General features: G+C 63.4%; 44 protein-coding genes (1 of these 44 running past the window's edge). 24 read left to right on the top strand and 20 right to left on the bottom strand.

Annotated elements, in window-relative coordinates:
* On the bottom strand, nt 1–491 hold the 5' portion of the coding sequence (locus tag GE027_RS16055) for a glucose-6-phosphate isomerase (protein ID WP_153558228.1). 889 nt of this gene lie to the left of the window's left edge; 491 of the gene's 1380 nt are visible here — the first part of the coding sequence; it begins with the start codon at nt 489–491; its stop codon lies beyond the left edge, outside the window.
* 330 nt (nt 492–821) lie between these two features.
* On the opposite strand from GE027_RS16055, the gene GE027_RS16050 reads away from it, so the two are divergent.
* The 4 genes from GE027_RS16050 (at nt 822) to deoC (ending at nt 6416) form a co-directional block, all read left to right on the top strand.
* Nucleotides 822–1505, top strand: a complete 684-nt coding sequence (locus tag GE027_RS16050) for a lysophospholipid acyltransferase family protein (protein ID WP_237607581.1) — start codon at nt 822–824, stop codon at nt 1503–1505.
* 185 nt (nt 1506–1690) lie between these two features.
* On the top strand, nt 1691–2680 hold the full coding sequence (locus GE027_RS16045; protein ID WP_153558227.1) for a prephenate dehydrogenase: 990 nt from the start codon (nt 1691–1693) through the stop codon (nt 2678–2680).
* Nucleotides 2681–2738: 58 nt separating this feature from the next.
* Nucleotides 2739–5687, top strand: a complete 2949-nt coding sequence (gene purL, locus GE027_RS16040; RefSeq protein WP_153558226.1) for a phosphoribosylformylglycinamidine synthase subunit PurL — start codon at nt 2739–2741, stop codon at nt 5685–5687.
* 3 nt (nt 5688–5690) lie between these two features.
* Nucleotides 5691–6416 (top strand): deoxyribose-phosphate aldolase, encoded by a 726-nt coding sequence (gene deoC / locus GE027_RS16035; protein WP_153558225.1) that lies wholly within the window; start codon nt 5691–5693, stop codon nt 6414–6416.
* Between the two features lies 1 nt (nt 6417).
* Here the strand turns inward: deoC and GE027_RS16030 are convergent, their stop codons facing one another.
* The gene (locus tag GE027_RS16030) at nt 6418–7230 is read right to left on the bottom strand and encodes a coiled-coil domain-containing protein (RefSeq protein ID WP_153558224.1); all 813 of its coding nucleotides are present in this window, start codon (nt 7228–7230) and stop codon (nt 6418–6420) included.
* A 311-nt stretch (nt 7231–7541) separates the two neighbouring features.
* Here GE027_RS16030 and GE027_RS16025 point away from each other — a divergent pair, with 311 nt between their 5' ends.
* Complete coding sequence (locus GE027_RS16025; protein WP_162006763.1) at nt 7542–11570, top strand: VWA domain-containing protein; 4029 nt, start codon at nt 7542–7544, stop codon at nt 11568–11570.
* 90 nt (nt 11571–11660) lie between these two features.
* Here the strand turns inward: GE027_RS16025 and GE027_RS16020 are convergent, their stop codons facing one another.
* The gene (locus GE027_RS16020) at nt 11661–12164 is read right to left on the bottom strand and encodes a MarR family winged helix-turn-helix transcriptional regulator (protein WP_202617438.1); all 504 of its coding nucleotides are present in this window, start codon (nt 12162–12164) and stop codon (nt 11661–11663) included.
* Between the two features lie 235 nt (nt 12165–12399).
* On the opposite strand from GE027_RS16020, the gene GE027_RS16015 reads away from it, so the two are divergent.
* The 7 genes from GE027_RS16015 (at nt 12400) to GE027_RS15985 (ending at nt 20147) form a co-directional block, all read left to right on the top strand.
* The gene (locus GE027_RS16015) at nt 12400–12723 is read left to right on the top strand and encodes a hypothetical protein (RefSeq protein ID WP_153558222.1); all 324 of its coding nucleotides are present in this window, start codon (nt 12400–12402) and stop codon (nt 12721–12723) included.
* Nucleotides 12723–13115 (top strand): hypothetical protein, encoded by a 393-nt coding sequence (locus tag GE027_RS16010; RefSeq protein WP_153558221.1) that lies wholly within the window; start codon nt 12723–12725, stop codon nt 13113–13115. The genes GE027_RS16015 and GE027_RS16010 overlap by 1 nt, the downstream gene beginning before the upstream one ends.
* Nucleotides 13112–14593 (top strand): sodium:solute symporter family transporter, encoded by a 1482-nt coding sequence (locus tag GE027_RS16005; RefSeq protein WP_237607580.1) that lies wholly within the window; start codon nt 13112–13114, stop codon nt 14591–14593. Before GE027_RS16010 ends, GE027_RS16005 begins: the two co-directional genes overlap by 4 nt.
* A gap of 134 nt (nt 14594–14727) precedes the next feature.
* Complete coding sequence (locus GE027_RS16000) at nt 14728–15810, top strand: aspartate/ornithine carbamoyltransferase family protein (RefSeq protein ID WP_153558220.1); 1083 nt, start codon at nt 14728–14730, stop codon at nt 15808–15810.
* Between the two features lie 419 nt (nt 15811–16229).
* Nucleotides 16230–18149, top strand: a complete 1920-nt coding sequence (asnB, locus tag GE027_RS15995) for an asparagine synthase (glutamine-hydrolyzing) (RefSeq protein WP_153558219.1) — start codon at nt 16230–16232, stop codon at nt 18147–18149.
* On the top strand, nt 18150–19379 hold the full coding sequence (locus GE027_RS15990; RefSeq protein ID WP_153558218.1) for a Zn-dependent hydrolase: 1230 nt from the start codon (nt 18150–18152) through the stop codon (nt 19377–19379).
* An 18-nt stretch (nt 19380–19397) separates the two neighbouring features.
* On the top strand, nt 19398–20147 hold the full coding sequence (locus tag GE027_RS15985) for a cysteine hydrolase family protein (RefSeq protein WP_153558217.1): 750 nt from the start codon (nt 19398–19400) through the stop codon (nt 20145–20147).
* Between the two features lie 96 nt (nt 20148–20243).
* Here the strand turns inward: GE027_RS15985 and GE027_RS15980 are convergent, their stop codons facing one another.
* A complete protein-coding gene (locus GE027_RS15980) occupies nt 20244–21734 on the bottom strand; it encodes an FAD-dependent oxidoreductase (RefSeq protein WP_153558216.1) in 1491 nt (496 codons plus the stop codon).
* A 78-nt stretch (nt 21735–21812) separates the two neighbouring features.
* On the opposite strand from GE027_RS15980, the gene GE027_RS15975 reads away from it, so the two are divergent.
* The 4 genes from GE027_RS15975 to GE027_RS23120 all read left to right on the top strand — a co-directional run bounded on the left by GE027_RS15975 (nt 21813) and on the right by GE027_RS23120 (nt 24640).
* Entirely contained in the window at nt 21813–22622 is an 810-nt protein-coding gene (locus tag GE027_RS15975; RefSeq protein ID WP_153558215.1) for a hypothetical protein, read from the top strand.
* A 204-nt stretch (nt 22623–22826) separates the two neighbouring features.
* Nucleotides 22827–23255, top strand: a complete 429-nt coding sequence (locus GE027_RS15970) for an Hsp20/alpha crystallin family protein (protein WP_153558214.1) — start codon at nt 22827–22829, stop codon at nt 23253–23255.
* A gap of 75 nt (nt 23256–23330) precedes the next feature.
* On the top strand, nt 23331–23762 hold the full coding sequence (locus tag GE027_RS15965) for an Hsp20/alpha crystallin family protein (RefSeq protein ID WP_153558213.1): 432 nt from the start codon (nt 23331–23333) through the stop codon (nt 23760–23762).
* A 473-nt stretch (nt 23763–24235) separates the two neighbouring features.
* Nucleotides 24236–24640 (top strand): hypothetical protein, encoded by a 405-nt coding sequence (locus GE027_RS23120; protein WP_153558212.1) that lies wholly within the window; start codon nt 24236–24238, stop codon nt 24638–24640.
* Here the strand turns inward: GE027_RS23120 and GE027_RS15955 are convergent.
* The 3 genes from GE027_RS15955 to GE027_RS15945 are packed head-to-tail and all read right to left on the bottom strand — an operon-like array spanning nt 24637 to nt 26951.
* A complete protein-coding gene (locus GE027_RS15955; protein ID WP_153558211.1) occupies nt 24637–25305 on the bottom strand; it encodes a CDP-alcohol phosphatidyltransferase family protein in 669 nt (222 codons plus the stop codon). The two genes, GE027_RS23120 and GE027_RS15955, sit on opposite strands and share 4 nt — an antisense overlap.
* 24 nt (nt 25306–25329) lie before the next feature.
* Complete coding sequence (locus tag GE027_RS15950) at nt 25330–26268, bottom strand: phosphatidate cytidylyltransferase (protein WP_153558210.1); 939 nt, start codon at nt 26266–26268, stop codon at nt 25330–25332.
* Nucleotides 26265–26951: a TVP38/TMEM64 family protein gene (locus GE027_RS15945; protein ID WP_153558209.1), complete on the bottom strand. Its 687-nt coding sequence runs from the start codon at nt 26949–26951 to the stop codon at nt 26265–26267. The genes GE027_RS15950 and GE027_RS15945 overlap by 4 nt, the downstream gene beginning before the upstream one ends.
* 191 nt (nt 26952–27142) lie before the next feature.
* On the opposite strand from GE027_RS15945, the gene GE027_RS15940 reads away from it, so the two are divergent.
* From GE027_RS15940 to GE027_RS15930, 3 genes are all read left to right on the top strand, one after another.
* Nucleotides 27143–27967 carry a metallophosphoesterase family protein gene (locus GE027_RS15940; RefSeq protein ID WP_153558208.1) on the top strand — a complete coding sequence of 275 codons (825 nt, stop codon included), beginning with the start codon at nt 27143–27145 and terminating at the stop codon, nt 27965–27967.
* Nucleotides 27968–28061: 94 nt separating this feature from the next.
* Complete coding sequence (locus GE027_RS15935; protein ID WP_153558207.1) at nt 28062–32552, top strand: chemotaxis protein CheB; 4491 nt, start codon at nt 28062–28064, stop codon at nt 32550–32552.
* The gene (locus GE027_RS15930) at nt 32552–33808 is read left to right on the top strand and encodes a S1C family serine protease (protein ID WP_153558206.1); all 1257 of its coding nucleotides are present in this window, start codon (nt 32552–32554) and stop codon (nt 33806–33808) included. The genes GE027_RS15935 and GE027_RS15930 overlap by 1 nt, the downstream gene beginning before the upstream one ends.
* Before the next feature lie 92 nt (nt 33809–33900).
* On the opposite strand, the gene GE027_RS15925 is transcribed toward GE027_RS15930, so the two are convergent.
* The 3 genes from GE027_RS15925 to GE027_RS15915 all read right to left on the bottom strand — a co-directional run bounded on the left by GE027_RS15925 (nt 33901) and on the right by GE027_RS15915 (nt 41465).
* On the bottom strand, nt 33901–35352 hold the full coding sequence (locus tag GE027_RS15925) for a DUF1501 domain-containing protein (protein ID WP_153558205.1): 1452 nt from the start codon (nt 35350–35352) through the stop codon (nt 33901–33903).
* Nucleotides 35353–35357: 5 nt separating this feature from the next.
* On the bottom strand, nt 35358–38366 hold the full coding sequence (locus tag GE027_RS15920; RefSeq protein ID WP_153558204.1) for a PSD1 and planctomycete cytochrome C domain-containing protein: 3009 nt from the start codon (nt 38364–38366) through the stop codon (nt 35358–35360).
* A gap of 336 nt (nt 38367–38702) precedes the next feature.
* Nucleotides 38703–41465: a DUF11 domain-containing protein gene (locus GE027_RS15915; protein ID WP_153558203.1), complete on the bottom strand. Its 2763-nt coding sequence runs from the start codon at nt 41463–41465 to the stop codon at nt 38703–38705.
* A gap of 253 nt (nt 41466–41718) precedes the next feature.
* Between GE027_RS15915 and GE027_RS15910 the strand changes: the two genes are divergently transcribed.
* Nucleotides 41719–42642, top strand: coding sequence for a DUF6655 family protein (locus tag GE027_RS15910; RefSeq protein WP_153558202.1), 924 nt, complete (start codon nt 41719–41721; stop codon nt 42640–42642).
* 92 nt (nt 42643–42734) lie between these two features.
* Here the strand turns inward: GE027_RS15910 and GE027_RS15905 are convergent, their stop codons facing one another.
* The 8 genes from GE027_RS15905 to GE027_RS15870 form a co-directional block, all read right to left on the bottom strand.
* Nucleotides 42735–46181, bottom strand: coding sequence for a pyruvate carboxylase (locus GE027_RS15905; protein WP_153558201.1), 3447 nt, complete (start codon nt 46179–46181; stop codon nt 42735–42737).
* A gap of 405 nt (nt 46182–46586) precedes the next feature.
* Nucleotides 46587–47081: a hypothetical protein gene (locus GE027_RS15900; RefSeq protein ID WP_153558200.1), complete on the bottom strand. Its 495-nt coding sequence runs from the start codon at nt 47079–47081 to the stop codon at nt 46587–46589.
* A gap of 5 nt (nt 47082–47086) precedes the next feature.
* The gene (locus GE027_RS15895) at nt 47087–47440 is read right to left on the bottom strand and encodes a rod-binding protein (protein ID WP_153558199.1); all 354 of its coding nucleotides are present in this window, start codon (nt 47438–47440) and stop codon (nt 47087–47089) included.
* 12 nt (nt 47441–47452) lie between these two features.
* Nucleotides 47453–48643: a flagellar basal body P-ring protein FlgI gene (locus GE027_RS15890; protein WP_153558198.1), complete on the bottom strand. Its 1191-nt coding sequence runs from the start codon at nt 48641–48643 to the stop codon at nt 47453–47455.
* Nucleotides 48643–49443 (bottom strand): flagellar basal body L-ring protein FlgH, encoded by an 801-nt coding sequence (locus tag GE027_RS15885; protein WP_202617436.1) that lies wholly within the window; start codon nt 49441–49443, stop codon nt 48643–48645. The genes GE027_RS15890 and GE027_RS15885 overlap by 1 nt, the downstream gene beginning before the upstream one ends.
* Nucleotides 49440–50423 carry a flagellar basal body P-ring formation chaperone FlgA gene (gene flgA / locus GE027_RS15880; protein WP_153558197.1) on the bottom strand — a complete coding sequence of 328 codons (984 nt, stop codon included), beginning with the start codon at nt 50421–50423 and terminating at the stop codon, nt 49440–49442. Before flgA ends, GE027_RS15885 begins: the two co-directional genes overlap by 4 nt.
* Before the next feature lie 101 nt (nt 50424–50524).
* Complete coding sequence (gene flgG, locus GE027_RS15875) at nt 50525–51331, bottom strand: flagellar basal-body rod protein FlgG (protein WP_153558196.1); 807 nt, start codon at nt 51329–51331, stop codon at nt 50525–50527.
* 20 nt (nt 51332–51351) lie between these two features.
* Nucleotides 51352–52104 carry a flagellar hook-basal body protein gene (locus GE027_RS15870; protein WP_153558195.1) on the bottom strand — a complete coding sequence of 251 codons (753 nt, stop codon included), beginning with the start codon at nt 52102–52104 and terminating at the stop codon, nt 51352–51354.
* Between the two features lie 82 nt (nt 52105–52186).
* Between GE027_RS15870 and GE027_RS15865 the strand changes: the two genes are divergently transcribed.
* Nucleotides 52187–53128, top strand: a complete 942-nt coding sequence (locus GE027_RS15865; RefSeq protein ID WP_162006762.1) for a 4-(cytidine 5'-diphospho)-2-C-methyl-D-erythritol kinase — start codon at nt 52187–52189, stop codon at nt 53126–53128.
* Between the two features lie 59 nt (nt 53129–53187).
* Nucleotides 53188–53736: a SpoVG family protein gene (locus tag GE027_RS15860; RefSeq protein WP_153558193.1), complete on the top strand. Its 549-nt coding sequence runs from the start codon at nt 53188–53190 to the stop codon at nt 53734–53736.
* Between the two features lie 58 nt (nt 53737–53794).
* Here GE027_RS15860 and GE027_RS15855 read toward each other — a convergent pair whose 3' ends face one another.
* Both GE027_RS15855 and GE027_RS15850 read right to left on the bottom strand, forming a co-directional pair.
* Entirely contained in the window at nt 53795–55636 is a 1842-nt protein-coding gene (locus GE027_RS15855) for a DEAD/DEAH box helicase (RefSeq protein ID WP_153558192.1), read from the bottom strand.
* Nucleotides 55637–55639: 3 nt separating this feature from the next.
* Complete coding sequence (locus tag GE027_RS15850; RefSeq protein WP_153558191.1) at nt 55640–56170, bottom strand: hypothetical protein; 531 nt, start codon at nt 56168–56170, stop codon at nt 55640–55642.
* A 263-nt stretch (nt 56171–56433) separates the two neighbouring features.
* On the opposite strand from GE027_RS15850, the gene GE027_RS15845 reads away from it, so the two are divergent.
* Both GE027_RS15845 and GE027_RS15840 read left to right on the top strand, forming a co-directional pair.
* Nucleotides 56434–56886, top strand: a complete 453-nt coding sequence (locus GE027_RS15845; protein WP_153558190.1) for a hypothetical protein — start codon at nt 56434–56436, stop codon at nt 56884–56886.
* A gap of 67 nt (nt 56887–56953) precedes the next feature.
* Nucleotides 56954–57532 (top strand): pyroglutamyl-peptidase I, encoded by a 579-nt coding sequence (locus GE027_RS15840; RefSeq protein ID WP_153558189.1) that lies wholly within the window; start codon nt 56954–56956, stop codon nt 57530–57532.
* Nucleotides 57533–57671 lie beyond the last annotated feature (139 nt).

Raw genomic sequence — 57671 nt, 5'->3', positions numbered from 1 at the left:
TGGCTGACCACGCACAGGCCCCAGCAATCGCACACGGGGTTGTCTTCGGTGCCGGCGGCGGCCAACCGATCCAGCAGGGCGGCCGTGGCGTCGTTGTCCAGCGAATCGCCGGCAAAGTACATCCGCGGCTTGCTGCCCCGCCCGCCTCGCGAAAGTTCGTTGTGGTACGGATGACAGCAGGCCTGCAGCAAGGCTTGGGCACCCAGCGACGACCCGCCCACGCCCAGCACGACCACGGCATCGAGGCGATCGTGCATGCCATTGGCCAGCGAGAAGACCCGCCCCAGTTCGCTGTCCTCGCGGTGTTGCTCGTAGGCCTCGAGCTGTTGTCGAGGCAAGTCCAGGAAGCTCCAGGGACTCTCGGCTGCGGCTGCCTGCAAGCAAGCCTGCCGCAGCGAGTCGGCGTGAGCGAGCCCCTCGGCCCACTGGGCGGGAGTCAGCCCGGTACGGGCGTCGAGAGCACCGGAGGGGTCGTACTGCAGAAGGGTCAACGGCGAATGGGGGCGTAAGAAGGGATGGAGAGGGCTGCGCGGGCATATCGTACCGTCCGTAGCACCCTGGTCGATATCACCCTGCCGCCGGGTGCCGGAGCTTGAACGGCCTGTCGAATTATTGAGCCGTTGAGGCGATAGCCTCGGTTTCGTCACCGCAAAACCGGGGCTGTTGCCCAAACGGCTCACAAACGCGATGCGTTTTCGAATGAATCGACAGGCCGTGAACCCTCCACAGGCGGGGTGAAAGCGCACTTTACCCGGCGGGCGAAAATCGCTAAAAGCCGTCCAGCGAAGACCTTACCTGCACGCCGCTCGCGAAGCCCCACGATGAGAACGCTTGTTGCCCACCTGGTCGCCTGGACGGTTTACCTGTTGCACTGGACCTGTCGCGTGCGGGTTCACAACGACGCTCGGCCGCAGCTGAAGGCGGCGTCGACCTCTTACGTGTACGCGATCCTGCACGCCCACCAGTTGGCCGCTCTGATGGTGGCCGACCGCGGGCTGGGCGCCATGGTGTCGCGTTCGGCCGACGGCGAAATAATCGTGCCCACGCTGCGGATCATGGGCTGCGTGCCGGTCCGCGGATCGAGCGGTCAGGGTACCGCCAACCGAGGCGGTCGCAACGCACTGCAGAATCTGATCCAACACGTCCGCGACGGCTCTACGGCTTGCCTGACAGTCGACGGGCCCCGCGGCCCGCGGTGCCGGGTGCACAAAGGGATCGGCGAGCTGGGGCGGCAAAGCGGTGCCGTGGTGCTGGCCACCTCGATCGTGCCGCGGCGTCGCTGGATCATCCGCAATGCCTGGGATCGGTTGCAGATCCCCAAACCGTTCACGACGCTGGACCTGCATTTTTCCGATCCGGTCGAACACCGCGCCGGCGAGTCGCTGGAGAGTTTTCGGCGACGGATCCACCGCGCCCTGGCGGAACTGGAACAGCAAAGCGACCCCGAGGAGGCGGTCCACAGCGAACCGCCGCTGGTCGATCAGCCGCTCCGCCGCAGCGCCTAGGCGGTCCACCCGCGTAGCGGAAGTCGCCAGACTTCGGGACGCCCCGTCCAAACTCTGGCGAGTTCAGCTACGTCTGCGCTCCTTCTGTCCAAACGTTTGGCGAGTCCAGCTCGTGGGCTTTTCCAATCGCCGCTTGTCGCTCAAGATAGCGTCCTTAACTTCGACGGACGTATGCTCCTGCCCTCATGACGCCATCCACTTCAGCTTCGGCGGACGCCCCCGACCCTCGCCGCACGGCTTACGACGAATCCTTCCCGGCTCCTGCCAAGGCGGCCATCGTGGGAGTCGGATTGTTGGGCGGTTCGATCGGGCTGGCCCTGCGCCGGCGTTGGCCCGAGATCGAGGTCTGGGGCACGTCGCGAAACGAGGCCCGGCGGCGGCTGGCCGTGGAGACGGGCTGCGTCACCCGAGCGGTCGCCGACCCGGCGGCGGCCTGTCGCGATGCCGACCTGGTGTTCGTCTGCACGCCGGTGGGAAAGATCGCCCAGCACTGCACCGCCCTGGCGGCCGCTTGCCCGTCGCGTACGCTCTTGACGGACGTCGGCAGCACCAAACGCCAGTTGGTGGCTCAGATCGAACAAGACCCCCGGGCCGCGGCGATGTTCGTCGGGTCGCACCCGATCGCCGGCGGAGAAAGAACGGGTCCGGGACACGCTCGAGCCGATTTGTTTCAGGGCAAACGCGTGGTCGTCACGCCCACCGCTCAGACCGATCCGGCTCGGCTGCGGCAGGCGGTCGCGCTCTGGCAGACCCTGGGCAGCGAAGTGCTGCAGATGTCGCCCGAAACCCACGACCGATTGTTGGCCGGAATCAGCCACGCCACGCACTTCGCCTCCTGTGCGGTGGCTTCGATCCTGCGGCCCGACGAGCTGCCGTTGGTCGGCAGCGGCTGGCGGGATACGACGCGCGTGGCGGCCGGAGACCCACAGATGTGGAACGACATCGCCATGCAAAACGCCGGTCCGATCAGCCAGCGTTTGGGCGACGTTCGCGAGGCCCTGGACCGCCTGATCGCCGCGATCGATTCAGGCGACTCGGCGGCCCTGTTGCAGTTATTGACCGAGGCGCAGACGCTGCGCAAAAGCCTGCCCGCCGCTTCGGCCGAACACGCCCCACGTTCCGGGCACCCAGAAAACGTTTCCGCTGCCCGCACGGACCCCGCGCCCGGTGATTGATCCACCGAGACCTCGACCGCTCACTACCCTTCCCTTTCTTGTGACCCAGACCAACACCATGCCCCTTTGGCAAATCGACATCTATCCTGCCGAAACGCAAGCCGACCGCGACGGTCAGCGGATCAGTGAAGAAATCCACGAACTGGGATTGGCCGACGACGTGCAGGTGACGTTCGCTCGCGGCTATCTGGTGCAGGGAGATCTGAACTACGAAGCGGCCCAGACGATGGCCCAGACGATGCTGGCCGATCCGATCACCGAACGCACCGTCGTGGCGCTGGCCGGCCAGGACACGCTGAACGAGCCGCCGGGCGACCAGGCGACACTGGTCTACGTCCTGCCCAAGCCGGGCGTCATGGATCCGGTGGCGATGAGCACTCAGGCGGCGGCTCGCGACGCCGGTCTGGCGGTGGACAGCGTCCGCACGATCCGCAAGTACTGGTTGCCGGAATTGGAACCGCAGCGGCTGGAGCAGATCTGTCGCCGAGCCCTCAGCAACGACGCCATCGAACAGGTCGTCGTGGGGCCGTTGGAGATGGATCAGTTGGACGTCGGCAGTGGGTACGAGTTCGAAAAGATCGTGGTTCCGATTCGCGAGCTGGACGACGCGGCCCTGGAACATTTGTCGCAGAGCGGCCAGCTGTACCTGACGCTGGTCGAGATGCAGACGATCGCGGCGCACTTCCGCGAACTCGGCCGCGATCCCACCGACATCGAACTGGAATCCATCGCCCAGACCTGGAGCGAGCACTGCAGTCACAAGACGCTGGCCGGCCGGATCGCCTATCGCGGTCCCGGCCCCGACGGCCAAGCCGAGGGCGACCGGCGGCAGTACGACAACATGCTGAAGGAAACCATTTTTGCGGCCACAGAGCAGATCCGCAAAACGCTGGGCGACGGCGACTGGTGCGTCAGCGTCTTCAAGGACAACGCCGGCGTGGTCACCTTTGACGACCAGTACCACGCCTGCTTCAAAGTGGAAACGCACAACCACCCCTCGGCCCTGGAACCCTACGGCGGAGCGAACACCGGCATCGGCGGCGTGATTCGCGATCCGCTGGGCACCGGGATGGGCGCCAAACCGGTGTGCAATACCGACGTGTTCTGCTTTGCCCCGCCGGATACCGATCCGGCCAGTCTGCCGCCGGGCGTGTTGCACCCGCGGCGCGTGATCAAGGGCGTGGTCGAAGGCGTCCGCGACTACGGCAATCGGATGGGGATTCCCACGGTCAACGGCGCGGTTTATTTCGACCGCCGCTACCTCGGTAATCCGCTGGTCTACTGCGGCAACGCCGGCATCATTCCCGTGGGCATGGAAGACAAACAGGTCCAGCCCGACGACTACATCGTGGCCCTCGGCGGCCGGACTGGCCGCGACGGCATCCACGGCGCGACCTTCTCCTCGGCCGAATTGACCAGCGAGAGTGAATCGCTGTCCGGCGGCGCGGTGCAGATCGGCAACGCGATCACCGAAAAAATGGTCGCCGATGTTCTGCTGCAAGCTCGCGATGCCGGGCTGTACAACGCCGTAACCGACTGCGGGGCGGGCGGATTCAGCAGCGCCGTCGGCGAGATGGGCGAAGAGATCGGAGCCGAAGTGTGGCTGGAAAAGGCGCCGCTGAAGTACGAAGGTTTGAGCTACACCGAGATCTGGATCAGCGAAGCCCAGGAACGGATGGTGCTGTCGGTGCCGGCCGATAAATGGGACCGCCTGCGTGAGTTGGCCGAGAGCGAAGGCGTCGAAGCGACCGTGATCGGCAAGTTCGTGCCGACCGGCCGACTGCAGCTGCAGTACGACGGCGAAACGGTGGGCGACCTGTCGATGCAGTTCCTGCACGATGGCCGGCCGCCGGTGATCCGCGACGCGGTGTACCATCCGGCCCCCGAGTCGGAACTGGCGATTGCACCGGAGCTGAGCTCGGCAGAGGCGCACCGCAAGACGCTGGAGAAAATCCTTGGCTCTTTGAACGTGGCCAGCAAGCACTGGGTGATCCGTCAGTACGACCACGAAGTCCAGGGCGGCAGCGTGGTCAAGCCGCTTGTCGGACCGCTGTGCGACGGCCCCGGCGATGCGGCCGTGGTGCGTCCGCGACTGGAGAGCCGCCGCGGATTGGTGTTCTCCTGCGGGATGAATCCGCACTACGGCGATTTCGATACCTATCACATGGCCACCTCGGCGATCGACGAAGCGGTCCGCAACGCCGTGGCCGTGGGCGCGGACCCGCAGCGTCTGGCAATCCTGGATAACTTCTGCTGGGGATACACCGATCGAGCCGAAACGCTGGGTTCGCTGGTGCGAGCGGCGATCGCCTGCCAGGATTTGGCCGTCGCCTTGGGCACTCCGTTCATCAGCGGCAAGGACAGCCTGAACAACGAATTCAGCTACGTCGATGAATCCGGCGAAAAGCAGACGATCAGTATCCCTCCGAGTTTGTTGATCAGCGCTATGGGACAGGTGGCCGACGTGCGCAACTGTGTGACCATGGACCTCAAGAAACCCGGCAACCGCGTTTACCTGATCGGCGACACGTATCGGGAACTGGGCGGTTCGCATTTCGCGCTGGTCCGCGAATTGGCCGGCGGTCACGTGCCCCAGGTGCACGCCCAGCAAGCCGCCAAGACGTTCGCCGCGGTGCACGCCGCGATCCAGACCGGTGCGGTTCGTGCTTGCCACGATCTGAGCGAAGGCGGGTTGGCCGTGGCCGCCGCCGAGATGGCCTTTGCCGGAGCGGCCGGCATGGAGCTGGATATCGCGGCTGTGGCCGAGCAGGTTTCCGGCGCGACCGAGGCGCTGTTCAGCGAATCCAATACACGGTTCTTGATCGAAGTCCGGGCGGACTCCGCCGGAGCCTTCGAGGCCCAGTTCGCCGATGCTGGCGTCACCTGCCTGCCGCTGGGTACCGTGACGGCCAAGGAAACCCTGACCGTTCGCGCCGGCGAGGACCTCGTGCTGCAGGCCGAGACCCAGCGACTGAAGGCCATCTGGCAAAGCCCCTTGGACTGGTAGGACATGAACTACACCTATTCGCAGATCGCCAAGATGCTGGATCACTCGCTGCTGCATCCCACGACCACCTGGGATGCGCTCCAGCAGGGGTGCCGCATGGCGGTGGCCTACGACGTGGCCAGCGTGTGCATCCTGCCCTACGCCCTGCCGCGGTGTGTGGAATGGTTGGCCGGCAGTACGGTCCAGCCCAGCACCACGATCGGCTTTCCCCACGGCGCCCACTGCACTCGCGTTAAGGCGGCCGAAGCGGAGCAGGCGATCGCCGACGGATGCCAGGAACTGGACATGGTGTGCAACGTTTCCAAAGTGCTCAGCGAAGACTGGGAATACGTGCGAGCCGACCTGCAAGCGGTGATCGAACCGGCGCACGCGGCGGGCCGCAAAGTCAAAGTCATCTTCGAAAACTGCTACCTCGAGGACGACCACAAGCGGCGGCTGTGTGAGCTGTGCGTCGAGCTGGGCGCGGACTGGGTCAAGACGTCCACCGGTTACGGCACCGGTGGCGCGACGCTGGAAGACCTGCAGTTGATGCTTGACCACACCCGCCGGCCGGTTCAGGTCAAAGCCGCCGGCGGCGTCCGCGATCTGGACAAGCTGCTCGAGGTGAGGCAGATGGGTGTCAGCCGCGTCGGGGCCAGCGCCACGCAGTCGATCCTCGACGAATGTCGTCGTCGTCTGGAATTGCCGCCGATCGAGGTGACCGCGAGCGAGGACCCATCGGGGTATTAGGCTACTTGTCTTCTACCGGCACGATCGAGAGGCCGTCGCTGGCGCGAAGGATGATGCGGTAGCTTTTGCCGGGTTCGGCCTTGATCGAGACCGCTTCGCCGTGGGCGGCTCGGATACCCATCTCACGGGCCTTCTCGCGGTCGTTGGCAAAGACCCAGAACTGGTCCCAAATCTGTTTTTCAAACTCCGTCGGCTGGCCGCCTCGGGCATAGGACTGGGGCAGCAGCCCCACCTCGTCCAGTTCAAACCCCTCGGCTGGGCTTTGCTGTTCGCCGAAGATCCGCCGAAACAGGGCCAGGGAAGTTCCCCTCTGCAGGTGGGACTGTTCGACGAATTGGTCCTCGAATTTCACCACCCAGTTATCCAGATAGACGACGTCGCCCTGCACGGTGAACTCCTTCGCCTCGCCCACCGGATCTCCATCGGGCGACAGTTCCTGGAATCGCACGCGCGTTTCGACCATGCCCGATTCTTCGGTGGATTGATCCAGGACGTCCAAACGGGCTAGACGTTGGTCCATCTTCAGCAGTTTCAGCGACGTTTCCAGCCGGACGATCTGCTCGCTGGCGTCCTTGAGCTCCCCCTCCAGGCTGGTGATCTGCGTATTGGCGGCGGTCAGTCGCCCTTCGGCTTGGCTCAGTCGGCTCCGGGTTTCGCTCAACTGATCCTGGGTTTGTTCCAGTTCCCGTTGGTCATTGGTGACTTTGTCATAGACCACCCAACCCGAACCGGCCAAAAAAAACAAAACCGCGGTCGCCAGTACCGTACGGATGGTACTGTTGATGGTGGTTACGGTGTCGTTAACGCGTCCCATGACGGCTCCATCGGGCGAAACGTGTGACGGTGGGCAGGCTGGATGCTGGATCTATCGACGCGGTGGCGCACTCCGGTCGCCTTGTTGGCACGAGAGTCGCGTTATTACGCATCATAGCTAGTTGACCTGTTGTATGGATCGGAACGATAGGGCGGAATGCTACAGGTGTTGCACAATGCAACACTCATAACCGGTCCAGGAAATCGGTAGGGATTGGGGATTTCCCAGGAAAATTGTTCGCACCTTTTGATGGCCCCAAATAGACTGCAGAAATGAAACTTTTCGGAAAACACTTCTCGGAGAACCGACGCATGGCACCCCAACGCGTCATGAACTTGTTGGCCTTGGTGGCGATTTGTGCGACCACCGGTTTGCACGCTGCCGACCCCGTTTCAGCGAATCACCGGCTGGCGACGTACAGCACGCCGGCCGGCGACGCTTATTTCGCTTTGGCGCTCCAGCCCTCGGCGGACGACGCCCTATTGCAGGCCGCTCGTTCGCAGCCGGCCAAGGTCGTGGTCGTGGTCGACACCTCGGCCAGCCAGATGGGGGCCTACCGCAGCGCTTCGCTCGAGGCGCTGCGTTCGGTGCTCGGTCAGCTTCGCGCCGAGGACGCGGTCAAAGTGTACGCGGTCGACGTCCAGGCCACGGCGATGAGCGAGTCGTTCGGCGGTGCCGACGACACGACCACCGCGGCGGCCCTGGCAAAGCTGCAGCAGCGGCTGCCGCTGGGCAATACGAACCTGTCGGATGCCCTGCACGCGGCCCGTGCCGATCTGGTCGCCCAGCAAGCCACCCGCAGCATCATCTACATCGGCGACGGGGCGTCGCTGGGAGAGATTCGCAACGAACAGCGTTTTGCCACCTTGGTCGACGCCCTACGGGCCGACAAGATTTCCGTGCACAACCTGGCCGTGGGCCCCACGACCAACGTCGAACTGCTGGCGACGCTCTCGAATCAGACCGGTGGCGTGACCATGGTGCCGGGCGAAGAACAACTCGGCGAAGCCTCCACGCTGGGCCGTCAGTTGGCTGATGCGGCCACGACATCGCCCCTGTGGGTGGAGCAATTGCAGTTGCCCGCCGGCATGCAAACCGTCCAACAATCGCGTCTGCCGCCGCTGCGACTCGATCGCGATAGCGTGTTGATCGGACGGATGGACGGCGAGGTCGAGGGCAGAATCGCCGCGACCGGCGACGTCGCGGGCGTGCCGTTCGAAGTCGCCGTGACCGCGGAGGCCGAAGCCTCGCACCCGGACTTTGCCTTCCTGCCGGGAATGGTCAACAACACGACTCACAATCAGGGACTGATGCTGCCGACGCCCGGCTCTTGGGCCCTGCACGCGGTCGCTCGCGCGATGACCTTCCGCGCCGAACAGATGGCCGAGGCCGGCACGTTGGCCCTCAAGCAGGGGAACGCCCGCGGAGCCGCTCTGGTGGCCGATCTGGCGCTGCAGGCCGACCCCAATAATCCGACGGCTCAGTCGATCGCTCGGCTGGCCGACGAAGAAGACACCCTGACGGCCATGCTGCAGGGCGAAGTTCCCGCACCGGCCGGCGTCCCGCTGGGGCTCGCTCCCGGCGATCTGCCCGAGCAGCCCAGCGGTTTGCTGGGCCAGGTCGACGCCGAACGAGCCCAGAACACCGGACGGTTGCGAGCCGAGGTGCGAGCCGGATTGGCGGTGGCTCGCCGCGAAATGCAACGCAACCCCGCTCGCGCGACCGAGAACCTGAAGGTCCTGCAGGCGATCGTCGAGAGCGAACCGGCCGTCGTCCCGGAGGTCCGCGAGGAATTGCTCGGACAGGTGCGTTCGGCCTTGCAGGTCGCCGCCGCGGCCGCTCGTACGTTCGCCAGCGACCAGCAATCGTTCCAACAACAGCAGGCCGCGGCCGAAGCCGTGGAACGCTTGTTGGAAGACACCTTCCGCAACGAAGCTCGGATCAGCCAACTGTCCCAGCAGCTGAACGCGGTGATGCGGGAAGGCCGTTACCAGGAGGCCGCCGGCGCGATCGCTCCGGATCTGGCCGAATTGGCTGGCCCCGAACGCATCATTTCCCAGCACGCTCTGGAACATTCGCACATCGCGGCCACCGTGCGGCGGCATATCCGTTACCAGAACCTGCGAGAACGCGCCTTTGTCGATGCCCTGGGACTGGTCGAAAAAGCCTTTATCCCCTTCATCGACGAACCCCCGATCGTGTACCCCGAAGCCGAAGTCTGGCAACGACTCAGCCGCCGCCGGCTGGAACGCTACGGTTCGCTGGACCTGTCCGGCGATAATCCGACCGAACGCCGGATCTATGCGGCCCTGGAAGAAGAAACCACGGCCGGACCGTTCGTCGAAGAATCGTTGGACCAAGTGGTGCGGACCCTGGGCGAAGCTCACGACATTCCGATCCGCGTCGACGCCCGAAGCCTCGAAGAAATCGGGCTCAGCGGTGACGTTCCGGTCTCGATGGACCTGAAGGGAACCAGTCTGCGGTCCTTCCTGCGGCTGATGCTGGAAGAATTGGACCTGACCTACATGATCAAAGACGAAGTGTTGAAGATCACCACGGTCGAAACCGCCGAAACCAACCTCGTGAACAAAGTCTACCCCGTCGGTGACCTGGTCGTGCCCGTGATAAGCATGGGTATGGGCGGCATGGGCGGCATGATGGGTGGCATGGGCGGCGGCATGGGCGGCATGGGCATGGGCGGTATGGGCGGCGGCATGGGCGGCATGGGCGGCATGGGTGGCATGGGCGGCATGGGTGGCATGGGCATGGGCATGATGGTCGTGCCCGATGACCTGACGCTGTCCAGCAAGTCCGCGGCCACGCCGGCCGAGGATGTCCTCGGTACCGACGGTCCGATCCGCGTGACGCCCCGCCAAGGCGAGAGCATGGCCGAAGCGTGGGCCAGGCATTTCGAAAACCTGTCGCTGGAAACGCCCGCTCAGCAGGCTCGGCACGATGCGGGCATCCGCAGCACCGTGCGGATTCTGAATGCTCGCGCCGGCAAAGCGGCCGAGAAGCAAGACGACGAAGCGGCGCAGCACAACTTTGCCGAGATGCGCGACTTGATCGCCGCCGCATTTCGCTACGGGCACGTCCAGCCCTGGATGTACGAAGCCTATGCCCTGGCCCTGATGGGAACCGATGGCGACCAAACCGAAATCGAACGGGCGTTGTTGTCGGCGGTCGATTTCGCCGACACGCCCGACGACGTCATGAACGTGGCGACGCATCTGGAAGCGATCGGATCCAAGGCCGCCGCACTGCGGCTGTGCATGGATGTTTCGCGGCAGTACCCCCAGCGTGAAGACTGCTACCTGGTGGGACTGCGGATCGCCGAAGACCTGGACGATATCGAAGGGTTGACCTGGGCCTGCACCGGCGTGCTCAGCAAGGCTTGGCCGGAAGAGCAAGCGGAGTTGGAGAAGCGGGTTCGCCTGTTGGCCCGAGCCACGTATCTGAACCTGAAGGAAAAGGGGCAATACGAAGCCGCCAAGCAGTTCGCTGCGGACCTGGAAGCGGCGACGGCCCACGACGTGATCATTCGCGTGACCTGGACCGGAGACGCCGATGTGGACCTGTTGGTCGAAGAGCCCTCCGGTACGGTGTGTTCGCTGCGTAACCGGCAGACCGCTGGCGGAGGCGTTTTGCTGGGCGATGCCCTGCCCGGCGTGTCCACCGGGGGCGAGTCCACCGGCGGCAGCACGACCGAGACCTACGTTTGTCCCAAGGGGTTTTCAGGAATCTATCGTCTGGCCATCCGCCGCGTCTGGGGCAATGTCTCGACGGGAACCGTTTCGGTTTCGATCCTGACCGACGTGGGACGCGAGTCCCAGCGGTTGATCCAGCAACAGATTCCGCTGAAAGAAAAGGACGCCATCCTGGCTTTCAACGTGCGTGAGGGACGTCGTCACCAGCGTGTGGCCGAGGCACAACTGGAGAACATCGCGGCCGAACGCGACAAGATGGGCGGTGCGGTGTTGGCCCAGCTGGCCGGCGGTTCGGACAGTTCCAGCGCAGCGGAATTCTTCCGCGACATCCGCCGCTTTGGTGGCAACGCCGTGGGACCGGGCGGTTTCGGACGCGCCGGCGCGGTGGGCTTCGAACCCGAAATCGAAACCTTTCCCGAAGGGGCTTCGATGTCCGCGATCGCGATCATCTCGGCCGACCGCCGCTACGTGCGAATCACGCCCATGCCGACCTTCTCGCAGATCGGCAACGTCAGCACGTTTAACTTTATCGACGGCGAATCCGAAAACCTGCCCGACGCCGGCGGCGGCCAAAATGGCGGCGGCTTCGGTGGCGGACAGAACGGTTTCCAAGGCGCCGGCGGCCAGCTCTAAAGCACGCTCGGCTGGAAACAGCCACAAGCGAAACTCAAAGCAACTCGGCTACCCAAGCCGAGTTTTTTTGTGCGCTCGCCGCGGCGCCCCTTACAGCGACTCGCCGGCGCGACCGCCACCGGCGACGTCGATGTCGCCGGGAGTCAGGTGCGGCGCGGCGTCCAGGGCGTCGGCGTCCATCAAGGCGCCGACGCGCTGCAGCGTGGCCAGGATCTGCGTGCGTTCCCAAGCTTCCAGCGACGAGAGCGCCTGGCGGAACCGGTCCTGCATCAGCGAGGGGGAGGCCTGCAGCAGTTGTCGCCCGGCGGCGGTCATGGTGATCGTGACCGAGCGGCGGTCGGCCGGGCTGGGCTGGCGGTCGACCAGGCCGCGAACGGTCAAGCGTTTCAGGATCCCCGTCACCGTCGCTTGACTGAGATGGACCGAGCAGGCCAGCTGCTTCGGTGCGGCCGTCCCCAGGCGTTCGACTTCCTGCAGGACCGCCAGCTGGGGGCCTGTCAAACCGTACTGTTCGACCAGCCGGCGCGAATGCAGGTCGACCGCCCGAATAATTTGGCGAATCGCAGCGACGATTTGATCTTCGTGGGACAACATGATATTAGTGCTTTCAACGCTAAGCAATTTTTGTTAGTGTGAAAAGGTAGGGAATGAGCAGGGCTGAAGGATTTTCGGCTTTTCGCGGGCTGCAGCATGGCTGCGAGCCCGTTTGAAGGCGAGTTCACGGCGGGTTCAGAGGGCCGTGGGGTTGCCGGTTCGCGTCCTGGCGTTTGTTTGCGGTGCCGAGGTTGGGCCGAAATTGATTTCGGTGCAAACTTTCGGAGCCATTCGTATGCATTCCCGCTTGCCGCAGACGCCCGGAGCCGCCGAGCATCCGTTCTTGACAGCTTTTCGTAAACAACTTGCCCAGGAGGTAAGCAACTTGATGGATGAATCGATCCAACCAGAAGAAAAGACGTATCATGTGCAGCAGTTGGACGCGGACGGCGACGTGCTGGCGTCGGTAGCCGTCGAAGCGGTCAGCGGCGAAGCGGCCGCCAAACAGCTTCGCGAAGTCGCCGACGGCACCGAATCGATCAACGTCTGCTTGAATGATGAAGTCATGAACGAAATGGACGTGCAGTACTGGCACCAGCGGATGCGGGGGCGCCGCTGATGCCCGAGGCGGCGACCGCACTGAAGTTCCAGCAGCAGCATTTCGACGAGGTCTCCGAAGGCCATCTGTCGCTGAAGTGGAATGAGGTCGAGGCGGCGACCGAGTACCGCGTCGTGGACGAGCGCGATGTGACGATGTACCGCGGTCACGTGCCTCAGGCTTTCATTTCGGGATTGGCCGATGGCGAGCATCGCTTCGAAGTGTTCGCCGTCGATGCTCGGGGCGAGGTCCTGGCAGAAACCGAAACGCCGGCGACGGTCCACGTCCAGCACTGGTCCTTGACCAGCGCGTTTGGGCTGTTTGCCTGCGGGGCGGTGGTGCTGGTCTCGGTCCTATTGGTTTTGTTGTGGGGCGCTCGTCATGACGCAGACGGAACGGAAGCGGCCGCGTGAACACGATTGATTTTTGCGTCTTGGCGGACGCTCCCGATGCCATTATCCGTCCCGCGGCCGGCTATGCCCTCTTGGCCGCTTTTGGGGTCGCCTGGATCGCCCTGGGCTTTTGGTGGGGACGCCGCGCCAAGTCCTATGACGGATTTGCCGTCGCCGGTCGCAACGTCGGGCTGGCCCTCGCTTCGGCGACCGCCGTGGCCACCTGGATCACCTCCAACACCGTGATGTTGGCACCGCAGTTTGCGCTCGAGCTGGGGGTCTGGGGGGCGTTGGCGTATTCCACCGCCAGTTTTGGATTGTTTGCCTTTGCGCCGATGAGCGGTCGGATCCGCCGCTTGATGCCGCGTGGCTACACCGCCGTGGAATTCATGCGAAGGCGCTACGGCCAGTTGGGCGGCGTGCCGTTCCTGGTGATTTCGTTCTTCTATGCCCTGACCTGGCTGGTTTCGATGTCGATGGCCGGCGGCAAACTGTTGAACGTGTTGTCGGGGATACCCTACGAGGTCGGCATGACGGTCGTGGTTTCGGTGTGCGTGGGATACACCCTGGTCGGCGGTATGTACGCCGTGATCGGCACCGACTTCATTCAGAGCTTGATCATTTTGGCGGGCTTGGTCGTGGTGGCCGGAGCGGTGCTGAGCAATGTCTCGGTGGCCGAGGTACACCAGACGCTGGCCGTCGAGCGACCCATGCTGTTGTCGTTTCTGTTTCCCGCGGCTTTGATGGCGCTGTTTAACAATATGTTGTTCGGCTTCGGCGAGATCTTCCACAGCAACGTGTGGTGGAGCCGCGCGTTTTCGATGCGTGAGGGCGTCGGCCCCAAAGCCTACGCCCTGGGCGGACTGCTGTGGTTGCCGGTGCCGATCGTGGCCGGATTCCTGGGGCTGGCCGCTCCGGCGCTGGAGATCGGGATCAGCCAACCCGATACGGCGGGTCCCTTGGTGGCCGCGACGCTGCTGGGAACCGGCGGAGCGGTGTTGGTGTTCATCGTGGTGTTCTGTTCGTTGGCGTCGAGCATCGATAGTCTGCTGGCAGCCACTTCGGACATGGTCGTAACGGACGTGGTCGAACCGCTGGCGGGAACGATGGGCGACCGGGCCAAGCGACGGGCCGCGACGGCCAGCATCGTGGGGTTGGGTTTGATGGCCTGGGCGGTTGCCTGGCCCAATGTTTCGGACCTGGCCCGGGTCTTGTTTTTCGCCGGCCCGCTGGTGGGCAGCTGTATCTGGCCGATCCTGGGCGGATTGTACTTCCGCCAGCCCGGCCCGATCGCAGCCTGCGGGGCGATGAGCGCCGGCAGTACGGCGGGCTTGGTGGCTTACCAAACCATTGGCTGGTTCGTCGGATCACTGATCGGAGCGGCGGTTAGTGGCGCGGTTTTCGCTGTCCTGGTCTGGTGGAAACCTGACAATTTCGATTTCCGCACGCTCAGCGCCGAACCTTCGGCCTCTTGTGCAAACCCCAAACAAGCGGGTTGAATAATGTTTCCGCTTTGGCTCTTACAGGCCCTGGTGATCGGTGGTCTGATCCTGTGTGCCGCAGGGGTGATCACCCTGATCATCTTTTTATTATTTGATTCCAAGAATAAGAATATCTGGTAGGAACAATTCGGATGGGTAACTCCACCTCCGCTGGGGCGACCAGCGTTGCACGCAACTCCAAAGGACGGGTGTTGTGTGCTCGGAAACTGTTGGAACTGACCGACGGGGTCGTCGACCGCGAATCGCTCGAGGCATTGGCCGGTCAATCGATCCTGAATCCGCGGCAATTCGACCGCCGCTGTGTGGTGGCGCTGTCGCAGTTCGCCGCCCTGCTCGAGACGCGCAACGTCGAAGTCGAAAAGCCGCTGGACGGCAAGATCGCGATCACCGCGTTCTTCGAAGCCAGCACGCGCACCCGCTTGTCCTTCGAAAGCGCCGTGCTGCGACTCGACGGCAAAGTCCTGTCGGTGCCCGATGGGCAGGTCACGGGAATCGCCAAAGGAGAATCGCTGGCCGATATCGGCGAGATGTTCAATACCTACGGCGACGTGGTCGTCATGCGCCATCCCGATACGGATTGCTTGGAGGAGATCCGCACCAATTTGCAGCGGCCCCTGATCAACGCCGGCAACGGCAGCGGTCACCATCCGACGCAGGCTCTGATCGATTGGTTTGCGCTGTTGAAATGGCGGCCCCAGTTGTGCCTGCCCGATTGCCCGCCGGACCAACGCATTCACCTGGGGATCATCGGCACGCCCGGTTCGATGCGGGCCGTGAAGAGCTTTCTGCGGTTGGCGCTGATGTTCACCGGTGCGGTTTCCAAGATCACGATCATCTCCGAGATGGCCGATCCGGTGGGCTTGGACCTGACCGAACCGATCGAGGAATCGCCGATCCCGATCGAATACATCAACGACGTCCAGGAGGCCCTGCCCGAGCTGGACGTGATCTACGTCAACTCGATCGCCTTCCTGGGCGACAGTTACAAGAACCTCGACAACCGTTACCAGTTGCAGCGGGGCAGCAAGCTGAAACCCGACGCGGTCATCATGCATCCGCTGGCGCGAAACCGCGAATTGGCCACCGACCTGGACGAAACCGACCACAACCTGTACTTCGCCCAGGCCGCCGGAGCGGTCTTCGCCCGTCAAGCTCTGTTGATCGCCGTCCTGGATCGTTTGGACCGCGTCAGCAACCTCGACGGAACGATTTGAATTGGATGTTTGCTGACTCAAACGGAATCTATGTATCTTGGCATGTGCTCCCCTCTCCCCACCGACCTTGGGCAAGTGGAGCTTGCCCAGGTCGGTGGGGAGAGGGGCCGGGGGTGAGGGGCCTCCGGCGCAACTGCCAGTATTGTTGAATCGGGTAGGACCAACGCGTTTGCAGTCGATAAACGAAACACACAGACTGCGAATCTACCTGCCATAGAACGGCTACGCGGGAAGAAGCACGGTGCCGCTCTGCAATCCCCTCACCCCCGGCCCCTCTCCCCCGAAGCCTGACTCGCTTAGGCTCGTCAGGCTTCGGGGGAGAGGGGAGTGAACGATTCTCATCGTACATAGAATCGTTAGAGTCAGAAGATTTCGAAACTTAGTATTTATTTGTCCCCTCTTAATTCACGACGGCCTCTATGTGCGGGATCACCGGTTTCTGGGAACCATCCCAGACCAATCAACGAGAAATACGATTCGCCCTCGACGGCATGATGGATGTGTTGGACCATCGCGGTCCGGATGAACGCGGCAGCCGCCTGTTCACCGATCTCGGGCTGGCGCTGGGGCACACGCGGCTGTCGCTGATCGGCCTGGATCACGGTCATCAACCGATCGAGACCCATGGCGGCGATTATGCGGTGACGGTCAACGGCGAGCTGTACGGATACAAGCAGCTGCGCACGCGGATGGCCTGCGAGAACTTAACCGTCGACGGCAAGAGCGACAGTGCGATCACGTTGCCGCTGTACTTAAAGCACGGCCTGGCGATGGTCGAAAAGTTGCGCGGCGAATTCGCGATCGTGCTGTACGACGACCGCGAAAAACGTCTGATCCTGATCCGCGACCGCTTCGGAATCAAACCGCTGTACTTCGCGATGCTCGACAACGGCATCGTCTGGGGATCGGAGGTCAAAGCGATCCTCCAGCATCCGCGGATCGAACCCAAGCTGTGTCCCAAGGCGGCCCTGCATCAGATGATGCAGGTGATGGTGCCCGGTTCCACGGCCTTTGAAGGCGTGCAGGCGATCCAGCCCGGCCACATGATGATTGTGGAACTGCGCGACGGCCGCTTGCAGGCCCGCACCGAGCGGTACTGGGACCTGGACTTCCCCACCTCCCACGACTCCGGCGCCGACCCCGCGCCCTACGTCCAGGGCGTGCAGGACCGCTTGATCGATGCCGTGGCGACACGGCTGGAGGCCGACGTGCCGGTGGGCTGTTACCTGTCGGGTGGCATCGACAGTTGCTCGATCCTGGGACTGGCCACGACGCTGCAGCAGTCCCCGGTAAAGGCCTTTACGATCGCCTTCGACAGCGCTGAGTACGACGAATCGCACATCGCCCGGTTGATGGCCGAGCGAACTGGGGCGGAACAGGAACTGTTGCTGCTGACCGAAAAGGAACTGTACGGCCCGGCGTTTGAACGGGCCACCTGGCACGCCGAGCGGACGTTCTACAACACGCTGGCCGTGGCCAAGTGGCATATGAGCCGGCGGGTGCGAGCCTGTAACTACAAGGCCGTGGTCACCGGCGAAGGCTCCGACGAGTTGTTCGGCGGATATCCGTTCTTCAAACGCGACTGGTTGGGACGCGAGGGCGAAGGCGGCATTTTTGCCGGAGCGATCCTGGCCGAAGAAGACCTACAGCATCCCGCCTGGCAGGATCTGTGCGGGTTTACGCCCTCCTGGATCCAGCCCTGGATGCTGACTCTGAAACGACTCCAGCCCCTGCTGTCCGATGACATGCAGGACCTGATGCGCGAGTACGACCCGATCGCCGAAGTCGCCGCGGCGATCGACTCCCGCGCGGTCGCCGGACGACACCGGCTGGACATCTCGCAGTACACCTGGTGCAAAACCATGTTGGAAGGCCAAATCCTGACCTGGGGTGGCGACCGCATGGATATGGCCAACAGCATGGAGGCCCGTCCGGCGTTCCTGGATCATCTGTTGGCCGAATACGCCGTGACGATCCCGCCGGAAGTGCGGATTCGCAACGGCGTGGAGAAATGGGTGCTTCGCGAAGCCATGGTCGACGTGCTGCCGCGCGAGTTGTACGAGCGCGAAAAGTTTGCCTTCATGGCACCGCCGGCGCACACCGATCCGGTCAAGCGGGCCGCGATCCAGGAGATGATCGACCACTGGTTGACGCGCGAGCGAGTGCAGACCCTGAACGTCTTGGATGCCGACCGGCTGACACAGTTCATCGACAACGCCTGGCAAGAGACCGATGGCACGATCGCTCGCCGCAACGACATCCTGATGAATCATTCCCTGCAGCTGCACATGCTGCAGGGCCAATACGTCGAAGGCGTGCCCTTGCCGGTGGTGGACTGAATGGAACTTACTGTAAATCTTGATCGCCTCAAGCAAGACATTCTCTCGCTGGCGGAGATCGGTCGTGACTCCGAAGATCGTGGGATCTACCGGATGGGGTTCACCGATGCAGACATGGAAGGCAAACGCTGGTTGCAAGATCGCATGCGCGATGCGGACCTGGCCTGTTCGGTCGATGGGGCGGTCAATGTTTCGGCGACGCTCGAGGGACGCAGCGAAGGACCGCGGATGTTGGTCGGTTCGCACATCGATACGGTGCCCTGTGCCGGAGCGCTCGACGGAACGCTGGGCGTGGTGACGGGGCTGGAGTGTTTGCGGCGGCTGCGAGAATCCGGTGTGACGCCCGAGCGGACGATCGAATTGATCGCGTTCAGCGACGAAGAGGGACGCTTCGGCGGGATGTTCGGTTCGCAGTCGGTGTGTGGCGAAATTAATCCGGAACTACTGGCGTCGATGTCGGATCTGTCCGGCGTCCGCTTGCAGGACGAACTGCGGCGACACGGCTACGATCCGATGGGGTCGCTGGACGCCGCTCGCGATCCCGAATCGATCGCCGCCTATCTGGAATTGCACATCGAACAGGGGCCGGTGCTGGATCGCACCAAAAAATCGATCGGCGTCGTCGACGAAATCACCGGCCTGTTCACCTGGGCTGTGACCTTAAAGGGCGAAGCCAACCACGCCGGCACAACGCCCATGGACATGCGCAATGACGCCTTCATGGGCCTGGCGGATTTTGCCCATGAGATCCCCCGGGTGCTGGAAGAAAACGGTGGCCCGCGGAGCCGAGCGACAATCGGCAAGGTGCAGATCCTGCCCGGCGCCACCAATACCGTGCCGGGTTTGGTCGAGTTCTCGCTGGACGTCCGCGATACCTCGGAAGTCTTGCTGGACGAATTGAGCACGGCGTTCCGCAAGGCCCTCTCCGCGATCGCTCGCCGTCGCCGGTTGATGTTCGAATTCGAACAGAAAAGTTATTTGCAGCCGGTCGCCTGTGACGAGAAAATCGTCCAGCGCCTGACCGAGCAGGCCCAGCGATTGGGGCTGGAGCATACGGTGATGCCCAGCGGGGCCGCACACGACGCCCAGATCATGGGCAAAATGGTTCCGGTGGGGATGATCTTTGTCCCCAGCAAAAACGGACAAAGCCACTCGCCGGCCGAATGGACCGCGTGGTCGGATATCGAAGCCGGCGCGAACCTGATGCTGCAAACTCTGTTAACCATCTAGAACGTATTGAGAACCGGTATGAATCCTCCCGAGCACATCGACCCGCTGAAGGAAGTCTATCACGAGTCCTTTGTCGAAAACCCGATGCACCTGGAATTCCTGGTCGAAGGGCATACGGCCCTGCTGTGCATCGATCTGCAGTACTTGGACGCCGCGCCGGGACACGGGGTGTTCAAGGATGCCGACGAGAGCGGTGTGCCACACGAGGCCCAGGAATATTATTTTAGTCGGCTGAAGAACACGGTCCTGCCCAACGTACGGGCCCTGCAAGATGCCTTTCGGTCCTACGATCAAGAAGTCATCCACACCCGCATCCAGGCCCTGACTCGCGATGGCCGCGACCGCAGCAAGGGACATCGCCGGCTGGGGTTATTGGCGGCGCCGGGGACCAAGGATGCCGAATTCCTGGAAGAGGTGGCGCCGCTGGAAGCCCGCGACGAAATCGTTATCAACAAAACGGCCAGCGGTGTGTTCTCGGCGACCAATATCCATTACGTGCTGAAGAACATCGGCGTGGAATCGCTGTTCGTCGTCGGCGTGTACACCAACGAGTGTGTGGAGACGACCGTCCGCGATGCCTGCGACCTGGGTTACCTGGTCACGATCGTCGAGGACTGCTGTGCGACGGTGACGCCGGAGTTGCACGAAGCCTCCCTGGCCACACTCCGCGACCGCTACGCGCGGGTGTTGAATCTTCGCCAAGCTCTGGAGGTGGTGCGCCAGCTGAACGCCGGTTCGATCGTCACCGCTCCCGAGCTGAAGTCGTAAAGGAGAGTCGCCTTTCGCTAACGCCGAAAGTAGCTCGGCTGTCCCAGCCGAGACGGTTTAGCTCCTCGGCCGGGACGGCCGAGCTACTATGACGGGCTAGCTGGGTGCGTCCAAGCCTTGTTCCGGGGGGCCGTACAGTCGTTGGCCGTCGGCGCTGAAGCGGCCGCCGTGCAGGGCGCAGTCCCAGGTCTGTTCCAGTTCGTTCCAGTGCACGACGCCGCCCATGTGCGGGCACACCGGACTGAACCGGTGCTCGCATCCCTGTCGGTCACGGCACACCGCAACATGTTGGTCGTCCACTTTGCCGACCGCCCCTTCGCCGGGCTGTAGGGCCGCCGGTGCCACGTTCTCTGCCGGCAGGACGCGCTGCGAAACATTGGCCGTCGCTTTGGTCTGTTCGCTGGCCCACTCGCCCGAGAGCGCCAGGCGGCTGGGCGAAAGTGGTTCTTCCAAAGGCATCGCTTTGCCGTCGATCGCCTCGGCCAACAGGTGTCCGGCAACGGTTCCCAGCGTCAGGCCCACACCGCTCAAACCAGTCGCGACCCAGATGTTCTTCTTGCCGGGGGCAAGTCCAATCATCGGCAGGCCATCGGTGGGCTCGAACAATTCCGCGCTCCAGCGTTTTTCGATCTGCTGCAAACCAAAGCGTTCATCGGCCCACTGTTCCAGTTCCCGGAGCGACTGCAGGGGATCGCCCATCCCGGTCCGATGGTCGCGCCCGCCCACCATAACCAACGACTCCTCGGCCGCACCCACGCGGCGAACGTAGTAGTAGGGATCGCTGTTGTCCCAGAACAGGGCGTCCACAGGAGCCCGAGCAACTTTGGCCACCAACAGGTAGGACTGATACGGAGGTGTGGCCGCGTACAAGGGGATACCGGAGATGAAGTTGCTGTGCGTGGCGCTGACGAGGTGTTCGAACTCAATGCGTCCGGAGTTGACCTGCAGGCTGGTCGGCTCCGATTCCTGCGGGCTGGGCACCATCGTGTTTTCGTAAATGCGCACGCCTCGCTCCCTGCACTGCTCGGCCAACCGGTGCAGGTATTGAGCGCTGTTAAAGCGACCCATCCGACGCAGCCGGTACCCGAACACGGCCCGTTCGATCGGCACGTCCTCGCACCAGGCGGCATCCAGACCCAGTTGCTGGGCGGCGCCGAGGTCCTCTTCCAGGCTGGAGCGATCGGCGGCGGAGTCGCTGTAGTAGTAGGCATCGACACGGGCGAAGTCGGCGGCCTCGCCACTGCGCTGCTCGATGCGGTCGATCGCCGCCTGCCGCAGCGAGGTGTAGGTCACCGCGTCTTCGCGGCCCAGTTGATCGATCAACTGTCGCGGTCCCATTTCGGGATGCGCGTCCAAGTGGCCGCTGCTGCCGGCGGTGGTCCCGGCACCGATCCGGTTGGCTTCACACACCGTCACGTTGAAACCTCGATCGTGCAATTCCAACGCTGTGGAAAGCCCCGTGATGCCGCCACCGATGACCAAGACGCCGGTCTTGTGAACGCCCGAAAAGCGGTCGAACGGCCGCAGGCCTGTCGTGTGTTGTCGCCACCAGGGGTCGCAAATCGCGCGTCGCGTCTCTTCAGCCATGGGTTCTGCTCGTGTTGGGGTTGCGAAGCCAATGCGTCGATGGCGGTGCGGGACAAGTCCAACCGGATCCGCCGCTACATGAGTAAGCAAAACGTGTACCAGCGATTGACCGTGGGCGGCGCGCTGCCGGACGGCTCGCGTACCGTTGCCGTCGCGATTCGAGTACGCTGGTTGGACACCACCAGCCTCGCAGCGGACGAGTCACACGGAATGGGCCACACGGAATGGGGCACACGAAACGGTTGCTTGGCTCTGTCACGGATTCCCTGTCACGGAAACCTCTTGATGATGAACGAACGTATTCAGTCCACGTACGAGATCCGTTGGTTTTTGGACACGCCGCTGGGCGACCAGTTGTTTGCCGACCAGCCGGTCGCCGAACGCACCGACTGGTATGCGCCGCACTGCAGTCCGGAGCACAGCGTCAAGGTTCGCGGCGAAGCGACGCGTTTGCTGGAAGCGAAAACGCGGGTCAGCGAGAATGTTTTGTCGGAGGGCGAGGCGGCGTTTCCCAGCGGTTCGCTGCAGAGTTGGATCAAACGCTCGACGCCGCTGGCCGATAGCGGGCTGGTCGAAGACGCGATCGTCGATGTCTGGCCTGCCGTCCACAAACAACGCCGCTGCGCCTACTACGCGCTGTCGGAGCAGGGATGGCAGCGGGTGGCCGATCGAAACGTCCGCGGAGCGTTGCAAGTCGAATACACCCAGGTCGCCGCGCGCGGCGTAACGGCGTGGACGTTTGCCCTGGAAGCCGCCAACGATCAGGACCCGGCACGGATTGCCGATCTGCTGCCGACGCTCCATAAGGCTTTCCCCGAAATGCTGGATCCGGCACGTTTGCAGCGCCCCCTGTCCTATCCGGATTGGTTGCTGTCGCTGGGAGTATGAATGCCGGCGCGGAACGCATTGCGACTGGCCAGGTGCGCCTTGTGACTGGCCAGGTGCGCCTTGCGACTGGTCAGATGCGTCATTGGCACACTCTTTGCTGCATATCTTAAAAGCTCGAAAAGACTGCCAAATTGGACGTCTCGAGCCTGTTGTAAGTAAGCGAATTTGCTCCCTTTGAACCCGTTTGATAAGGAGGGTGAAAAAATGTTATCGACTCGTTGGGAACCGTGGACGGAACTGAATCGATTGAGCCGTGAGATGGACCGACTGTTCGGCCGCAGCGGCGAGAGTTCAGCGATGGGATCGGGCACCTTTCCCGCGCTGAACGTCTGGGAAGACGACGACAGCCTATTTGTCGAAGCGGAATTGCCCGGTTTTAACGCTTCGGATCTGGAGATCTACGTCACCGGCAATCAGTTGACGATCAAGGGCGTGCGTCAAGCTCCCGAGCGAGAGGGCGGCACCTGGCATCGGCAGGAACGCGGCTACGGCAGCTTCCACCGAATGATCGAATTGCCGGTTCGCGTCGATGGCGACAAAGTCTCGGCCGAATCCGAGCAGGGCGTGTTGCGAGTAACGCTGCCCAAGAGCGAAGCGGTCAAGCCACGACGCATTGAAGTTCAAACCCATTGATCCTGCCTCGCGACATCTCGCCGGAGAGGCTGTGCAAAGGCATGTCGTTAAGGCGTTTTGATAAGGAGGATAACAATGAGTACCAGTATGACCACGACGAATCACAAACAGCGACGCGAGCAGGACGGCAACAGCCGTCAGGCGTTGGCCGCCCAGCATCGGGACAGCGAGCGGACGCGGTCGACCTTCATGCCGCATTTCGATATTTGGGAAGGCGATGAAGAGCTCGTCCTGTATGGCGACCTGCCCGGTGTGTCGGCCGAGAACTTGGATATCCAGTTCGAAAACCGACTGCTGACCATTCGCGGCCAGGTGGACGACGCCGAGGCGTCGCCGAAGTACCTGTACCGCGAGTACGGCGTCGGCGATTTCCAGCGCGTGTTCTCGATCGGCGAAGCCATCGATACTAGCGCGGTCTCGGCCGAGCTGCACGACGGCGTGCTGACGCTGCGATTGCCCAAACGCGAAGCGGTCAAACCGCGGCGGATCGAAGTCAAAGCCAAGTGATCTGTTGGCTAGATGATCTGTTCGCTGGATGATTCGGCGGCGTTTCGCACCGGCTGCGAAACCCGATTGCCACTTCAGAACAAACGCGTTCTCGGATGCTTCCGAGGACGCGTTTTTTGTTGGAAGGGCGAACCGTTTTGTCGGAGGCGAACCGTCCTTTCCGGGGCGAATCGCGGACCGGACGCAGCCCGGAGCCGGCACGACGTTTGCAACTGTTCTGTGGTGTTTACTGTTTCGTTGGTGCTAAGCACGTCGGCATGAATCTTTCGGTGAAACCCCGCGACAACACCCTCCCGCGCAGCGGGAGGGTCGGGCTCTTAGGACCGGGGAGGGCCCTACGAAAACCCTCTCCGGGCCTAAGAGCCCGACTCTCCCAGAGGGAGAGTAAAGCCGAATCAAATGTTGCGACGTGCTTACTGTTTTGCGGTGTGGACCACGAAGCTTTCCTTTAACCTGCCCGGAGCCCTTTGCCCATGTTCGTTCGCCTGTTTGCCTCGCTGTTGTTGTCTGGACTGTTTTGGGTCGGCAGCGCCGCAGCGCAGTACATCGTCCTGCAGCCGGCCACCGGTGTCGCCGCGCCGGCTCCCGTGATCACCACCGCTCCGGTCACATCGGTGGCTCCGGCCGTAACCGCCTATCGTCCCGCCGTCACGGCTGCTCCGGCGGTGACGGCTTATCGTCCCGCCGTGACGGCTGCTCCGGCCGTAACCGCTTATCGTCCCGCCGTGACGGCTGCGCCCGTAACAGCGTACCGGCCCAGCACGACCGTCTCGGTGATGACGGGCCGGCCGGTCGCTGCGGCTCCGGTCGTGGTTCGGCCCAAGGTTTATGTGCCCGGTCGACCGCTGTACAACTTGTTCCAAGCGATCACGCCCTAGTCCACCGGTGGTGGGGATCTCCAGGCATCGCCCAGCCAGCGGATGTCGGTTCGCGGTTCTTTCAAGGATCGCGTGATCAACATCGCTTCGATGTTCGTCAGGACGATGCCCACCAGGGCGATCCGCAGCGGCCAGACGGACCATTCGAAGAACAATCCAAACACCGCCGCCACCATCAAAAACCAGCACGTCTTGGCGGCGCGAGTGTGATACGCCGGGGCGCTACCGAATTTTCCCCAGGCGTACAAGCAAGAGACGACGTAGCTGCCCAGGGCCAGAGCCAACAAAACGGCTTCTTGCCAAAGCACGTCGCCGAACATCCAAATCGTGGCCACCAACAAGCAGGCGTACATCGTCACGTCGGCTAGCGTATCCAGCTTGGGACCGATCCGTGATCTCTGGTCCAACCACACGGCCAGTTTGCCGTCGATCCAGTCGGTTGCGGTGAGAAACAGAAATAGGGCCACCACGAGCATCGGACGATCCAAGATCGCCAGAGCGATCAGGCCAAAGGCGCCCAGGAAGCGAACCAAGCAGAGCGCATTGGGAACCGTTACCCAGACTGCGGGAGGTTTGCCCGGTGGTTGTTTATCCGGCGGGCGGGCGATTCCGGGGGCGGCGGCCGTCGAGGCGGTCGCGGAAGACGCGGCGGTCGGCTCAGGCATTGGTTGATGGTTGATGGTTGATGGTTATGTGACTGCGAACACGAGGTAGTAATAGAATGCCGGAGCGGTAAAGGAGAGGCTGTCGACGCGGTCCAGAATGCCACCCTGGCCGGGCACCATCGTGCCACTGGCTTTGACGCCGGCGTCGCGCTTGATCAGCGACATGTTCAAGTCGCCCAGCAAGCCGGCCACGGCGATCAACAAACCGGCACCGGCGGCAGCCCCCACGCCCAGCGGCGTCAGCAACCAGCCCAGCGGGATCGAAATCAGGACCGTCAAGCCGAGTCCGCCCGCGAAACCTTCCCAGGTCTTGCCGGGAGACACCGAGGTCAGGCGGCGGCGGCCGAGAGCGCGACCTACCAAGGCTTGGCAGATGTCGTTGATTTGTGTCAGTGCGACCAGAAACAGAAACCATCCGCCGACGCCGGCCACCGGATTGTTCGCCGGCGACAGAACGGCCAACAGCGCGGCGTGCCCCAGGGCGTACACCAACAGCAGCCCCGCCATCGTCACTTCTCCGATCGCCGTGGTGCTGTAGCGCGTGTGTCCGGTCAGGATGCACACCGCACTGGGCAAGACCAGGCAGGCCAGCGGAACGCCCACGCGGAACACAGCGATCCAGCCCGCCGACAACCCGGCAAAAGCCAGCAACCACACCGCGGGAATCGTCCAGAGGAACCCCTGCGGCACAGAGCGCTGAAGCGGCAGGGTGAGGAATTCCCAAATCGCCAGGGCCGTGATCACAGCCATCAACAGAAGCATTCCCCAGGGGCCAGTCCAGACGGCCGCCAGGACCAAGATGGCGATGACCCACCACGAGGCCAGGCTGGCAAACCGCTCACTCGCCTTGCTTCCGGGGGCACGACCCGCGGACACGATGCGAACGACCGAACCGATCAACAAGGCTCCGATGCCGATCGCCGTAACCCACAACATTCCGCCCGCTTCGTCCGGTAGGCTCATGCGTCTTGCCAATCCTGTGCATAGCGGTCGCGGAGCGCTTTGGCGATCACCGGCAAAATCGCCAACAACGACAGCGCCACCAGCAGCGGCAGGTCGACGATCCCCCAGACGCCCTGCTCGACCATCGTCTCCAGCGAGGGAAGACGAGCGCCGGCCAGGACGAATACGATCGTTCCGGGCAGCATGCCGACGTAGGTCGTCCAGGCAAACGTCGGCGCGGCGATACCGGTTGCGCCCGAGGCGTAATTGGTCAGCGTGTAGGGGGCGTGCAGCAAACGCAGCGAGATCATGTACATCGGGCCGTGCCGGTGGAGCGCTTTGTCGATCACTTTGATGAATCCGGCCATCCGTTTCTCCACCCACTCGCGGAAGACATAGCGAACGGTCAACATCGTGCCCACCGCGGCGGCCGTCAACGACACGCTGGCAATCACCAGGCCCATCCAGAACCCGAACAGCCATCCGTAGATGATCGATTTGCCCAGCGTGCCGGGAACGAACGAAAGGGCCACATAGATTGCAAAGCCGATCAGTCCGGCCAGCCAGCGGTTGCGAGCGACGCGTTCGCGAAGTTGCGTTTCTTGTTCCAAAATGGCATCGATCGCCGCGTATTCGCGCGCCGCCCACCAGAGCACCGCCAGCACGAGCAGGAAGCCAACCAACAGACTGATTCGTCGGATCATAAACAGGAATGGAATAGGGCATTCTCCGGCCGTCCGATTGGTACGCCGGTTGCAATTGTCATGGTTGCAACTGTCATGGTTGCAGTTGTCATATCGTGTTATCGCTGCTACCGCGGGTGCTGCACCCGAGGACGCTAGCACCTACCGATGCAATTCGTATACCAACCGCGCCGTACAGCCCCGACTAGTCGATGAGAATCCTGCATCTATCCGATCTGCATTTCGGGCCCCCCTACCTGCCACACATCGGCAAAGCCGTTCTGAAGATCGCGCCCCAGTTGGAACCCGATGCGATCGTCGTCAGCGGCGACCTGACGCAGCGGGCGAAGAAAGAGCAATTCATCGACGCTCGCGAGTTCCTGGATCGGCTGCCCGAAGTGCCCATGTTGGTGATCCCCGGCAATCACGACGTGCCGCTGTACCGGGTCAAGGAGCGGCTGACCGACCCGCTGGGCTTGTATCGCAAGTACATTCAGGCGGATTTGAATCCGGTTTTGGAGTTGCCCGAAGCGTTGCTGGTGGGCATCGATTCAACCTCGCCGCGGCGAGCGATCAGCAACGGCCGAATCACGTCGGATCAACTGCGTCATTCCGAAGCGGTATTCGCGACCGCCCCACCGCACCTGGCACGCATCGTCGTCGCCCACCACCACTTCGCGCCGGCTCCGGATTACCTGCATGATCAGACGATGCCCAAGGCCCGGCGCGCCATCAACCGCTTCGTCGAACAGAATGTGGAGTTGATTCTGGGCGGCCATTTGCACCGCGCCTACATCGGCAACTCGCTGAATTTCTATCGCGGGCAGCATCGCGACCAAGGGATCGTCATCGTCCAGTGCGGCACGACCACTTCACGCCGAGGACGCGGCCCGGAGAGCGAGAAGAATTCGTTTAACACGATCGACATCGACAGCCAGATGATGACCGTGACGCACTATATGTACTTCGAAGACCGGCAAACGTTTGGCGCACTGAGCCGGCATCATTTTCCTCGTCGCGGACGAGAACTTGCCTAGCTGGACCGCACCGTTGGCGAGGGTGTACCCTTCGTCCTACAATGGATCTTCTGTATACCGGGTGGCCAAGCGAGTGGGTTAAACAAGACAGTCTATGGACGATGTGCAGGCAAGCGATCACGACCAGGATCCAGCGGACGAACGATCGTTGATCGTCGTGGGCATCGGCGCGTCGGCCGGCGGATTGGAACCGTTGGAAGAGTTTTTTCAGGCCCTGCCGCCGGATTGCGGAATCAGTTTTGTGGTCGTCCAGCATCTGTCGCCGGATTTCAAAAGCCACATGGAGGCCCTCCTGTCGCGACGCACCGAGATGCGCGTCCAACGAGTGCAGGATGGGATGTCGGTCGAGCCGAATCACGTCTACCTGATCCCGGCTCGTACCGAAATGGTGATTCGCAAGGGTCGGCTGTATCTGACCGACGTCGGGCCGCAGCGCACCTTGGCAAAGCCCATCGACCATTTTTTTACCTCCCTGGCTCACGATGTCGGACGCCACGGGATCGCGGTCGTCTTGTCGGGGACCGGCAGCGACGGTTCGCGGGGCGTCGTCGACGTGCATCGCGCCGGCGGCCTGGTGGCGGTCCAGGACCTGCAGAGCGCCAGCTTTGATGGGATGCCGCTGAACGCCCAGGCCACCGGGATCGCGGATGTTGTCGCCACGCCGGCGGGAATCGCCGAAGCGGTTTTGGACTACGCTCGGCAGTCCCTGCTGCGCGTCTCGGCGGGCGCCGGAGGCGTGTCGCGGAACCATCCCGGCACCGCCAACGAAGGGCTGTCGCCACGCGATCCCCGCTCGCAGGTCCCCCTCCGCTCGCCCAGCGATCCCAGCTCGCCCGCTGACTCCGGCTCGCTCGCTGACTCCGGCTCGCCCGCTGACTCCGGCTCGGCCCTTGACTCCAGCTCGGCCCTTGATTCCAGCTCGGCCCTTGATTCCGACCGGGAGGGTGACGAAGCCGAGGCGGATGATCTGCGGCGGATCTTCCATCTGCTCCAGCAACAGCACGGACTGGACTTCTCGGACTACAAACTCAGCACCGTCCAGCGGCGGATTCAACGACGCTGCGAGATGCTGGGTTTGGCATCCCGCGAGCAGTACGTTAGCCGGCTGCAAACCGATCGCACCGAAGTCAATCATTTGTACGAAGACCTGTTGATCGGGGTGACCAAATTCTTCCGGGATCCGGAAGCCTTTGCCACGCTGGCCGACGGGGTCATTCCCGAATTGTTCGAGCGGGCCGGTGACGCCCAGACCATTCGGGTTTGGGTGGCGGGGTGCGCCTCGGGCGAAGAAGCCTATTCGCTGGCGATCCTGTTTGACGAAGCCAAACGACGTCGCGGCGCGGATGTCGAGATCAAAATCTTTGCGACCGACGCGCATCATCTATCGCTTCAGATCGCGGCCCAGGGCGTGTACCCGGAAGCCTCGCTGAGTGAGTTGAGCGGCGAGCGGTTGTCGCGGTACTTTCGCAAGCAACGCGATGGTTATCACGTCGTTCCGGAGCTGCGTCAGAACATCGTGTTTGCGCCGCACAATCTGCTGCGCAACGCACCGTTCACGCATATGGATTTGATCACCTGCCGCAATCTGTTGATCTATCTGCAGCCGCCCGCCCAGGACAAGGTGTTGTCGCTGTTTCACTTTGCCTTGAACGTCGACGGCGTGATGTGGCTGGGGCCGAGCGAGTCGCCTGGAGAGATTGCGGGCGAGTTCAACGCAATCGACAAACGCTGGCGGCTGTACCGCAAACGTCGTCAAGTGCGTTTGCCGCTGCGGGCGCCGCTGCCGATGCCCACGGTCAACGCTTCTCTCGGGCTCGGTACGGCGACCGCCGCTTTGGAAACACCGCATCGCATCGCCGCGCCAAAAGTGGACGCGGCGCTGTTGGCGATGTACGACCAATTGCTGCAGCGGCATCTGCCGCCCAGTGTTTTGGTGGACGATCATTTTCATGTTCTGCATGTCTTTGGGGACGCGCAGAGTTTTCTGCGGCTGCCCGCCGGACGACCCTCGTCCTTTTTGCTGGACCTGGTAGACGAGCACCTGAAGGCACCGGTCCGCAACGCCTTGCAGCATGCCGCTCGAGCCGGCCAGACCGTCAGCTACCATCATCCCCGCCCCGGCGGCGACGACGGTCCGGAGCGACTTCGCATCGTCGTCGAACCGATGCAGGAATCGGTCAGCAAGGAATGTTGTTTTCACGTCCAGTTCCTGAAGACCGCGCCGACGCGAACCGCCACTGGCAGGCCGGCCAGCGGTTCGGACGCCGAGTCTTGCGCCGAATCCTCCGCCGAGGACCGCGCTGCCGCATCCCCGATGTCCGGCCCGGCGACCTCCAGTGAACAGCGAATCGCCGAACTGGAAACCGAACTGCGCGAGACGCAAGAAAACCTGCAAGCGACGATCGAGGAAATGGAAACCTCGAACGAGGAACTGCAGGCTTCCAACGAAGAATTGGTCGCCTCCAACGAGGAACTGCAAAGCGCCAACGAGGAACTGCACAGCGTCAACGAAGAACTGTACACGGTGAACGCCGAACACCAACGCCGCGTCGAGGAACTGGCTCAGGCCAACCAGGACATGGACAATCTGTTGGCGGCCACCCGCGTGGGCGTGATCTTCCTGGACGCGGACTTTTACATCCGGCGGTTCACGCCCGAGATCGCGAGAATCTTTCATCTGATGGACCACGACGTGGGGCGTTCGATCGAAGGGTTTGCCAACAACCTCCAGGATGTGTCGTTGTTGGACGAGTTGGCGGAAGTACGTCAGAGCGAAACGCTGAAGGAAGTTCGCGTTACCGATCGCAACGGTACGCCCTTCCTCCTGCGGATCGTTCCCTACCGGCGGTTAAATGCCATCAGCGGTTTGGTGATGACCCTGATCGACGTGACGTCGTTGCGAAATGCCGAAGCCCAGACCCGCCGAACCGCCGAACGTCTGCAGACGATTCTCGATACGACGCCCGAAGGCATCTACGGCATGGACCTGGACGGCAATTGCACGTTTTGTAATCGCGCTGCGGTGGGTCTGTTGGGCTTCGAGGATGAATCGCAGTTGATCGGCGAGAAGATGCACGATTTGATCCACCACTCCCACGCCGATGGGTCGCCCTATCCGGTTACCGAGTGCAGTATTTTTATGGTCCATGATGACGGCGCCGTGCTGCACCGAGACGACGAAGTTTTTTGGCGCGCCGATGGGACGCCGATTCAGGTGGAGTACCGGAGCCGCGCTAAGATCCTCGATGGTCGGCGCGTGGGCACGTTGGTCACGTTCCAGGACATCACCGCCCGGGTCGCGATGCAGCAGCGACAGCAACAGATGATGGCCGAACTGGACAAGGCCCGACAGGCTGCGCAGGAAGCCAACGAAGCCAAGAGTGCGTTCCTGGCCAATATGAGCCACGAACTGCGTTCACCGATGACCGCCGTGTTGGGCTTTGCCGAGATGCTGGCGAACGAGTCCGACGATACGTTGGTCCAGGAACGCGCCGGAACGATCCGTCGCAACGGCAATTATCTGCTGTCCTTGCTGAATGATATTTTGGACCTGTCGAAGATCGAAGCCGGCAAGATGCGGGTCGAAGCCGAAGCGGTGCGGATCTGCGATGTGATCGAGGACGTACGCTCGTTGATGAATGTCCGGGCGACCGGCGAGGGCATTCGTTTGGCTTTCGATTGGATGAGCGATGTTCCCCAAGCGATCACGGGCGATTCCCTGCGGATCCGGCAGATCCTGGTCAATCTGATCAGCAATGCCCTGAAGTTCACCGATGAAGGAGAAGTCCGCGTCCAGGTCCGGTTTGTGCCCGAGAAAAAGGAGGCGTCGCCGGATTCGGCAAACAACGCTTTGTCCGGCCCGGATGCCGACCTCGAAAACTTGCCGCGTCTGGATATATCGGTCGTCGATACCGGCATCGGAATGAGCCCCGAGCAGGTGTCGCTGCTGTTCCAGCCGTTCTCGCAAGCCTCCGGCGATACGGCGCATCGCTATGGCGGTACCGGCCTGGGGCTGAGCATCAGTCAACGCTTGGCCAAGGCGATGGGCGGCTGGATCTCCGTCGAAAGCCAATCCGGCAAAGGCAGCCGGTTCACGCTGTCCCTGCGGGTTACACCGGAACAGGCCCAAAGAATCGTTTCGCCGACCGGCCGGAGCATCAAAACCGAACCGGAACCGGCCGCCTCAGGGCTGCCGGCGCTTCGCGGACGATACCTGGTTGCGGACGATCGCCGGGATATCTGGCGCGTGGTCAAATACTTCTTGGAGAAATGTGGCGGCGAAGTCACGATCGCCGAGGACGGCCGCCAAGCGTTGGATGCGGCCGTGATCGCCCGCGAGGCGGGCCAGCCGTTTGACTTGATCGTCATGGACATGCAGATGCCGGTGATGACCGGACGACAAGCCGTAGCGGAATTGCGAAAACAGGGTTTTGAATGCCCCATCATTGCCCTGACCGCCGATGCGATGGACGGCGAGCGAGAGGAATGCCTGCGCATCGGTTGCAACGGTTATTTCGCGAAACCGGTCGATGCCATCCCGCTGATGCAATTGGTCGCTTCTCTTACCGCACAACGAGACGCCTGATGAACGCTGCCGCCACGCGGAGACTGTTGATCGCCAACACGCTGCTGATCCTGGCCGTGATCGTACTGGGCGCAGGGCTGCTGTGGCAGCGAGGCGCCCGGCCGCATGGCGGGCAACCCACCGAAGACCCGCTGGCGAACGGGCAAACGGTCCGGCGCCCCCTGCAACCAGCCGGAACGACCTCTGCAAACCCATCCTCGGCCGGTTCCCGATCGGCGGCCCCGGTCGAATCACCGACGCTCGACCGACTCGGCGACCCTCAACAGATCCAGCAATCGCGGCGCGAGATCGCCGAAGAGGAAGTCGCCACGATCGCCCTCTTCAAAGCGTCCGCGCCGTCGGTCGTGCATATCACGACGCACCGCGTTGCTCGCGATTTCTTTTCACTGAACCTGCAAAAGATCCCGCGGGGCAGCGGAACCGGATTCGTATGGGACAAGGAAGGGCATATCGTGACGAATTACCACGTGATCAAGGACGCGGACATCGCGTACGTTTCCTTTGGTGACCAAGACGATTCGGCCGCGCGGCTGGTCGGCGCCGCGCCGGAAAAGGACCTGGCCGTGCTGAAGATCGATATCGACCCGGAACGTCTCCGGCCCTTGCCCCTGGGAACCTCCAGCGATCTGGAGGTGGGGCTCAAAGCTCTGGCGATCGGCAATCCGTTCGGTCTGGACCATACGCTGACCACGGGCATCGTCAGCGCCTTGGGCCGCGAAATCGAATCCACCACCGGGTTGCCGATCAAGGATGTCATTCAGACCGATGCCGCGATCAATCCGGGAAACAGTGGCGGCCCGCTGCTGGACAGCTCCGGCCGGTTGATCGGCGTCAACACGGCGATCTACAGCCCCTCGGGAACCTATGCGGGAATCGGGTTCGCGATCCCCGTAGACGCCGTCAAATGGGTCGTTCCGGAATTGATCGAACACGGCAAGATCATCCGTGCCGGGCTGGCGGCCACGCTGGCGTCGGACCGCATGATCGCCCAGCTGGATTTGCCCGGCGTGTTGATCCTGGACATTCGCGAGGACAGCCAAACGGCCGCCTCCAGCCTCCGGCCGACGCGGCGCACACGCTTCGGACAGATCGTGCTGGGCGACATCATCATCGCCATCGAAGGCCATCCGGTGCGGGACAACAAGGACCTGTTATTAACCTTGGAAAACTATCGCGTCGGCGAAACGGTCGACGTAACCGTGTGGCGCGACGGACAGGAAGTGACCGTCCAGGTTCAATTGGAACTGGCCGAGTAGAAAGTAGCTCGGCTGTCCCAGCCGAGGGTTGGGTTGTTCACGGCTGGGACAGCCGTGCTACGATCACAGGCGGGAAGCCTGTGCCACGAGCCTCAGGCCAGCAGCGCCTGGACCACTTTGCCGTGCACGTCGGTTAACCGGAAGGGTCGCCCGGCGTAGGTGAAGGTCAGCCGCTGGTGATCGATCCCCAATTGATGCAGGATCGTCGCTTGGACGTCGTGCACGTGCACCGGGGTTTCCACGCAGTGAAACCCCAGTTCGTCGGTCGCGCCCAGCGTTTGCCCGCCTCGAATCCCGCCGCCGGCAAACCACATCGTGAACGCTTGCGGATGGTGATCGCGACCTTCCGAACGGCCCAGGGCGGCACTGGATTCGACCATCGGCGTGCGGCCGAATTCGCCGCCCCAGACGACCAGCGTGTCGTCCAGCAAGCCGCGGCTGGCCAGGTCTTTGATCAACGCGGCCGAGGCTTGGTCGGTTTTTTTGCACTGGGCTTTGACGCCGCCTGCGACGTTGGAATGATGGTCCCAGCCGGCGTGGTACACCTGGATGAAACGCACGCCGCGTTCGGCCAACCGCCGGGCCAACAAACAATTGTTGGCGAATCCGTGCGCGGGATCGCCAGGGGCGGCCCCATACATTTCGAGCGTGCCGGCGGTTTCCTGTGAAAAATCCATCAGCTCCGGTGCACGGCTTTGCATGCGGTACGCCATCTCATAGGCACGGATGCGGGCGTCGATTTCCGGGTCGCCCGTCACGGACATCCGCTGTTGGTTCAGCTCTGCGATCAGGTCCAAGCTGTCTCGCTGCATTCTCGCGTCGATGCTCGGCGGAGGGGAAACATTCAGAATGGCATCGCCCGAACTGCGAAACGGGACGCCCTGATGCTGCGAGGGCAAAAAGCCGCTGTTCCACATCGCCGCCCCACCACTCAAACTGCCGCCGCTCTTGAGCACCACGAAGGTGGGCAGATCGTCCGCCTCGTTGCCGATGCCGTAGCTCAACCAGGAGCCCATCGCCGGACGCCCCGGAATCCCGCTGCCGGTATTCAAAAACAATTGTGCTGGAGCATGGTTGAATTGATCGGTGTGCACGCTGCGAACAATCGCCAGGCGGTCGACGACTTTGGCCAAATGCGGCAACCGATCCGAAAGCTGGGCTCCGCTTTGGCCGTGACGAGCAAACGGGAACTGCGGTTCCAGTACGGCGGCGTCGGGTTGAATGAAGGCATAACGCTGGCCGTCGATCACCGACGGCGGCAGCGGTTGACCGGCCAACTCCGCCAACTTGGGTTTGTAATCGAACAGATCCAGCTGGCTCGGCGCACCGGCCATGAACAGATAAATCACCCGCTTGGCCCGAGGTGCGTGATGCCGCCCACCCGCGTGATGCAGACTGCCCCCGGTCCCCTGCCCCACGCTCCCCTGCCCCGCGGTCAATCGCGAGCCGCCGCCGACCAACAGCGAAGCCAAGGCGGCTTTTCCCAAGCCCACGCCGCAGGTGCGAAACAATTGACGTCGAGTGATGCTGTGTAACGGATGCATGGTCATCAAGGTTTGGTGATGGCTTCGTCGGTATTCATCAACGCCCGGCACAGCAGGAATAAAACCTGCTCCCGAGGCACTTGGTGAGCGGTTTGCTGATGGCAGAAATCCAGCATCGCGGCGTGTTCGTCCGCGGTGGGCGGACGAACCAGAACCGCGCGAAACAGCTGCGTCACGATTCGGTCGAGCGGCTGCGAGGAGGCAGTGTGCCGGTCGGCCAGATGACGCGCCAGCTCTAAAAACATTTCGTCGTTCAACAGGGTCAGGGCCTGCAGCGGTGTGTTGCTGCGCTGCCGCCGAGCGATACAGGTTTCTCGCGACGGGGCATCGAAAACCGCAGCGGCGGCAAACGGTGCGGTGCGTTTGGTAAAGGTGTACAAGCTGCGGCGATAACGGTCGCCGCCGGTCGACGCTTTCCAGGATGCATTTCCGTAGGCTAGCGCCGTTACCGACGCCGGCTGCGGCGGGTACACGCTGGGGCCGCCAACCGACCGGCTCAAGCGACCGCTGGCGGCCAGGAATTGGTCGCGGATCGCCTCGGCCGACAATCGCACCCGTGGTCCTCGGGCCAGATAGCGGTTTTCGGGGTCTTCCCCACTGCGTCGATCCGACCCTTGGCGGTAGGTCGCGCTCAACACGATCTGGCGGTATAGCCATTTGAGCGACCAGTCGTGCCGAACCCATTCGGTGGCCAAATAGTCCAGCAACTGTGGATGCGACGGCGGTTCGCTCTGCGTGCCAAAGTCTCCATCGGTGCGGACCAGTCCGTAACCGAACAGGTTTCGCCAAACGCGGTTCACCATCACGCGGGCCACCAACGGGTTCTCCTCGCTGACCAACCACTGCGCCAGCTGCAGACGGTTCTGCGGAGCGTCGGACGCAGTGGATGTGAACAGCGCCGGGATGTTGCCCGAGACCGGCTCGCGCGGTTGCAGGTATTCGCCCCTGTGATGCCGGTGCGTTGGACGAGGGTGGTCGGCGGGGCGTTCACGGAACCCCAACGTCCGCACCGGCTCGGGACGCGTCGCCGCTAGGGCTGCGACCGGAGCGTAATGCCGGGCCAACGACCGCGACGAACGCAGGAAGTGTCGCTGCAGCCGTTCGTACTGGGGATAGGCCGGGTTGGATTCCGCCAATTGCCGTACCAGGTCGACCGGCAGCGAGGACGCACGGACCGGCGTCTCGGCGGCGGTGGCGGAAAAGCGAAAGCGTCCCAGGGCGGCGGCGAAATGGCGTTCGAACAACAGTTCGATCTCGAACTCGCCCGCTGCGGATTCGGTCCCCGGGTCGATCGGTTGCTCGAAATTGACGACCAACTGGCTGGCCTGGCCTTCGCGTCCGGACGTGGACCATCCGGTGGATCCGTCGCCGTCCAACACGTTGGCGGCCGCCGGATCGCCCGAGCCGACGCTGATCTTGCCGTAGTCATGCGTCGCTTCGTGTAACGCCACGTCCTGCCCATCGATCCGAACCCGCAGCTCGCTGAGGAAGAAATCGCCGCGGCGTCCTTCATAGAATGCCATCCCGGGACCTCCCGCCGGAAGGCTCTCGTGCGGCAACACCTCCAGCCGCAACGCACTGATGGGTCCGTTCAGAGCAAACCGCAGCCGGTACTCGTCGCGCTTCGTCACGTCGCCGCTGGCCAAGACCGAGGCGTCGTCCAGGACTCGCAGCCGTGGCGAGGTGGATTCCAAATCGACGGGCGTCAGCGGCCGCCAATCGACAGCCTGCTTCTGCTGCTGTTCCAGCCAGCGGCGAAAGGCCTGAGCGACCGCCGGACGGTACTGCAGCGGCCCGACGAATTCGGCTCGCGGCGCGGGCAACTGGTCCTGGGCCGGCAGCCATTGACCGACCAGCTCACGCTCGCGAGCTTCGACCTCCGCATCGATCTGTTGTTGACGCCGGCGAACGTCCGGGTCCTCGATCACGATGTCTGGTTCGTCGGCATTGTTCAACAACGCCAACAACGCAAAGTAGTCGGTGTGGGTGATCGGGTCGTACTTGTGGGTGTGACACTGGGCGCAGCCGACGGTCAACCCCATCCACACCGTTCCGGTTGTGGCCACGCGATCGACTACGGCGTGGTAGCGATATTCCTGGGGGTCGATGCCGCCTTCCTCGTTCAGCATCGTATTGCGATGAAAGCCGGTGGCGATGCGTTGGGCATCGGTCGCGCCGGGCAACATGTCACCGGCCAATTGTTCGATCGAAAACCGGTCGAACGGCATGTCCGCCGAAAGCGCTCGCAGCACCCAGTCGCGGTACGGCCAGATCGTGCGGGGGCGATCTTTCTCGTACCCATTGGTGTCGGCATAACGGGCCAGGTCCAGCCAGGTACGCGCCGTGTGTTCGGCGAAGGCGGGCGAAGCCAGCAAGCGATCCACCAGCCGCGGCACGGCGTCGGGACGCGTATCATCGGCGAACCGGTCGGCCTCGGCGGGTGACGGTGGCAAACCGGTCAGATCCAAGTACAGGCGGCGGACCAGAGTGTAGCGGTCGGCCGGCGGGCTGGGTTGCAACGAGGTCTGCTGGGCAAGCCGCGCCTGAACAAAACGGTCGATCGGATGCTCGGCCGCCGCGGTGAAGGGCTCGATCGCGGCGGGCACGTCAGGCCGTTGGGGCGGAACGAACGCCCAGTGCTTTGCATAAGCCGCACCGCCGTCGATCCACCGCCGCAGCGTATCGATCTCGGCCGGCGTCAAGCCATCGTCCGTCCCCGGCGGCATCCGCATGTCCGGATCTTCGGCGGCGACACGCAGCACGACTTCGCTGGCTTCGGAATCGCCTGGCACGATGGCCGCGTAACCGCCCAGGTCGGCCGTGGCGGCTTCGATCTCGTCCAACCGCAGGCCGGCTTCGCGCGTCTGTTCGTCGGGACCGTGGCACTTGTAGCAGTGGGCGGCCAGGATGGGCCGCACATCACGGTTGAAATCGACGTCGTCGGCGCAGGCCAGGGAGGGCAGCAACAAAAACGGCAGGAACCCCAGCAGGGGAAGGTGGGTTGGAGGACGCATGTCCGTATTGTACACCGTCCGCCAACCAACTCGTGCTCGTGCTCGTGCTCGTGCTCGTGCTCGTGCTCGTGCTCGTACTCGTACTCGTACTCGTACTCGTACTCGTGCTCGTGCTCGTGCTCGTGCTCAGGGCGCAGCCCGGTACTCCTGCTCGCCGTGAGCGGGTTCTCGATTTGCTACGGTCCGCGAGTACGAGTACCGCTTCGCTGAGTACGAGGTGTTTCACAGGCTGGAAGCCTATGCCACTGGTTTCACAGGCTGGGAAGCCTATGCCACTGGTTTCACAGGCTGGAAGCCTATGCCACTGGTTTCACAGGCTGGAAGCCTTGGCCACGGTTAGCGGTCGCTGTACACCGTGGTGCTTTCTTCCTTGGTCACCGGAACGGCCGATTGCTCGCTGGTCAGGATGGCTTGGATCTTGTGCGTGCCCGGTGCTTTGCCGCGGACGCGGACCCGGTACACTTCCTCGCCTGCCGCGTCCAGTCGCGGCAGGGGCTCAAAGGCGACCAGGCCGCGGCCGTCGGTGCCGGCGTTGCGGTCCGCGCTGACCAATTCCAATTCCGGCGGCAGCTTGATCTGCAGCTGGACGTTGGTATCGCCTCGCGAACCGCTGTTGTTGACGCGGATCTCGTAGGTGGTCTCGCTGCCGATCTCCACCGGGTCCTGATCGTCGGCCACGGCAAAGGACAGCTCGGCCAGCGTATCGATCAAAACCATCTTCTCGTTCTCTTCGCGAATGCCCAGGTCTCCGGTGACTTCCAGCCGCACGGCCTGTTCGCCTTCTTCCACCGGCAACAGGGTCAGCGGCACCGTGCCATTGGCGCCGGTGGGAAGCTCGGCCAGGCTCCAGTAGATGGCATGTCGCGAGGGATCGTATTGGCCTTCGTTCTCGGTGCTGACAAAACTGAATCCGCGATCCAGGTACGCGACCAGTTCCACGTTGGTGGCGTTGGCGGTGCCGACGTTGGCCACCGCAATGTTGTAGGTGGCGGGCCGTTCCAGGAACCGCTTGGAGGGACCCTGCAGTTCCAAAGCCACTCGCGGGGCGACGACTTCCACGGCCACAGCGTCTTCGGCGGTCAACTGATCATCGCTGATCAATCGCACCACGTTCTCGACCGTGCCTGCCGCGGTCGCTCGCAACCGCAGGATCTGCGTGCGGGATTCGCCGGGACCCAAGTCACCCAGCAGATTGTCCAGCTGGCGTCCTTTGGGATGCTCGAGACCCTCGGGAACGTCTTCCTGGAGGACGACGCCGGTTGCCGTGCCGGTACCGATGTTCTCGATGTTGATCTCCAGTTCCAACTGCTGGCCGATCAAAACACGTTCGGGTGCCCGTTGGCGGATTCGCAATTCCGGCCGCGTGGAGATCGTACGCACCGATGCCGCGGCTTCGAACGTGACGCGAGCCACGCTGCCCAGTTCGCCTTCGGTTTCCGGTACCAACTGCAGCGTGATCGATCGTTCGCCACCGGGCTCCAGGCCGCCCAGCGACCAGACCAGTGCATCGGCGGTGCCGGTGGGCTGCGGCATCGCGTCGACCAGCCGCATCCCATCGGGAACGCGGTCGTGAACCTGGACGTTGTACGCGTCGGTGGTGCCGACGTTGCGGACGTCGATCACGAAGGTCGCCGGTTTGCCGACCTGGACCTCTTCCGGAGCTCGTTTGTGGATCAGAACGCTGGGCGCCTGAGCTCCCTCCCAGCGCCGGTCGCCGGGCTGGGCCATGACGTTCTGCATCGCCGGCAACGAACGGGTGCCGCGCGACGCGACCCGACCCAGTGGCTGAGCCGCAGCGGCCGGACTGGGAACCTCCGCCTGCGCGGGGAACTCCGTCTGTGCGGGGAACTCTGCCCGGGCGGGAAACTCTGTTTGCATCGCCATCGCCGGCGCGGCGCCGGGCTGGGCGGCCAGCGAAGGGGCGGCCGCGGCAGGTGCCGGATTGGCGGGGGCTGGATTGGGGAACGCTGGCGTGGCTGCGGGTGCAGCCGCCGTCATCTCGGGCTGTGCGGGGGCCATCGGCATCGCCGCGGGCCCCGCCTGTGGCGAAGCGGCCTGTTCTGCCGAAGCGGCCTGTTCTGCCGAAGCAGCTTGTTCTGCCGAAGCGGGAGCCGGTGCGGAGCCGGCGCCGGGATCCAGGCTCGGCGGCGTGGCGGCCAGTTCGGCGGCGGCCGTCATCTCGGTCGCCGGGACCGATACCATCTCGGCGGGCTGGAAGGTGTGTTGTTGGGCCATCGCTGCCAGTTCGCCCGGCGCGGCGGCCGCTGCGTCATCGGCGGATTCTGCGGGGAACGTTTCCGCGGCTGGCATTTCTGTGGGGGCTTCGGCGGCCGGGGCCGCAGCGTCTTCGCTCTCGCCGCCGCCGCCGCGCAGGACGTTCTGGGTCGACAACGTGCCGATTTGCGGAGCTTCGCTGGCGAAGTCCAGTTCTGCCATCGCGTCGACCTGGGCGGCGCTCGGTGGGGTGGTCGTCGGCGCCGCCGCCGACGCAGCATCGTTCGGGCCATCGCCAGGGGCGTTCGGGCCATCGCCAGGGGCGTTCGGGCCAGCGCCTGCATCGTTCGGGCCAGCGCCTGGGGCGGCCGTGGGCAGGGAAAGGCTGGCCGGGGCCATCGAAGGGGCGGCGGCTGGATCGATCGAGCCACGGGTTTGCATCGTCGCCGGCGCTTCGGCGGCGGGGTCGACCTCGGCCGCCTGGGCAGGCATACCGCCGGGCATGGCCAGCGAGGGGCCGGCGGCAAAACCGGGACCGGCCGCGGCCGGGTCGGCTGCGGTGACTTCAGGTTCGCTATCGGGCACGGCCAGCGGCTGTTGGTGGCCGGCCAACTGGATGTTTCCTGTCGAGGGCCCGGCGGCCGGGTCGGCGGCGGGCGGCTGCAGCGCGGCCGCACCGACATCATTACCGCGAAAGATCGTGGTTTCCGGGGACCAGGGTTGGTCGTCGACCGCCGCGATTGGGGCTGCCGGTTGGTCGTCGAGCAGTTCTCGTTCGAGATCCGCGGTCGATGACGAAGGATTCCGTTGCGCCTGACTGGCGGCCAGGATACCTAATAAGACGACACCGGTCGCACCGGCCAGTCGAACGCCAAAGCGTTTCATCGCAGCAATTCCTTTGCGGGTCCACACGAACGCAGGCCGTTCCCTGGCCTGCCGACACGATTCTTAGCAAAATTTCCAGAATCGCTAAAGAGCAACTGAGATTGAAGATTTGAGATTGCGGTTGTGGCCAGGGGTTCGGTATGGATGCGATAGATCTTGAACGAAAACCTCCTGTTTCCCGCCGATCGGGTCGCGGGTGGTTACGACCCGCCGCTCCGCTGCCCGACGGCACGCTTCTTCCCGCCCCATGCTGATGCGATTGTTTTCTGCCTGCCCCGCTTGCCGAACTCGAATCGATCGATCCGCTTCGATTGTCGCCCTGTTATGCGCCGCGCTCGTGCTGTCGGCCGTCGGCTGTGGCACGACCAAGATGCACGAAGCCACCGACCAAATGGTGCTCAGCGAGGCGGTGGACCACAGCATCGCGGCGATCGATTTCCGTCCGCTGGCCGGCCAGAAAGTCTATCTCGACACCACCTACATCCGGCAGGTCAAAGGTGCCAAATTCGTCAACGCCGATTACATCGTCAGCGCTTTGCGGCAACAGGTGGTGGCTGCGGGATGTTTGCTGCAAGAGAACCAGAAAGAAGCCGACCTGATCATCGAAGCCCGCTGTGGGACGCTCGGCGCCGACGGCCACCAGACCACCTACGGGATTCCGGCCAGCAACGTCGTCTCTTCGGCCGCGTCGCTGATTCCATCGGCCCCCAGCGTGCCGACGATTCCCGAGATCTCGCTGGCGCGGCGGGAAAGCAGCGAAGGGGCGGCCAAGATCGCCGCCTTCGCCTACGACCGCGAAACCCGCACGCCGGTCTGGCAGTCGGGCACCTCGCAGGCCACCGCCTCGGCCAAGGACGTCTGGGTGCTGGGCGTCGGACCGTTCCAAGGCGGCACGATCCGCGAGCGCACGCGGTTCGTCGCCGGGGACCTGGAGTTCGGTAAGCGCAAGGACAACGAATCGCCGGTACGCATCCACGATCGGCCGCCGGTCGATTACACGGCCGAAGTCCACTTCGACGAGGGCTGGCCCCTGCTCAGCAGCGACATGCCGGCCAAAATGCTGAAAGGCAAACGCGATCCTGAGTCCGAGGAAGAGGTGGCCGTAGTCGGTTTCGAAGAAGCGGCCGAGGGCGAAGAAGCCAAACCCGCCGAGCAGCCCGCCGCCGAGAAAGACTAGCGGAGCGCCTTCAAAACAGCGGCGGTTGACACCGCCGGCAAGGGCTGTGTCGCCCTTCGGGCTGGTTCTGCGGTCGGGCGGAATGATTGCGCCTAGAGCTCCAGCGTCACCAGCAGGTCGCCGGCTTCGACTTGGCTGCCGCGGTCGACGCTGATCTTGCTGACCTTGCCGTCGCTCGGGCAGGTGATCGTGGTTTCCATCTTCATCGCTTCGAGCACCATCAGCTTCTGGCCGGCTTTGACCCGGTCGCCAACCTCGACCGCGACGTTGATCACCATCCCCGGCATCGTCGCGCCGACCTGGCCGGGATCCGATGCGTCGGCTTTGACCGCGGCTTTCTTCTCGGGCTCCAGCGAACGGTCTTCGATCGTCACCTCACGCGGTTGACCATTGAGTTCGAAGAACACGGTGCGGGTGCCGTCGGGATGCGGCTGGCCGGTGGCCAGGTACTTGATGATCAGCGTCTTGCCGCTTTCGATCTCCACGGCGATTTCTTCACCGGGCTCCTGGCCGTAGAAGAAGTTCGGCGTCGGCAAGCAGTCGACCTTGCCGTACTTCTGCAGGTGTTCGGCGTAATCGCTGAACACCTTCTCGTACAGCAGGTAGGACGAGGCGTCACGGCGAGTCGCGGTTCCGCCGAGCAGTTCGCCGGCCTTCTTTTCAGCCGCGTCGAGGTCCGCCGGCGGTAGGCTCTTGCCCGGCCGCTCCGAGAGCGCGGTCTCGCCCTGCAGCACGGCCGCCTTGATCTTCTCGGGGAAACCGCCGACGGGCTGGCCCATCCGGCCGGCTACGAGGTCGACCACCGAAGCCGGGAAGGCGATCTGTTTGCTGCCGCCCAGGACATCCTCGGCGGTCAACTCATTCTGCACCATGAACAGCGCCATGTCGCCGACGGCTTTACTGGTCGGCGTGACCTTGACGATGTCGCCGAGTAATTCGTTGACCGTCGCGTAGGTCTTGCAGACTTCGGCCCAGCGGTCGGCCAGGCCCAGGGCACGGGCTTGCTGGAACAGGTTGGTGTACTGTCCGCCGGGCATTTCGTGTTCGTACAAATCACCGGTGGCGGGCAGGACCTGGCTTTCAAACGGCAGGTAGAATTCGCGGGCCGCTTGCCAGTACGTCGCCAGACTCGTCAGCGCTTCGGTTTCCAGAGCGCTCTCGTGTTCGGTATTCCGCAGGGCTTCGACCAGGGTGTTGAGGTTGACCTGCGAGGTGCCGCCGGAGAGCGGTGCCAGGGCGGCGTCGGCGATGTCCAAGCCTTCGCCGGCGGCGGCCAGGATCGAAGCGGCTTGCGTGCCGCCGGTGTCGTGGGTGTGGAAATGGATCGGCAGCCCGACCTCTTCGCGCAGAGCCTTCAGCAGCATGCGGGCCGCGTTGGGTTTACACAGTCCGGCCATGTCCTTGATGGCCAGGATCTGAGCGCCCATGTTTTCCAGTTCCTTGGCCATCTGGACGTAGTACTTCAGGTCGTACTTGGTCCGCCGCGGGTCCTGCAGGTCGCCGGTGTAACAGATCACCGCTTCGCAGATCTTGCCCGACTCGAGCACCGCGTCCATGGCGACGCGCATGTTCGGCACCCAGTTGAGGGCATCGAAGACGCGGAACACGTCCATCCCCGCCTCGGCGGCTTCCTGGACGAACAGCTGGACGACGTTGTCGGGGTAATTGGTGTAACCGACCGCGTTGCTGGCTCGCAGCAGCATCTGAAACAGGATGTTGGGAATGCGTTCGCGCAAGTCCGCCAGCCGCTGCCAGGGACTCTCCTTCAAGAACCGCATGCTGGTGTCGAAGGTGGCTCCGCCCCACATCTCCAGCGAGAACAGCTGCGGCGCGAGCCGCGCGTAGGCCGGGGCGATCTGCAACATGTCGTAGGTTCGCACCCGCGTGGCCAGCAGGGACTGGTGGGCGTCGCGCATCGTGGTGTCGGTGAACAGCAGGCCCTGGCTGTCGTCGATCCACTTCCTCAGGCCTTCCATGCCGCCGGCGAGAAACGCCGTGCGGCTGCCGTCGGGAATCGGGCCTTCGACGTCGGGGACCGGAGCCGGTTGACGGCGGGTGGCCACGGGGCGTCCTTCGACCAGCGGATTACCGTTGACGATCTGCTCGGCCAAATAGGTCAGCACCTTGGTCGCGCGGTCACGACGCTTGGGCAACTGGACCAGCTCCGGCGTCTGGTCGATCAAACGCGTGGTCGCTTCGCCCGCGAGGAAGGTCGGGTGATTGACCAGGCGGCTGAGGAAGGGAATGTTCGTTTTGACGCCACGGATACGGAATTCTTGAAGGACGCGGTCCATCCGCCGCGACGCTTCGGGCAGGGTCCGGCCGCGAGCGGTCACTTTGACGAGCATCGAATCGTAGAACGGATTGACCACCGCTCCGGAGAACGCGCTGCCGGCGTCCAGTCGGATGCCCAGGCCGGCAGCCGAGCGGTAGTGGCTGATCCGTCCGTAGTCCGGCCGGAACTCGTTCTCGGGGTCTTCGGTCGTCACCCGGCACTGCATCGCAAAGCCGGTAGTTCGAATCTCGTCCTGCGGCGGCAGGCCGACCTCCGGGGCGTCCAGGGGATGACCTTGCGCGACCAGGATTTGCGAGCGAACGATGTCGATCCCGGTGACCTCTTCGGTCACGGTGTGTTCGACCTGGATCCGCGGATTGACTTCGATGAAGAAGAAATCCTGGGCGTCGACGTCGTACAAGAACTCCACCGTCCCCGCGTTCTCGTAGCCCACCTGGCGGCCGATCTTCAGGGCCGCTTCGCACAGCCGGTCGCGGACCTCGGGAGCCAGATTCGGTGCCGGAGCCAGTTCGACGACTTTTTGGTGACGGCGCTGGACGCTGCAGTCCCGTTCGTACAGGTGCAGCAGGTTGCCGTGCCGGTCGCCCAACAGCTGGACTTCCAAGTGCCGTGCTCGCTGGACAAACCGCTCGACGAATACTTCGTCGCTGCCGAAGGCCGTCAGCGCTTCCCGCTGGGCCTGCTCGAATTGGCCGGCCAGCTCCTCGGGTTTCTGGACCACCCGCATGCCTCGGCCACCGCCTCCCTTGGCGGCTTTGAGGATCACCGGATAACCCAACCGCTCGGCGACTTCCAACGCCTCGTCGGTGCTTTTCAAGGCCGTATTGGTTCCGCCCAGCACAGCCACGCCGGCCTGTTCGGCGATCTCGCGGGCGGCCATCTTGTCGCCCAGCACGTTCAGCGAGTTGACGCTGGGACCGACGAACAGAATGCCGGCCTCTTCCAGAGCCGAGGCAAAGTCCGGATTCTCCGAGAGAAACCCGTATCCCGGATGCACCGCGTCAATATCGTGCTCCTGGCACAACCGCACGATTTCGGGAATGTTCAGATACGAGCGGATCGGCTCGCCCGGTTTACCGATCTGGTAGGCCTGGTCGGCCTTGAAGCGGTGCAGCGCGTAGCGATCTTCATGGGAATAGATCGCGACGGTACGAATCCCCAGTTCCGTGGCGCTGCGAAAAACACGAGTCGCGATCTCACTGCGGTTGGCAGCCAACAATCGTTTGATGGGACGAACGGTCATGGAGATGATGCGGCGGTAGGGAGGGAGGAACGGGCCTGTGGAATGAAGCCAGGAATTTAACGCACAGCAAGCCGCCGCTGTAGACCCGGTCGCCAAAGCGCAGCCGTTCCCCTCCGCCGGGTGCCCGCAAAACCCATGCGATCCACACCATCGAAGCGATCCGCAAAGTAGCTCGGCTGTCCCAGCCGAGAGAGAGAGTAGCTCGGCTGTCCCAGCCGGGAGATGCGTTCATTCACAGGCTGGAAGCCTATGCCACTGTTCACAGGCTGGAAGCCTATGCCACTGTTCACAGGCTGGAAGCCTATGCCACTGGGCTCACAGGCTGGAAGCCTATGCCACTGTTCACAGGCTGGAAGCCTATGCCACTGTTCACAGGCTGGAAGCCTATGCCACTGGGGGGCTGCCTCAGCCGGCTTTGTCCAGCAGGCCGCCGCCGTGGGAGCGGGTGGGCCCGCGGCCATAGGTTTCGGTGCGTTCGGTACCGGGCAACATCAACCGCAGGAAGTGGCTGGTCGTGTCGGCCAAGTGGTACTGGCAGACGAACAGCGAAAGAGCGGCTTCGCGCACCTGGTCCATCTGTTGACCGATCGCTTCGCAGCGCTCCAGTAGATGCGTCGCCGCAGCCTGATGATCGGCCCGCTGAGCGACCTGGCGGAGCGCCTGCCGCAGCGAGTAGCACTCCGGCGGCGCGGCGGAATGATCGAGCAGTTCCCGCCGCCGTTCGATCGCCGCTTCCAGCTCGCCGAGTCCGATCTGTAGAGCCGCGGTGGCTTCGGGCAACGCGGCGAACGCCCCGTCGCGGGTCAGCGAACGAGCGGTCTGCACCGTCGCGTCCAACTCCTCCGACGTGGCTTCCAAGTGATCGAGGTATTCCGAAAGGTCATCCAGCCAAGGCTGCATGGTGGTTATCCTGCGCGACGAAGGGTAAACAGTTCGAACATCGGGTCGGCGATCGTGTCGGCCGAAGCTTCGGTGATGTCCTCGACCATGATCTGGTCGAGTTGTTGTTGAAAGATTTTTTCGGTCTGGCCGCCGTGCATGTAAGCGGGCTGGTCGACCGTCTTTCGCATCGAGGACAGCATCTGGCCGAACAGCGTCTGGCCGACGAACTGCTGGAACGACTCGCGCAGCGCGTCGCCCTCGCCACTGGGTTCCTGGGCCGACGGCACCGGCGGCAAAGCCGATCCGGGCGCACTGCCGGAGGAATGGGGCAGGGCCGCAGACCCGTAGGCCAGCGGATGATTGGAGCGGAGTTCCATGATGGGCTGTCCTTATTGAAAGATGACTTCGCCGTAAAGATCGCCCTTCAGCTTCAACGTCTTGATAATGGCGATCAGGTCGTCGGTCGGAACGTCCAGGGCGTTCAACGCATCGGCCAGGTTTTTGAGTTTGACGTTCGCCACTCGCGGAGCCTGGGGGTCCAGCGGCATCGTGGCGTCGAGCTCGACGAAGCTTTCCCGAGCGACCGCTTCGATTCGCAAACCGCGATGCGAGATCAGTACCGGAGCGATCTCGACGTCTTCTCCGATCACGACCACGCCATCGCGTTCGTTGATCACCACGCGAGTGGAATTCTTGGGCAACTGGATCGGAATGTTCAGGATCAGCGAAATAAATTTGATCGGGTTGCGCTGATAGATTTCGGGGATCGGCACTTCGATGTGGGATTGTCCGATCGCTCGGGCTCGCAGAGCGCGCTGCGACGGATCGGCCCCCGCACCTTCCAGACCGATCGTGATTTCACCCAGGTTGTTGATCTCGTCCTCGATTCGCTGGGCGGTATCAAAGTCGGCGAAGTCGGAATGGATGATCAGGGTGATCTTGCCATCGGCATGGAAGCCCGTGTTGACGGTGGCTTCCATCTTGCCGCCGTTTTGAATCGTCGCGGTGGTCGGCGTTTCTTCCGGGGAAAGCTGCAAGGGCCCTTCGGCCAGGCCGTACACCTGCGGGTTGTCGCTGCGAGGACCGAGCAGCGGTGTCAGCATCAGGTAGCCGCCTTCCAAACTTTTGGCGCCGATCGCGTTGACGCGAATGTTCAGCCGGTCGCCCTGCTGGGCACCGGTCGGCGGGATCTGGGCGGAGACAAAGACCAGGGCCACGTTCTTGGCGTCTTCGACATCCGACAAGTCCAATTGGCCCGCGGTGTCGCGCGCCATCTGGCCACCCATCAACTGCATCATCCGGGCCAATGCCCGAGCCGTGGGCCGGGCGTCCGGATCGCCGGTGCCTTTCAGGCCGACCACCAATCCCAGACCTTGCAGGGTGTTGCCTTCCTGGCCCTTCAGGCGGCAGATGTCGCCCAGCATCATCCCGCCGGCGCCGGCCTGGCCGCTGCACACCGCCAGCGCGGCCAAGAAGACGCACCAGCGCAGCAGCGATGATCCCGCCGTCGCCGTCCAGCGAATCGGCAAGGCGGTGGCCGATGGCGAAAATGTCAGAAATAGCAATCGGGTCGAGAACATCAAAACGGTTGGAACTCCTCGAACAGACGCTGCAGCCAACCGCGACGGTAACCGTCGCGAAGTCGCCCGCGTTCGTCTTTGCGGATTTCGGCGTCCAGTAGGTCTTTGCTCAGCAGGACATTGTCGGGACCGATATCCGCCGCCCGGCAGGTGCCGATCAACGAGGTTTCGAAGACATTGTTGTTCACCCAAATCCGCTTGCTGGCCTCCAGCACCAGGTTGCCATTGGGGCGGATGTCGACGACCTCGGCGGCGATATTAAACGACAACGACTCCCGCGATTCGATCGATGCGTCGGCCCGGTACAAACTGTTCAGCGAACCGGCCACGGCGGGATCACCGTCGGGCTGCGGTGCCGGTTTGAGGGCCCCGCCGGTCAACTGTACCCAGTCTTCCAGGATGATGTCGTACAGCGAGTTCTTGCGGTTCTCGGCAGAGCCTTCGGCACGCATCCGCGCGATCTCGTCGACGCGGATCGTGACGATGTCGTGCAGTTGGTATTGGCGCAGCGGCGCCGGCGGCACGTACGTCCAGCTGGCCTGGGCGAGCCCACTCGCCGGAGCGACTTGTTGCCGGTACGCGGCCGCGGCGGGCGGCGAATCGAGGGGCAGCGCACCGTTGGGAAGCGGCTCGGCGGCCGGCCGGCCGGGCATGGGGCCCGTCTGGGGACGTTGATGAAACAAGCTGCTTTCCTGGCCCCTGACCGCCGGGCTGGAGGCCGACAGCAGGCAGAGCATCGCGGCCGCGGTCGCGAGCTCGCGCAGTGGGATTCGCTGGGTCAGTTGGTCTTCAAACATCATCGGGACCGCTCCGCGACAACCTGGGGAGGACGGGTAAGGATCTCGACCGCGCCGGGGGCGGCCACGCGGGCCAACAAGCGGCGTCGCGGCTGGTCGGTTTCGACTTGAATCAACTCGCCTTGGGCACCGTCTTGCAGGGCTCGCGCGGCGGTGCGAACCACGACGCCACCACCGATCACGCTCAGCTCGACTAGGTCGCTGCGGCGGACCAGCGTGGGCGGACCCACGTCGCCCAGGCGAACCGGGCGATCGCGATGCAGGGCGCTCTTCACTTCCTGACCGACCAGGACTTCGGGGTCGGTGACCAGGCCGGTCATGTCGGCGCCAGTTGGCAGCGATTGCCAGTGCAGGTCGGAGGCGGAGACCAGGTCGCCACGGCGGAGGCTGCGGCGGGCGACGACCACGCGGGGCCCGTCCACAGCCGCGACCGGAGCAGCCGCGGCGGTCCTTGCGGGATCCGCGACCGGGGTCGACGCGCTGGTCGGGATCACCTTGAAGGCCCGCTGGGGTTCAGGGGCCCGAGGGGGCGCGCTGCTAGGGCGAGATGTGTTGCTGGTGTCCGTGCTCGTGCTCGTGCTCGTGCTCGTGCTCGTGCTCGTGCTCGTGCTCGTGCTCGTACTCGTACTCGTGCTCGTACTCGGTGCGGAGGCGGCTCGGTACTCGACCGCAATTAATTCCGGTCCCGACCACAGGGCGTGGGTGTCGCCGGTCAAGCGTCGCGAGAGCGCTTCGGCGATGCGTTGTCGCTCGAGCGTCAATCCGCGTCCGTCCGGCGGGACCAAAGCCACGACCAACCGCGAGAGCCCCTGCCACTGAGGCGATACCCGGCCGACCGGTTTGACGACATCGCCCAGCCGGACCACGGTCGTGTCGACCGTGACGCGTCCGAGCGACTGGAGGTTCCAGTGCGTTGGCTGTTGTGCCGAGGCGGAGCTCGTCAGGCAGCACAGCAACAGGAGCAGAACGCGGGGCGAAGGCATGTGGGCGAGGTCCACGGGGTTGCGGAAGAATAAAACGGTGACGGCGAACGGCAGGCCGGCCGGCGAGGCGGGCGAGGCGGGCGAAGCGAGCGAGGCGAGCGCTAGAATCGTCGGAGGTTCGAGATCGTTTGCATCATCTGGTCTCCGGCCTGCACCGCTTGGCTGTTCAATTCAAAGGCTCGCTGGGTGGTGATCAAATCGATCAGTTCCTGAACCGGTTCGACGTTACTGGCTTCGAGGTTCCCTTGGCGCAGTACGCCGGTGCCCTGTTCGCCGGGATTGGCCAGGATCGGTTGGCCCGAGGCATCGGTTTGCTGATACATGTTTTCGCCCACCTTCAGCAGGCCGTCGGGATTGACGAACTGTGACAGTTGCAGCTGGCCCAGTTGCGACAGTTCGACTTCGCCGGGCAGCCGAGCCATCACCACGCCATTGGGATTGATGACCAGGTTGATGGCGTCCTGAGGCACCTGGATCGGAGGGTCGACCAGGCGGCCGGTTTGAGCCGACCCCAGGACCAGTTGTCCGTTGGCGTTGATGTCCAGGTTGCCGGCCCGGGTGTACATCGTGCTCTGCGTGCTGGGATCGATCACCGGCAGATAGCCTTTGCCCTGGATCGCGATATCCAGTTCGCGGCCGGTCTGTTTCAGCGTACCCTGGCGTTGATCGGTTTGGGTGCTGGTGACGCGCACGCCCAGGCCCACCTGGGTGCCCACGGCGGTGGGGTTTTGGTTGGCATCGAGCGCGCCGGGATAGACCTCGGCGCGGTACAGCAGGTCTTCAAAATTCGCGCGATCTTTCTTGAAACCGGTGGTGTTGATGTTGGCCAGGTTGTTGGCGATGACGTCCAACTTGGTCTCCATCGCTTCCATACCGGTCGCGGCGGTGTACAGCGTTTGCACGCTCATAAGGTATTCCTCAAAAAGATCTATCGCTGCAACAGACGCGTGGTCAATTGTCCCAGCATGTGGTCCTGGTTCTGGATCATCTTGACGTTGGCTTCGTAGCCTCTGGAGGCTTCGATCAATTCCATCATGGCGCGGGTCGGTTGGACGCCGGACTGTTCCAGGAACCCGCTGACTACGGGACGCTGGGCGGGGCCGGCAAGATCAAAATCGGCCATCGGTTTGAATTGATTACCGCCCAGGTGTGCCAGGTCGCCCAGCGATTTGGGCCGCGCGATCAGCAGGGATTGCTGTTGGGCGCCTTGCGCGATGTGGCCGCCATCGAGCACTCGATAGGGCAGGTTCGGATCGATGCGGATCGGTCGACCGCCCGGTCCCAAGACGGCTTGGCCGGTCTGGGTGGTCAGATTGCCTTGATCGTCGAACAAAAAGTTTCCGGCTCGCGTCAGCACCTGGTCTTCGCCGTCCTGGACCACGAAGAACGCGCCGGGATCGTTGATGGCGAAGTCGGTTTGGTTGCCGGTTTGACGGATCGGACCCACGTCGAACTGGGTCTGCGCGGCCTGAACCGTCACGCCGCCGCCCACATCATCGGCCCCGCCGAGGCCGGCGGGCACCTGGCCCGCTTCGATCATTTCGGCAAAGCGAGCCTGGAGGACGGCCTGTTGCGGACGGTAACCCGGGGTTTCCACGTTGGCCAAATTATTGCTCAATACCTGCAGGCGATGGTTTTGCGCATTGGCACCCGCTGCGGAAACGTAAACACCGTAGGGCATGACGGACCTCGTCGAGAAACGGTTCCCCCCGATTTCGACCAACCTCTCCTTATCACTCCCGAGCACGGCGGAGCAAGAGCAGATGCCAGTGGTGACCACCGTTTCTCCGGCCAAATTGAACCTGTACCTGGAACTGCTCGGGCGCCGCCCCGATGGGTTCCATGAACTGGAAACCGTGATGGTCGCCGTCGACCGCTGCGACCACGTCCGGGTCACGACTCAGGACGATTCTGCGGTCCGCGTTGTCGCCCGCTGGCTGCCCGGCCGAGCCGTCTGGCAGCAGCGGCTGGGTGGCTGTGCGGCGGACATGCTACAGATTCCGCAGGACGCATCGAATTTGGTGGTCCGGGCGGCGGAGCGGATGCGAGAGGTGTACGGACTGTCGGGCGGGTGGCAGATCCGGCTGGATAAATCCATTCCGGCCGGGGCGGGAATGGGCGGGGCCAGCAGCAACGCCGCGTCCGTGCTCCGCTGCGTCGCTCGGCTGCACGATATTCCGCTGGATGATCGACGACTTTGGGAAATCGGCGGCGAGCTGGGCAGCGACGTTCCCTTCTTTCTGGGACTGCCGGGGGCGCCGTCGCGTGCCGCGTTGGCCACCGGACGAGGGGAACGCCTGCAGCCGGTCGCTCTCGACGCGGCACCGGTTTTCGTGGTGGCGTTTCCCCCCCAGTCGCTGTCCACCGCGGCCGTTTACGCAGCTTGCCAAGTACCCGCCACGCCGCGAACCAGCCGGGCTCTGACCCGGGCCATGGCGGCCGGGGACACCGCGGCGATGGCCGCCGGATCCTTCAATCGCCTGGCCGAACCGGCGCGGCGGCTGTCTCCGTGGATCGACCGCCTGCTCGGTGCGATGCGGCGAGCGGATTTGAACGGATGTCAATTAACCGGAAGCGGTTCGGCTTGTTTTGCCGCCGCCCGGTCTCGGCGGCACGCTCTTCGCAGTGTTCGCCACTTGGCCGCCGAAGGATTTGAAGTTTCATTTATTGTTTCCCCATTGTCGCTGCCAACTCCGTTACAGTAACGGAAGTTGCGAGTTCAAACGGCACCGATTGTCAGCAACCGGTTAGGGAGGGTCGGAGAGTGGAAATCACTGAAGTACGCATCAAGCTTATGGAGGACTCGGAGGACCGCCTGCGGGCGTTCTGTTCGATCACCTTCGATCACTGTTTTGTGGTCCGAGATCTGAAGATCATCGATGGCGCCAACGGACCTTTTGTGGCCATGCCCAGCCGCAAGTTGACCAGCCACTGCTTTCGCTGTGGGTACAAGAACCATCTTCGCGCGGCCTACTGCAACCAGTGCGGGGCCAAGTTCCGGCGGGATCAGGGGGGCGATTACGATTCGCCGCAGAAGCTGTACGCGGACGTTGCTCACCCGATCAACAGCGAATGCCGCGAGCAGATCCAGCAGGCGGTGATCGAGGAGCTCGAGGCGGAGCTGAAGCGGGCGGGCCAGCCCGGATACCGCTCGCGCTACGACGACGAATTCGAAGACGGCAACGTCGCCGAGCCCGACGAGCCGACCAGCAAGGCGACGCCTCCCAAGCCGCACTTTCAAAACGAACGACGCGATTCCGGGGCTCCGGCCAAGGGAGACGACGAGGACAGCTTCGGCGCCGGGATTCTGTAGGCCGTCACGGCTCGGAGAGCCGTGCTACTTTTTTCGACTGGACACCCCTGCGGCGGCTTTAGCCGTCGATTTTGCCCTGTGGGCAGCGGAGGTCGAAGAGGCCGAAGATTTCGTCGCGGGTCAGCCCGCCGCCGCTGCGCGGTGAGCCGGTTTCGGCGAAGATGGCTTCGAACAGTTCACGCTTTTCATCCAGTACCCGAGCGATCCTTTCCTCGATCGTGTTCATCGCCAACATCCGAGTGATCGTCACGGCACCTTTGACACCGATCCGATGCGCGCGGTTGATGGCTTGGTCTTCGATGGCCGGATTCCACCAGCGGTCGAACAGAAAGACGTAGCGGCAGAACTGTAGATTCAGGCCCACGCTGCCGGCTCCGTAACTCATCAGGATGACTTTGCAGTCCGGATCGTTCTTGAAGCGGTCGATCACGCCGTCGCGTTTGGAGTGCGGGACGCGGCCGTGGTATTCCAGCGGTCCAAACGGGGCCAGGGCCGAGCGCATCTTTTCGATGCTGCTGACCCACTGGCTGAAGACGATCGCCTTCTGGCCGCTGGCCGCCACCTCTTCCATGTCGGCGACCAGCCGTTCCAGTTTGGCGCTGCTGCCGGTGGCCGGGTCGAAGTTGCAGATCTGTTTCAGCCGCAGCACCAATTCGAACACGTGCTGGATGGTCAGGTCCGCGTCCATCTCCTCCAGCCGCACGACGCCTTCGTTTTCGGCCTTTTCGTAACTGGCCCACTGCTGGGGCGTCAGTTCCAGTTCGGCATCACGACTCAGCCGCGGCGGCATGTCGGTCATCACCAGATCTTTGGTCCGTCGCAGGATGTAATCGCGCGTGGCTTTGCCCAGCGACGCCGCTTTCATGTCGCGGTTCAGATAGCCCGGTGAGAGGAATTCAAAGATGCCCACCAGATCGTCCTGGCTGTTCTCCACCGGCGTGCCGGTCAGGGCCCAGGATCGCGTGCGTGAGATCGAACGCACGATCTGGCTGGTCGTACTGCTCTGGTTCTTGATCCGCTGGGCCTCGTCCAGGGTGACCAGGTCGAAGTGGACGTCGTCGCCCAGCACGATGTCGCGGTCGCGCATCAACAGTTCGTAGTTGGCCACTTTGACGGGCACCTCGCCGCTGCGCCACTGCCAGGCCCGTTTGGCTGCGTTACCCTCGATGGCCGCGATCGGAATCTCCGGCGCCCAGACACTGAATTCCCGCAGCCAATTGGTGACCAGCGGTTTCGGGCAGATCAACAGGATGTTGCGGCACTCGCCGCTGCACAGCAGCATCCGAATCGTGCTGATGGCCTGCATCGTTTTACCCAGCCCCATCTCGTCGGCCAGCACGGCGGCATAGCGCGGGAAGAGGAACGCGATCCCGTCCATCTGGTAGGGAAAGGGTTTGAACGGAAAGTTCAATTGGCCGCTGCCGACCAATTGTTCCAGCGGCGGCTGCAGCAGGTAGTACAGGCGGTCCTGCAATTTGACGACGTCGGCCGGCGGTTTGATCCGCGTCAGTTTCGCGCCCTCGGCGTCGTCCACGCTGCGTTTGCGCTTGGCCTTCTTCTTTTTGCGAGCGGCGCTAGCGTCGGCGGCCGCAGCGTCGTCGTCCTGTTTCTTGGCCGGCAACTGCCAGGCGGGGGATTCCGGGAACTGAAACCCGGTGGTGCGCACGGCCAATTTCTTCAGCCGGATCGGGATCGAGCGGAAACGGACCGTTTCGGCGTCCAGGGTGGCGAACCGATTCGGGACCAGGTCCTGATCGGCAAACCACGATGGCCCCAGCTGTACCGATACGGCACCCAGGTGGGGCGCAGCCTCATCGGCGGGCGAGGGCGCAAGGGGCGTAGCCCCCGCCGCCGGGGATTGGACCGGCGGCAGCGAAGGTTGTCGCAGGGGGATAATCATCGACTAGGCGGCTCGGGCGACTTGTTGCTGGGCTTCCTGGATCGCTTCACGAATCCGGCTGAACGGTTCCATCAGGTCCGGCAGTTCGTCAAATCTCTCGGCCAGTTCGCGGACGGCCGCCGCCCGCTCCATCGCCACCAGGCATTCGGCCTCGGCGATCAGCACCGATTCGTAGCCCGGCAGCGAATCGCTGGTCACCGGTCCTTCTTCGCCTTCGGCCGCGCGGGCCACGAGCCCGATCGGCGCCGGCAAACTGGCATCGAGATGCAGGGCTTCGGGTTGGTCGCAGCAGATCAGCAGCGGCCGCACGCGGGCTTTGGGCAACAGCGCCGTGCCGACCGCTTCACCGATGATGTGCTCGCGCAGCGTGGGTCCGAACAGGATCTCGTGCGCACGGCTCGGGCGGACCGGCAGCGTGCAGTGAAATTCCAGCGGGCGGCCCGCACTGTTGAGCATCAGGTAGCCGCCTGTCCATCCCGCACGTTCACAGTGTTGGACGGTGTAAAACCCGATGGCGTCCGGCGTCGCAGCCATAAAACTCCCTTGCAAACCAGACTGGTACGGTCAACAGATACACCTTTCGGTCTGTCGGTCACCCGGACTTTAACGGCCCTGGGCGGACGGTGCGGATTGTTCCGAGACGAGGGAAAATTCCGAAAACGACGAAAAAATCGTTGATTTCGGTTATCGATGCCTGCAATTCTGAAGGGCCGAGCCAGATGCTCGACATTCCAAAATCCTGGTGGTTATACTCGTCAGCAATTCGCGTCCTCGATCTCGTCAGGAATGCTCTCATCATGTCGCAAGACCCCGGTAATGTTTCTCCCGTTTTCCGCATCGACGTTTCCGCTGAAAACAGCAATCCCGTCGAAGGGGATGGCGAAGCCACCACGATGGCGCTGTTGCGTCAGTTGGCGGTCGGCCAACAGCAGACCAATCGCCTGCTGGAAGAACTGGTGCAGCAGACGGTGGCCATGCACAAGCAACGGTCCAACGAACTGCAACAGTGGAAGGATGCCAATCCGGAACTGACGCGTTCCTGTCGCCGAGCGGCCGAAACGCTCAGCCGCGTGCAGACCCAGTTCCTGGAAAACATGACCGAAGAGATCCTCGACAACCAAGAGAATCTGGTCGAAGGCGAGTTTCTGATGAACGAATTCGTCGACCGCTTCGGGCCTCGCCTGGCCCACCTTAACGGTGTCCTGCAGGTGTTGGCGCAACTGGGCAGCGGTGTGCCGGTAGAAAACTGATCGTCCGGGCGGTGCCGGCTCCCCCCGATACCGCTCTTGCCTTTCGAGTGATGGTTCAAAAGATCCCATGCCCAGCGTGCTGCTAACCGCTTTTGAACCCTACGACCACTGGCAGGAAAACAGCAGCTGGCTGGCGCTGGTCGAACTGACCCGCTGGCTGGAGGATACCCAGCACATCACCACGCGGCGCTATCCGGTCAGCCTGCCCGGGGTGCGAAAGCGGCTGGCCGAGGACTTGCGGGGCAATTACGACCTGGTCCTGCATCTAGGCCAGGCCCCCGGCGCCACCCATATTCTGCTGGAAGCCGTCGGCTTAAACGTCCACGCCAACGGCCAACCCCTGATCGACGACGCGCCCACCGCTTACCGCTCGGCGTTGCCCCTGACGCAGTGGCGCGAGCAACTGTGCGAAGCCGGCATCCCGGCGCAGGTTTCCCAGCACGCGGGAACCTATCTGTGCAACGCCACGCTGTTCCTCAGCCAACACCTGATCGCCCAGCGGCAGATGGCCAGCCAGGTCGCGTTCGTGCACCTGCCGCTGACGCCGGCCCAAGCCGCTCGCGAACCGAGCATGCGGGCTTCGATGAGCACCCCGCTGGTGGCCGCCGCGATCGCCGCCATGCTGCAGACCCAGGCCGTGGCATAGGCTTCCAGCCTGTGAAACCAGTGGCATAGGCTTCCAGCCTATGAAAACCAGTGGCATAGGCTTCCAGCCTGTGAAACCAGTGGCATAGGCTTCCAGCCTATGAAAACCAGTGGCATAGGCTTCCAGCCTGTGAAAAGTA

Origin of the sequence: Roseimaritima sediminicola (assembly GCF_009618275.1) — a bacterium.
GTDB classification, from domain to species: Bacteria; Planctomycetota; Planctomycetia; order Pirellulales; family Pirellulaceae; genus Roseimaritima; species Roseimaritima sediminicola.
Note: the sequence above shows the minus strand (reverse complement) of the source record. Positions and strands in the feature narration are given on the sequence as shown.

Excerpts from the sequence above, each read along its gene's own strand:
- GE027_RS15915 (WP_153558203.1), bottom strand. The coding sequence starts at position 41,465 with ATGAAACGCTTTGGCGTTCGACTGGCCGGTGCGACCGGTGTCGTCTTA.
- GE027_RS15845 (WP_153558190.1), top strand. The coding sequence starts at position 56,434 with ATGTCGCAAGACCCCGGTAATGTTTCTCCCGTTTTCCGCATCGACGTT.
- GE027_RS15855 (WP_153558192.1), bottom strand. The coding sequence starts at position 55,636 with ATGATTATCCCCCTGCGACAACCTTCGCTGCCGCCGGTCCAATCCCCG.
- GE027_RS16030 (WP_153558224.1), bottom strand. The coding sequence starts at position 7,230 with ATGGGACGCGTTAACGACACCGTAACCACCATCAACAGTACCATCCGT.
- GE027_RS15930 (WP_153558206.1), top strand. The coding sequence starts at position 32,552 with ATGAACGCTGCCGCCACGCGGAGACTGTTGATCGCCAACACGCTGCTG.
- GE027_RS15945 (WP_153558209.1), bottom strand. The coding sequence starts at position 26,951 with ATGATCCGACGAATCAGTCTGTTGGTTGGCTTCCTGCTCGTGCTGGCG.
- GE027_RS15870 (WP_153558195.1), bottom strand. The coding sequence starts at position 52,104 with ATGCCCTACGGTGTTTACGTTTCCGCAGCGGGTGCCAATGCGCAAAAC.
- deoC (WP_153558225.1), top strand. The coding sequence starts at position 5,691 with ATGAACTACACCTATTCGCAGATCGCCAAGATGCTGGATCACTCGCTG.
- GE027_RS16025 (WP_162006763.1), top strand. The coding sequence starts at position 7,542 with ATGGCACCCCAACGCGTCATGAACTTGTTGGCCTTGGTGGCGATTTGT.
- GE027_RS23120 (WP_153558212.1), top strand. The coding sequence starts at position 24,236 with ATGTTCGTTCGCCTGTTTGCCTCGCTGTTGTTGTCTGGACTGTTTTGG.
- GE027_RS15980 (WP_153558216.1), bottom strand. The coding sequence starts at position 21,734 with ATGGCTGAAGAGACGCGACGCGCGATTTGCGACCCCTGGTGGCGACAA.
- GE027_RS15910 (WP_153558202.1), top strand. The coding sequence starts at position 41,719 with ATGCGATTGTTTTCTGCCTGCCCCGCTTGCCGAACTCGAATCGATCGA.
- GE027_RS15885 (WP_202617436.1), bottom strand. The coding sequence starts at position 49,443 with ATGATGTTTGAAGACCAACTGACCCAGCGAATCCCACTGCGCGAGCTC.
- GE027_RS15990 (WP_153558218.1), top strand. The coding sequence starts at position 18,150 with ATGGAACTTACTGTAAATCTTGATCGCCTCAAGCAAGACATTCTCTCG.
- GE027_RS15965 (WP_153558213.1), top strand. The coding sequence starts at position 23,331 with ATGAGTACCAGTATGACCACGACGAATCACAAACAGCGACGCGAGCAG.
- GE027_RS15955 (WP_153558211.1), bottom strand. The coding sequence starts at position 25,305 with ATGCCTGAGCCGACCGCCGCGTCTTCCGCGACCGCCTCGACGGCCGCC.
- GE027_RS16000 (WP_153558220.1), top strand. The coding sequence starts at position 14,728 with ATGGGTAACTCCACCTCCGCTGGGGCGACCAGCGTTGCACGCAACTCC.
- GE027_RS15895 (WP_153558199.1), bottom strand. The coding sequence starts at position 47,440 with ATGGAACTCCGCTCCAATCATCCGCTGGCCTACGGGTCTGCGGCCCTG.
- GE027_RS15865 (WP_162006762.1), top strand. The coding sequence starts at position 52,187 with ATGCCAGTGGTGACCACCGTTTCTCCGGCCAAATTGAACCTGTACCTG.
- GE027_RS15900 (WP_153558200.1), bottom strand. The coding sequence starts at position 47,081 with ATGCAGCCTTGGCTGGATGACCTTTCGGAATACCTCGATCACTTGGAA.
- GE027_RS16015 (WP_153558222.1), top strand. The coding sequence starts at position 12,400 with ATGCATTCCCGCTTGCCGCAGACGCCCGGAGCCGCCGAGCATCCGTTC.
- GE027_RS15950 (WP_153558210.1), bottom strand. The coding sequence starts at position 26,268 with ATGAGCCTACCGGACGAAGCGGGCGGAATGTTGTGGGTTACGGCGATC.
- GE027_RS15890 (WP_153558198.1), bottom strand. The coding sequence starts at position 48,643 with ATGTTCTCGACCCGATTGCTATTTCTGACATTTTCGCCATCGGCCACC.
- GE027_RS15935 (WP_153558207.1), top strand. The coding sequence starts at position 28,062 with ATGGACGATGTGCAGGCAAGCGATCACGACCAGGATCCAGCGGACGAA.
- flgG (WP_153558196.1), bottom strand. The coding sequence starts at position 51,331 with ATGAGCGTGCAAACGCTGTACACCGCCGCGACCGGTATGGAAGCGATG.
- GE027_RS16045 (WP_153558227.1), top strand. The coding sequence starts at position 1,691 with ATGACGCCATCCACTTCAGCTTCGGCGGACGCCCCCGACCCTCGCCGC.
- GE027_RS16010 (WP_153558221.1), top strand. The coding sequence starts at position 12,723 with ATGCCCGAGGCGGCGACCGCACTGAAGTTCCAGCAGCAGCATTTCGAC.
- GE027_RS15940 (WP_153558208.1), top strand. The coding sequence starts at position 27,143 with ATGAGAATCCTGCATCTATCCGATCTGCATTTCGGGCCCCCCTACCTG.
- GE027_RS15925 (WP_153558205.1), bottom strand. The coding sequence starts at position 35,352 with ATGCATCCGTTACACAGCATCACTCGACGTCAATTGTTTCGCACCTGC.
- asnB (WP_153558219.1), top strand. The coding sequence starts at position 16,230 with ATGTGCGGGATCACCGGTTTCTGGGAACCATCCCAGACCAATCAACGA.
- GE027_RS16050 (WP_237607581.1), top strand. The coding sequence starts at position 822 with ATGAGAACGCTTGTTGCCCACCTGGTCGCCTGGACGGTTTACCTGTTG.
- GE027_RS15970 (WP_153558214.1), top strand. The coding sequence starts at position 22,827 with ATGTTATCGACTCGTTGGGAACCGTGGACGGAACTGAATCGATTGAGC.
- GE027_RS15920 (WP_153558204.1), bottom strand. The coding sequence starts at position 38,366 with ATGCGTCCTCCAACCCACCTTCCCCTGCTGGGGTTCCTGCCGTTTTTG.
- GE027_RS15975 (WP_153558215.1), top strand. The coding sequence starts at position 21,813 with ATGAGTAAGCAAAACGTGTACCAGCGATTGACCGTGGGCGGCGCGCTG.
- GE027_RS15850 (WP_153558191.1), bottom strand. The coding sequence starts at position 56,170 with ATGGCTGCGACGCCGGACGCCATCGGGTTTTACACCGTCCAACACTGT.
- GE027_RS15905 (WP_153558201.1), bottom strand. The coding sequence starts at position 46,181 with ATGACCGTTCGTCCCATCAAACGATTGTTGGCTGCCAACCGCAGTGAG.
- flgA (WP_153558197.1), bottom strand. The coding sequence starts at position 50,423 with ATGCCTTCGCCCCGCGTTCTGCTCCTGTTGCTGTGCTGCCTGACGAGC.
- purL (WP_153558226.1), top strand. The coding sequence starts at position 2,739 with ATGCCCCTTTGGCAAATCGACATCTATCCTGCCGAAACGCAAGCCGAC.
- GE027_RS15840 (WP_153558189.1), top strand. The coding sequence starts at position 56,954 with ATGCCCAGCGTGCTGCTAACCGCTTTTGAACCCTACGACCACTGGCAG.
- GE027_RS16020 (WP_202617438.1), bottom strand. The coding sequence starts at position 12,164 with ATGTTGTCCCACGAAGATCAAATCGTCGCTGCGATTCGCCAAATTATT.
- GE027_RS15985 (WP_153558217.1), top strand. The coding sequence starts at position 19,398 with ATGAATCCTCCCGAGCACATCGACCCGCTGAAGGAAGTCTATCACGAG.